This is a genomic window from Paraburkholderia sediminicola, assembly GCF_046027355.1.
GTDB lineage: Bacteria > Pseudomonadota > Gammaproteobacteria > Burkholderiales > Burkholderiaceae > Paraburkholderia > Paraburkholderia sediminicola_B.
This window is the reverse complement of the sequence record NZ_JAQQEK010000013.1, coordinates 49841-105702: the sequence shown is the minus strand read 5'-3', so window position 1 is coordinate 105702 and position 55862 is coordinate 49841. Positions and strand designations below refer to the sequence as shown.

The window sequence follows — 55862 nt, the reverse complement described above, 5'->3', positions numbered from 1 at the left end:
ACGATGGGCGATTATTACGCGACGCTAGACCGCAGCACGCTGCCATCGTACCCTGTTACGTGGGGCGAAATTCCAGGACGCTCCGGCGAGTTGATTGTCCAGCCCTGACTGGTCAACGTGCAGCCGGCCCTGACGATCTGTCCGCCGCGCGAGAGCATGCCGCGCGCCGGCCGCCCCACCCCCCAAGTCTCGATGCCAGGCCGACGCCGCCGCACGTATCCGGCGCAGGCCATCACAACCGGAGAACCTCGTGCCCATTGCAGTCGACCAACCCATCCCCGACTTCACCGCCCCCGCTACCGGTGGCGAGATCACGCTGTCCAAGCTGCGGGGCAAAAAGGTGGTGCTGTATTTTTATCCAAAGGACAACACGCCGGGCTGCACGACCGAAGGTCTGCAGTTTCGCGATCTGTATCCGAAGTTCAAGAAGGCCGGCGCGGAAATCCTCGGCGTGTCGCGCGATAGCCTGCGCTCGCATGACAACTTCAAGGCAAAGCTCGAATTGCCCTTCCCGCTGATCTCGGATCCTGAAGAAACGCTGTGCGCGCTCTTCAACGTCATCAAAATGAAGAAAATGTATGGCAAAGAAGTACGGGGAATTGAACGCTCCACGTTCCTCATCGACGCTGAAGGCGTGCTGCGCCAGGAGTGGCGCGGCGTGAAAGTGCCGGGCCACGTCGACGATATTCTGGAGGCTGTACAAGCGCTTTGAGGCGCGTTATATTGGGTTGCAATGAGTGCCTGTACACCCCAAATTTTTGCCGCTGCGCCAGACTTGACGGCCGCTTCCCGTTTCCTGGGTTCCGTCGGAGTCGCGAGGTGCAACGCGAGCACTGTAGGCGAGCCGCTTGCCCCGTACGCCGGGGCGGCGGCTTTTTTAATTGCGCGCAGCCGTTCGTTCACTCGGCCGCGCGTTTCCGTTAAGGAGCCGATCGAAGACCAGGCGAACCGGCATCTCTAGACCGAATGCGCGCCTCCGGGCGCAATCTGCGTGCGCACTCACTGGCACCGGCAGAATGCGACAGGCGGCGCACGATATGTGACCCGATTAATTCGAGGGAAACCATGCCTTTGCCTACCCCCCCCAGCAAGCTCGGCAATCTCCTGCCGCCTGACGAATACAAGGCCAAAGCCGCCAGCCCGGCGCGCTCCGCCTCAAAAAAACAGGCGGTCGTTGGGGAATCCGCAGAGTCGGCCGACTACGGCCGCGCGAACGTCGCCACGCCGATGGCGCACGCCGCCAATGCCGCGACCACCTTGCGGCCGGTGCCGGCATCGTCGGCGGCTCCTGCTGCGTCCGCCGGGCAAGCTGCTCCGGCGCGCAGCGCAACGGCGCCCGGACGCAAATCGAAGCAGACCGCCGCCCTCCTGCAACCGGTTCCCGCTAGCCGTCCGCAAGCCGAGCCGGCTGCGCAGCCGGTCGTCGCCCGCACGCCGAGCGCCAAGCAAGCCGAGGCCAGCACACCCGCAGCCGTCGCGCCGAGCACGCGCGGCACCAGCAAGAAACGCGGCACCGGCACCCAGCCGGCCGAAGTCCAGAAGCTCTTCGTGCTCGACACGAACGTGCTGATGCACGATCCGAGCTGCCTGTTCCGTTTCGAGGAGCACGACGTCTATCTGCCGATGATGACGTTGGAAGAACTCGACAACCACAAGAAGGGCATGTCGGAAGTCGCGCGCAATGCCCGTCAGGTGAGCCGCACATTGGACGCGCTGGTGGCGAACGCCGGCAACATGTCCGACGGCATTTCGCTCGCGCGTCTGGGCAGCCGCGAGGCGTCCGGGCGTCTGTACTTCCAGACCAAGCTCACCGCCATCGAGCCGGTGGAAGGTCTGCCGGAAGGCAAGGCTGACAACCAGATCCTCGGCGTGGTGCGCGCGTTGCAGCGCGACCGGATGGATCGCCAGGTCGTGCTGGTGTCGAAAGACATCAACATGCGCATCAAGGCGCATGCGCTCGGCCTGCCCGCAGAAGACTACTTCAACGACCAGGTGCTCGAAGACAGCGATCTGCTGTATTCCGGCATCCGCGCGCTGCCGCAGGATTTCTGGACCAAGCACGCGAAGGGCATGGAGAGCTGGCAGGACACCAAGACCGGTACGACGTATTACCGTGTGACGGGTCCGCTGTGCGCCTCGATGCTAGTCAACGAGTTCGTCTATCTGGAACCGCAGAACGGCGAGCCGACGTTTCACGCGCTAGTGCGCGAGCTGAACGGCAAGACGGCGCTGCTGCAAACCTTGCGCGACTACGGCCACCACAAGAACAACGTGTGGGGCATCACGGCGCGCAACCGCGAGCAGAATTTCGCGCTGAACCTGTTGATGAACCCGGAGATCGACTTCGTCACGCTGCTGGGTCAAGCCGGTACGGGCAAGACGCTGGTCGCGCTCGCCGCCGGTCTCGCCCAGGTGCTGGATGACAAGCGCTACAACGAGATCATCGTGACGCGCGCGACGGTGCCGGTCGGTGAAGACATCGGCTTCCTGCCGGGTACGGAAGAGGAAAAAATGCAGCCGTGGATGGGTGCATTCGACGACAACCTCGAGGTCCTGCAGAAGACCGACGACGCAGCCGGCGAATGGGGCCGCGCCGCGACTCAGGAGTTGATCCGTTCGCGCCTGAAGGTCAAGAGCATGAACTTCATGCGTGGCCGCACGTTCGTGGACAAGTATCTGATCATCGACGAGGCGCAAAACCTGACGCCTAAGCAGATGAAGACGCTGGTCACGCGCGCGGGTCCGGGTACGAAGATCATCTGTCTGGGCAACATCGCGCAGATCGATACGCCTTATCTGACGGAAGGCAGTTCGGGTTTGACGTACGTGGTCGATCGTTTCAAGGGCTGGGCGCACAGCGGGCATGTGACACTGGCGCGCGGCGAGCGTTCGCGCCTTGCCGATTACGCGTCGGAAATTCTTTAATTTTCAATCAGTTAGATTTAATTCGAAGCCGCGTCCGGAGCACTCCGGGCGCGGCTTTTTTCTTGACCGCACGTTCTCGCCGGGCAACACTTAGCGCACGAACTTCAAGTAATTTGTCAAGAATTCTTGCCGGAGGAAGGGGCCAAGGGCTACCATCCCGACATCGTTCGCCGTTAAACGGGCGTTTACCGCTCTCCTCGTCTTCATGCGCCGACTTGCCTTTTCGCTGCTGACCGTTCTGCTGCTCGCCGCCTGCGCCGGCGCGCAGCAGAAGACGTCGTCGCGCTCGGGCGGCTCGGTCGTGGTGGCGAACGGCGCTTATCATGCTCCGCCACCCGGCTTTCCGAATTTCGTCGACCACAGCATCGGCCGCGAGGAAATCTCGATTCAGGCGATGAGCCTCGTCGGCATTCCATACCGCTGGGGCGGCAATACTCCAGATAGCGGCTTCGATTGCAGCGGATTGGTTCGTTATGTCGTCTTGCGTGCGGCGTCCGTGAATCTGCCGCGCACGACGGCTGACATGAGCGGGCGTGGCGAATCGATTGAACCGGACGAGATCGCGCCGGGCGATCTGATTTTCTTCAATACGACGGGGCGCGCGCATTCGCACGTCGGCATTTATGTAGGTAAGCTGCGCTTCGTCAACGCGCCGTCGACCGGCGGGACGGTGCGGCTCGACTATTTGACCAATCCGTATTGGGCCAAGCGTTTCGACGGGATTCGCCGCGTGGCCGGGCCGGCCGCGACACCGGCGCCGTTCGATACGCCGAGTTATCAGGCTGCGGCACCGCAGCCTGAGCGCGTCGCGCCGGTGGCGCAGACGGCGGCGGCGGCGTATGCAGGTGCGGCGGCGACCGTGGCGCCGACGTCGGCGAAGACAGCCACACAGCCGCCGGTTTATGCCGCAGGCGCGCTGCAACCCCAATCGCCATCGCAGCAGACAGCCCGTGTCGCGGCGACGCCGCGCCAGCCGTTGACCACCGAGGCGCAATCGACCACGACCGCGGCCACGCCCCAAGCCGATCCGTTTGAACCGCCACCGCCCGGCATGAGCGCAGCGCAGATACAGGCACGTGCCGCGGGCGCCGTATCGCCGACGCCGGTTCAGGCGGCTCAAGCCAGCGCGTATGACGCCGGCGCGCCCGCTCAACAACAGCCGACGGCTTCACGTACCGTTCCGCAAACGGCGACCGCCCGCGCGCCCGATCCAATCGATGCCGCCGCCGACGCGTTCGAGCCGCCGCCACCCGCGTCCGTCGCCGCGCGCCAGGCTCGGCAGGCGCAGCAAGCCGACGACAATGGCAGCGTGCAGATCATGCGAGCTTCGACGGGCTCGCGCGGCATGCCTGCCCCCACGCAGACCAACGACGACCCGATCGCCCGCTTCGCCAACGGCAACTTCTGACGCACGACGCGGGCTCAGGCGCGAACAGGCGCGGATCAAGCCGCCTCTGCGTCGAAACTTCGCGACGTAGGCCGGCCGCAAGCGTACGCGGACCGGACAACAAGGCCCAGCCGTTCACCATCCTCCGCCTCACCACCAACCCGCACGTCACACCGCCCGCGCCGATCTGCTATCGTCATCGATATTCTTCTGACAGCGGGTGATGACGATGGATCTCGGGCTCAAAGACAAGGTGGTGTTGATCACAGGCGGCAGCAAGGGGATCGGGTTCGCCTGCGCTCGCGCGTTCGCGCTCGAGGGCGCGAAAGTCGCGATCGTCTCGCGCGATCCCGCCAACCTCGCGCGCGCTTACGAGCAGTTGAAACAGGAAGGCCTGCACGTGCACCGGACCCGCGCCGATCTGCACGAACCGCACAGCGCCGCCGATATCGTCGAGGAAGTCAGCACCGCGGTCGGCCCGATCGACATACTGATCAACAGCGCCGGCGCCGCGCGCCGTTACGACCCGGAAACGCTCGATGCCGACGCGTTCCGTGCCACCATGGAAGCGAAATACTTCCCCTACATCTATCCCCAGCAGGAAGTGCTGCGCCGCATGGCCGAGCGCGCCAAGGCCGGCAACGGCGGCGAGCCCGGCACGATCGTCAACATCATCGGCATGGGCGGCAAGATCGCGAGCGATATCCATATTGCCGGCGGCGCCGCGAACGCGGCGCTGATGCTCGCCACCGTCGGTCTCGCTCACTATTACGCGCGTTACGGCATCCGCATCAACGCGATCAATCCCGGCGCGACGCTGACCGAGCGTGTCGAGGAAGCGGTCAGCCTGGAAGCGACCCAGCAAGGTATCGAGAGCGCGGAAGCGCTCGCGCGCGGGCAGGCCAAAGTGCCGCTCGGACGCTTTGCCAAACCAGAGGAAATCGCCGACGTCGCGCTGTTTCTGGCGAGCCGCCGCGCGAGCTATGTGACGGGCGCGATCGTCCCGATGGATGGAGCCAGCGCGCCGCTGATCTAGACGGCGCGCTTCGAACCCAGACAGATTGATTGCGCGGCAGCCGGCGCCGCCGCGCGCTTACAGGAAGCGGTGGCCGAGCCACCATGCAGCCCCGGAGAGCGCGGCGGAAGCCGGGATTGTCAGAATCCACGCCCATACGATGTTGCCGGCCACGCCCCAACGCACCGCGCTCAGCTTCTGCGTCGCGCCGACACCGACGATCGCGCCGGTAATCGTATGCGTGGTGGACACCGGAATGCCGAGCCACGAGGCGGTAAACAGCGTGATCGCGCCGCCCGACTCCGCGCAGAAGCCGCCGACCGGCTTGAGCTTGGTGATCTTCTGGCCCATCGTGCGGACAATGCGCCAGCCGCCGAACAGCGTGCCCACGCCCATCGAAAGATAACAGCCGCCGATCACCCACAGCGGCGGCGCATCCGCGATCGACGACGCATAGCCGGTCGCGATCAGCAGCATCCAGATAATGCCGATGGTTTTCTGCGCGTCGTTGCCGCCGTGGCCGAGGCTGTACAAGCCCGCCGACACCAGTTGCAGCCGGCGGAAACGCCGGTCGACCTTGCTCGGCGGCGTGCGGAAGTAGATCCACGACACCGCCAGCATGAAGAACGAGCCGAGCACGAAGCCGAGCAGCGGCGAAATGAAGATGAAGGCCACCGTCTTCATCAGGCCGTCGAAATTGAGCGAGCCCCAGCCCGACTTGGCGAGCGCCGCGCCCACCAGGCCGCCGATCAGCGCATGCGAGGAGCTCGACGGAATGCCGTAATGCCAGGTGATGATGTTCCAGCCGATCGCGCCGACCAGCGCGCCGAAAATCACGTAATGGTCGACGATATTCGGGTCGATCGTGCCCTTGCCGACGGTCGCCGCCACTTTCAGGTGGAACACAAAATACGCGATGACGTTAAACGCCGCCGCGAAGGCCACCGCCTGCTGCGGCTTCAGCACGCCGGTCGAGACGACGGTGGCGATCGAATTCGCCGCGTCGTGGAAGCCGTTCATGAAGTCGAAAATCAGCGCGACGGCGACCAGGCCGGCGACGACCCAGATTGCGAGTTGTATCGATTGCATTATGCGTTTTCCAGCACGATGCCTTCGATGATGTTCGCTACATCCTCACACTTGTCCGTGATCGTTTCGAGCAATTCATAGATTGCCTTCAGCTTGATCAAGGTCTTGACGTTGTCTTCTTCGCGGAACAGTTTCGACATGGCCGAGCGCAGCACGCGGTCGGCTTCCGATTCCAGACGGTCGATGTCCTCGCAGGCTTTCAGGATCTGGCTCGCCTGCTTCATGTCGGATAGCAGGCTCACGGCGAACTGCACGCGCTCGGAAGTCGCCGTGCAGATATGCGCCAACTGGCTCGCCTCGGAGGTCACGGCTTGCACGTCGTACAGCGAAATGGCGGTGGCGACGTCCTCCATCAGGTCGAGGATGTCGTCCATCGTGGTGATCAGCTTGTGAATCTCGTCACGGTCGAGCGGCGTGATGAACGTCTTGTGCAGCAGGTCGATGGTTTCGTGCGTGAGCTTGTCAGCGGCCTTCTCGGCTTTCTGCACGTTTTGCTTATGGGTCTCGGCGTCCTGCAGGTTGTCGATCAGCAGCTCGAGTTCGCGGCTTGCCGAGACGATGCACGTTGCGTGCGCATTGAAAATTTCAAAGAACTTGCCCTCGGTGGGCATGAATCGACCGAACATTGGGATCCCGAAAATTGGTCACATTATGGCTGACATAAAACCGCCACATTGTACCGTTGCGAGACCCAAGCCGCACTTTTGAAAGCGCCGTTACAACGACGCTCCAGTTATCGCTTCACTTCTCCGCTCAATCGCTGTAGAAATTCTGCGCGCCGGCAAAGTTGTCGAACTTCGTGAATTGACCATGGAACGTGAGGCGAACAGGACCGATCGGACCATTCCGCTGTTTACCGATGATGATTTCGGCTGTACCTTTGTCCGGACTGTCCGGGTTGTACACTTCGTCGCGGTAAATGAACAGGATCACGTCGGCATCCTGTTCGATAGCGCCGGATTCGCGCAAGTCCGACATGATCGGCCGCTTGTTCGGGCGCTGTTCGAGACCGCGATTGAGCTGCGACAAGGCGATCACCGGCACGTCGAGTTCCTTGGCGAGACTCTTCAGCGAACGCGAGATTTCCGAGATTTCGGTCGCGCGGTTTTCACCTGACGACGAACCGCTCATCAGCTGCAAGTAGTCGATGATGATCAGCCCCAGCTTGCCGCACTGGCGCGACAATCGGCGCGCGCGCGAGCGCAATTCCATCGGATTCAGACCACCGGTTTCGTCGATGAAAATCTGCGCCTCGCTCATTTTCTGTACGGCGTGCGTGAGCTTCGGCCAATCCTCGTCGGTCAGACGCCCGGTCCGCATACGGTGCTGATCCAGCCGGCCGACCGAGCCGAGCATACGCATGGTGAGCTGCGAACCCGGCATTTCCATCGAGAACACCGCGACCGGCAAACCGTACTCGACCGCCACGTATTCGCCGATGTTCATCGAAAACGCCGTCTTACCCATCGACGGACGACCCGCGACGATGATCAGCTCGCCGCCGTGCATGCCCGACGTCATGCGGTCCAGATCGACGAAGCCGGTCGGCGTGCCGGTCACGTCGCTCGGATTGGCGGTGTGATAAAGCGTGTCGATCCGCTCGACGACTTGCGTGAGCAACGGCCCGATTTCGAGGAAGCCTTGCGTGCCGCGCGCACCGTCTTCGGCGATCGAAAACACTTTCGACTCGGCCTCGTCCAGCAACTGGCGGACTTCCTTGCCCTGCGGGTTGAAGGCGTCGGCCGAGATTTCATCTGCGACCGAGACCAGCCGGCGCAGCACCGCGCGATCGCGCACGATTTCCGCATAGCGGCGGATGTTGGCCGCGCTCGGCGTGTTCTGCGCCAGCGCGTTCAGATAGGCGAGACCGCCGACCTCTTCCGCCTTGCCCGAGGTGCCGAGCGCCTCGTACACGGTAATCACGTCGGCCGGACGCGTGGCCGCGATCAGCTTGCCGATGTGCTCGAAGATGATGCGGTGGTCGTAGCGGTAGAAATCGCTCTGCGACAGGAAGTCGGCGATGCGGTCCCACGCGGCATTATCGAGCAGCAGGCCGCCCAGCACCGATTGCTCGGCCTCGATCGAATGCGGCGGGACTTTCAGCGACTCGAGTTGGGGATCTTTGGACGGTGCGTTCATGGAGAGGGATTATCGGGTAATCGAGCGGCCGCGGCGAGCGGGAAAAACAAAAAAAACAGGCACAAAAAAGGCAGGGGCCGGTTACCCGGCCCCTGCCTTTCGCCAGTAACCTCCTGGCAGATGCTATGTGATGCTTAGACGTGTTCGCCGATCACAGCCACCGTCACATCGACCACAACGTCGGTGTGCAGCGAGATTTGAACTGCGTGCTCGCCAACCATCTTCAGCGGGCCTTCCGGCAGACGCACTTGCGCCTTTTCCACTGCGAAGCCTTGCTTGACCAGGGCTTCAGCGATGTCCGCGTTCGTCACCGAACCGAACAGACGGCCGTCGACGCCAGCTTTCTGATTGATCTGAACGGTCGAGCCACCCAGCTTTTCGCCTTGAGCTTGAGCAGCAGCCAGCTTTTCAGCGGCGACTTTTTCGAGTTCTGCGCGGCGCACTTCGAATTCAGCCAGGGCTTCCTTCGTTGCACGGCGAGCTTGCTTGTTCGGGATCAGGAAGTTACGTGCGTAACCGTCCTTGACCTTCACGATATCGCCCAGGTTGCCCAGATTGACGACTTTTTCCAGAAGAATAATTTGCATTCGGAGACTCCTTATCGCGTCGTCGGGTTAGGCCTTGTGCTGGTCGGTGTACGGCACCAGCGCGAGGAAACGTGCGCGCTTGATTGCCGTGTCCAGCTGGCGTTGATAGTGCGACTTCGTACCCGTGAGACGCGCCGGCGTGATCTTGCCGTTTTCGCCGATGAAGTCCTTCAGCGTTTCGAGGTCCTTGTAGTCGATGTGATCGACGTTTGCGGCCGTGAAACGGCAGAACTTCTTGCGCTTGAAGAGCGGATTTTGTTGCTGACGACGCTTGTCGAATTTCTTACCAGTCGGGCGGGGCATGTTCAGTCCTTTCCAATGTCCTGCAATGCTGTGATGTGAAATACCAGAGTTCTTGCGTTGCGGTGCTTTTTCGCCAGAAAGCCTGTGAAGAGCGTTTCCACGCCCATCTGACAGCTTTCCAGCTTACCGCTCGCCTCGCCTGCGGCTACTGCCTGCATGGTCAGTTCGACTTGCCGGGCAATGCCGGCTTCGACGACTTCCGTGCGGTGGTGCAACGTGCAGCCTGCAATCGGAACGCCGGCGGGGGTGTACCGCACCGGTTCGCGTTCGACGACGCTGGCCGTGAGTTGCAGCCGATTCATGTAACCTTGGTCGAGAGCGACGCTTGATCTGGTAGCTTAAATAGTGTGTCTTAAGCCTGCGCTTCGGACGGTTGCGTAGCAGCCGACTTCTTGGCTTCTTCGCGCTGCACTTCCTTCATCATCGGCGACGGGCCGGTTTCGGCCTTCTTCATCTTGACGATCAGGTGACGCAGAACGGCGTCGTTGAACTTGAATGCGTGTTCCAGCTCGTCGAGCGTGGTTTGGTCGCATTCGATGTTCATGCAGACGTAGTGAGCCTTCGCGAGTTTCTCGATCATGTAGGCCAGTTGGCGACGGCCCCAGTCTTCGATGCGGTGGATCTGGCCACCGTGCGAGGTGATCGTGCTCTTGTAACGCTCGATCATGGCGGGCACTTGCTCGCTCTGATCGGGATGCACGATAAAGACGATTTCATAATGACGCATACACACTCCTTGTGGATTAAAGCCACCCGGGCGTCGGAACCGGTGTGGCAAGTGAGAAGCCAAAGAGTGTAACCCGATTAGGGCCGGGTTGCAAGATATCCCGTTATTGCGGCGCGTGAATCGGGTGTGTTTTCAAGGGTTTAGGCGGTGGCGCCGCGAAGCCGGATGCGGCATTCCATGCTGCGCAGCCTGAAACGGGCGGTCAGCCTTTGCGCGTTACGCGAGCCAGCCAACCCGCGCCGCCTACGGCCTGGAGGCCCGCCAAGGCCGCCAGGCCGCCGTTTGCAGTCTACGAGCCCGCTTCCGTCCGCTCGCTGCCGCTTTGCAGGCGCGCCTTCAACGCCACTTCCAGCCCCTTCAACGCATCCGGCGCGGCATCCGAGATCGCCCACCAAGTCATGCCTTCCGCGTTCCAGTGCGCAATCGAGTAGCCTTCGCGGCCGAGCGTCGCCGGCACCGCGCCGTCCGTGTTGCGGCCAGTACCGCCGGCGCCCGCCTGCGGAAAGACGTACACGTCGATCACGTGCTTCTGGTAGCGGTACACCAGCACGGCCACCCGCTGATGCGCGAGATAGTCCAGACGCCCGCCTTCGAGCGCGAAACCACTCGCGGCCAGATCCTCGACCGGCGGCGAATAGTCGAGCCGGCCGTTGAACCACGGCTTGACCGTATGCCGGTCCGTCGAAATCACGTCGATGTCGCGCCCCGACACCTGCGCGCGCACGTGGCTTTCCACCAGTTCGTCGGCGAACGGTCCGAAGTCCGCCGGCCGGCGCAGGTTCAACGCCACGCCCGCCGCGACCGCGCACAACGCGACGACCAGCGCTGTCAGCCAGCCGCGCGCGAACACGCCGCCTGAGCCAACCGAGCCGCCAGAACCACCCGCGCCCGTCGACCAGCCGAACCCACCTTGCGGCGCGCGCCAACCGTCCAGCCAACGATCGAGCCAGCCGCGCCGCGCACGCTCGCGCGGCGGCGTCTTGACGTTGGCGACCGGTGCCTCGGCTGCCGCAACCGGTTCCTCGACCGGAGGCAACCCGGCGACGATCCGCTCGCGCAGCGACTGCGGCGCACGGTGGTAAGGCGCCGCGCGCAGCGCGCCGCTCAACGCCCGCAGGTTCTCGCTTTCGCGCCGGCAGGCGTCGCAGCTCTCGATGTGCTGCTGGACGCGCCGGGCATCCGGCGCGGGCAATTCGTGATCGGCGTTCGCGTCGAGGAGCGGCCGCGCTTCGTTACAGTCCATCTGGCGTCTCCTGAGCGTTGCCGGCGGCCGTGCCGCCTGGCGTGTTGAGTGGCCGGCCGTTGGCGGACGCCCGCAATGGGGTCACGCTCGCCGTGGCCGATCTGCCTGGGCCGGGCGCCGCGCACGTCGACGACCTGTGCGGCGCTGTTGCGCCCCCCTGTTTCTCCATTAGCAACGCGGCAAGCTTGCGACGCCCCCGCGCTAGCCGGGACATCACCGTGCCGATCGGCACGTCCGCCACCGCCGCGATCTCCCGATAACCCATCTCCTCCAGTTCCCTCAGCATCAGCACTTCCCGATATTCGACCGGCAGCTGCGCGAGCGCCTCGTGCACCAGCTTCGTATCCTCGTCGCGGATCAGGAGCGCTTGCGGGTCGGCGCCACCCACGCTCCAGCCGTCGAACGAGGCATCGTCCATGGTGTCGTCGAACTCCACCGTTTCGTGCGACGACGCACGCCGTCGCCATTCCGTGTACCAGGTGCGGCGCACGATCGCCAGCAGCCACGGCCGCGCCGAATCGCCGCGAAAGGTGTCGAAGAAGCGAAACGCGCGCATGAAGGCTTCCTGCACGACATCGTCGGCGTCGCTGGCGTTACCGCACAACCAGCGCGCAAGGTTGTACGCGGCATCGAGATGCGGCAGCGCCACCTGCTGAAAGCGCCGGCTCCTCGCTGCTTCGGACTCGCCGTGCGCGCGGACAGGTTCTGAATCGGTCTGGACCACCTCGGCCCTCCAGGGCATTGCGGGCTATGCGATGGAGCTCGTCGTGACACTCTCTACAGCGCATAACCGGGCATTCGCCGAGTTTATTCCCGACGCCGCGCGGAATCCGTAAAAAAATCCGGCCGGGCCGCCGGGGTGCGGCTGCGGCTAGTAAGCCGGGCGGTTCCAGTAATCCTCGCTGGCGTACACCTCTTTCAGATAATCGATGAAGTACCGCACCTTGGCCGGCACATATCGCTGCTGCGGATAGACCGCGAGAATGTCGTAGTCGGGCAGCGCGAACTCGTCGAGCACGGTTTCCAGCTCGCCGCGCGCCAGCTGCTGCTGGATTTCCCACGTGGAGCGCCAGCCGAGCCCGAGCCCTTCCGACACCCAGCGGTGCAGCAGTTCGCCATCGTTGCAGTCGAGCGTGCCGCCGACGCGCACCGTCGCCAGCTTGCCGTTGCGGCGAAAGTACCAGCCGCGGTTCTGTCCGCCTTGCAGATTGAACGCGAGACAGTTGTGCTGCGGCAGGTCTTCTAGCGTCTTCGGCTTGCCGTGCTGGCGGAAATACGCCGGCGTGCCGCACACCACGCGCCGGTTCGACGCCAGCTTGACCGCCACGAAATTCGGATCGACCGCCCCGCCGATGCGGATCGACAGGTCATAACCCTCACGCACCAGATCCACCACCCGGTCGGTCAGATTGAACGACACCTGCAGTTCCGGCTTGTCGGCGAGGAACGTCGGCGCGAGCGGCGCGACGTGCTTGCGCCCGAACGCAGCCGGCGCCGACACGATCAGATGGCCGTTCACCGCGCGCCGCCCGGCGCTTAACTCGTTTTCGGCCTGATCCCATTCGGTGAGCAGACCCCGGCAGCGCTCCAGAAACGCGGCGCCGTCTTCGCTGACCACCAGCCGGCGCGTCGAGCGGTACATGAGTTTGACGCCGAGGCGCTTTTCCAGCGCGTCGATGCGGCGGCCGAGAATCACCGGCGACACGCCCTCCTCCAGCGCGGCCGCCGCCAAGCTGCCGGCGTCCGCAACGCGCACGAACGTTTCGATCTGTTTGAAGCGGTCCATTTTTGTCTCCTATGTCGATCGGAGTTAGCGCTTCAGCGCTTACTCCGATCCCACGCACCGCGCTCGGGCGTCAGGCTGCGGGCCATTCCATACTTTTTGTTTCGAAATAAGCGACCCAGACTGATCTTATCAAACCTTTACGTCAGGCCTAAAGTGCACTCAACACGTTTAATTCGCCCATTCCCAGACATTCAGGAGACATTCATGGCCAAGATGAGAGCCGTCGACGCAGCCGTGCTGGTGCTCGAAAAAGAAGGCATCGACACCGCATTCGGCGTTCCGGGCGCAGCGATCAACCCGTTCTACTCGGCCATGCGCAAGGCAGGCAACATCAGCCACGTGCTGGCGCGCCACGTCGAAGGCGCGTCGCATATGGCGGAAGGCTATACGCGCGCTCAACCGGGCAACATCGGCGTGTGTATCGGCACGTCGGGCCCCGCCGGCACCGACATGATCACCGGTTTGTACTCGGCTCAGGCCGACTCCATTCCTATTCTCGCCATCACGGGCCAGGCGCCGCGCGCGCGTCTGTACAAGGAAGACTTCCAGGCCGTCGATATCGAGTCGATCGCCAAGCCCGTCACCAAGTGGGCCGTCACGGTGCGTGAACCGGCACTGGTGCCGCGCGTGTTCCAGCAGGCTTTTCACCTGATGCGCTCGGGTCGTCCGGGTCCGGTGCTGGTCGACCTGCCGATCGACGTGCAACTCGCCGAAATCGAATTCGATATCGACACGTACGAACCGCTGCCGGTCTACAAGCCGAAAGCGACGCGCAAGCAGATCGAAGCCGCGCTGAACCTGCTCAACGACGCGGACAAGCCGCTGATCGTCTCGGGTGGCGGCGTGCTGAACGCAGCCGCTGAAGACCTGCTCGTCACGTTCGCTGAAACCGTCGGCGTGCCGGTGATCCCGACGCTGATGTCGTGGGGCGCGATTCCCGACGACCATCCGTTGATGGCCGGCATGGTCGGTCTGCAAACCTCGCACCGCTATGGCAACGCGACGATGCTCGCCTCCGACTTCGTGCTCGGCATCGGCAACCGCTGGGCCAACCGTCACACGGGCAGCGTCGAGGTCTATACGAAGGGCCGCAAGTTCGTGCACGTCGACATCGAGCCGACGCAGATCGGCCGCGTGTTCGGCCCGGATCTCGGCATCGTGTCGGACGCGAAGGCCGCGCTCGAACTGTTCGTCGAAGTGGCGCGGGAATGGAAGGCCGCGGGCAAGCTGAAGGACCGCAGCGCATGGGTCGCCGATTGCCAGCAGCGCAAGAAGACGATGCTGCGCAAGACGCACTTCGACAACGTGCCGATGAAGCCGCAGCGCGTCTACGAAGAAATGAACCAGGTGTTCGGCCGCGACACGTGCTACGTGAGCACGATCGGTCTCTCGCAGATCGCCGGCGCGCAGTTCCTGCATGTCTACAAGGCGCGCAACTGGATCAACTGCGGCCAGGCCGGCCCGCTCGGCTGGACGATTCCGGCAGCGCTCGGCGTGCGTGCGGCCGACCCGCAACGTCCGATCGTGGCGCTCTCGGGCGACTACGACTTCCAGTTCATGATCGAAGAACTGGCAGTGGGCGCGCAATTCAAGCTGCCCTACGTGCACGTGGTGGTGAACAACTCGTACCTCGGCCTGATCCGCCAGGCCCAGCGCGCGTTCGACATGGACTTCTGCGTGCAGCTCGGCTTCGAGAACATCAACTCGCCGGAAACGAACGGCTACGGCGTGGATCACGTCGCGGTTGCGGAAGGCCTGGGTTGCAAGGCGATCCGCGTGTTCAAGCCGGAAGAACTGAAGCCCGCGCTGCTGAAGGCGCAGTCGATGCTCTCCGAGTTCAACGTGCCGGTGATCGTCGAAGTGATTCTCGAGCGCGTGACCAATATTTCGATGGGCACCGAGATCGACGCGATCAATGAGTTCGAAGAACTGGCCGCGAAGCGCGAAGACGCACCGACCGCGATCAGCATGCTCGACTGAGCAACGCGACTGACACGCCGTACAGATGAGCATCACGTGAGCGCGGCTCAGCAACACCGAACCGCCTCACGAAGTTATCCCATTGACCGACCAGAGAGACAGACGCACCATGCCGAAATTCGCAGCGAATCTCACCATGCTGTTCAACGAAGTCCCGTTCCTCGACCGTTTCGCGGCTGCGGCGGACGCGGGCTTTCACGCCGTCGAATTCCTGTTTCCGTATCCGTTTCAGATCGCTGAATTGAGCGAGCGTCTGCAGCAGAACCGTCTGAAGCTGGTGCTGCACAACCTGCCCGCAGGCAACTGGGAAGCGGGCGAACGCGGCATCGCGTGCCTGCCGGATCGCGTGAGCGAGTTCCAGGAAGGCGTCGGCCGCGCGATCGAATACGCGAAAGCACTGAAGGTGCCGCAACTGAACTGCCTCGTCGGCATTCCGACGGCCGGCGTCGATGCGGACAAGGCGCGCTCGACGATCGTCGACAACCTGCGCTTCGCTGCGGGCGAACTGAAGAAGGCCGGCATCAAGCTGCTGGTCGAGCCGTGCAACTCCTACGATATTCCGGGCTTCGCACTGAACCGCTCGGGCGAAGGCCTCGATGTGATTCGCGCAGTCGGCTCGGACAATCTGTTCCTGCAATACGACATCTATCACATGCAACGGATGGAAGGCGAACTCGCGGCGACCATCAAAAAGAACCTGCCACAGATCGCGCACATCCAGCTCGCCGACAACCCCGGCCGCAACGAACCGGGCACCGGCGAAATCAACTACCCGTTCCTGTTCGATCTGCTCGACTCGCTCGGCTACGACGGCTACGTCGGCTGCGAATACAAACCGCGCACGACGACCACCGCCGGGCTCGGCTGGGTGCAGAGCGTGGCCGGGCAAACCCGCGGCGCGGCGCACGCCGCCGCCTGAGCGTCGCAGCGCCTGATTGCCAGGCGGGATCAGGCGCTCGACGCCCCGAAGGAAATCCCTCAAGGGATCCCAAACAACACTGGAGATTTAGACACATGGCAAAGATCGGTTTCATCGGCCTCGGCATCATGGGCGCGCACATGGCGCGCAACCTCATCAAGGGCGGTCACTCGCTGTTCGTGAATGGCGCGTACCCGGTGCCGGAAGATCTGAGCAAGACGACGAGCGTCGTCGCGAATTCGACCGCTGTCGCGCAGGGCGCCGACATCGTCATCATCATGGTGCCGGACACGCCTGACGTCGCCAACGTGCTGTTCGCCGACGACGGCGTCGCCGCCGGCCTTTCGCAAGGCAAGCTCGTGATCGACATGAGCTCGATCTCGCCGCTCGACACGCAAGCATTCGCGAAGAAGATCAACGCGCTGGGCGTCGACTACCTGGACGCGCCGGTCTCCGGCGGCGAAGTCGGCGCGCGTGAAGCGTCGCTGACGATCATGGTGGGCGGCCCGGAAAAGGCGTTCGCCACGGCCAAGCCGCTGTTCGAACTGATGGGCAAGAACATCTCGCTGATCGGCGACAACGGCGCGGGTCAGACCTGCAAGGTCGCGAACCAGATCATCGTCGCGCTGAACATCGAAGCGGTGGCCGAAGCATTGCTGTTCGCGTCGCGCTCGGGCGCCGATCCGGAACGTGTGCGCAAGGCGTTGATGGGCGGCTTCGCCTCGTCGCGGATTCTCGAAGTGCACGGCGAGCGCATGACCAAGCGCAAGTTCGATCCGGGCTTCCGCATCGAACTGCACCAGAAGGATCTGAACCTCGCACTCGACGGCGCACGCAAGCTCGGTATCGCCCTGCCGCATACGGCGAGCGCGCAGCAACTGTTCAGCGTATGCGCGGCGAATGGCGGCAAGGCATGGGATCACTCGGCGATGGTGCGCGCGCTTGAAATCATGGCGAATTACGAAGTCGCGCAAGCGCCGGGTAGCGAAGCCAAGGCAGCATAAGGAAGCAATACGGACTGCCGTGATCGTTGCATGATCAACGTCATGGCAGTCGCAGGTGGGGCGCCCGGCTCGTCGTGCGATATGCACGGCGGAACGGGCAAATCGTGCCGCTCTGGGCTGAGAGCGGCAAGTGGGGTCCGCAGCGGCACCCGGCGGCGCCGGGGAAGCCTTGGTCGGTCAGACGTCGTCGTCGGGTGTCCGGCTGTCGGATTTCATGTTTAACGATGCTTATGCTTTTTCGGCCAAACTCTCGCAGCGGGTGCGTCATGCCACCGCCTGCCCGCACCTCTCTTTGCAAGTCTCCTCGCACGTGTGCTCGCAAGTCCGCTTGCATTTGCTTGCAACTCCGTCCCCTTTGCACGACCTTTTTTGACACATCGGTCCGCGCTTTTCTCCTACACTCGTTGAGTCTGGTTGCGGGCGTATCAGCATACAAGTGCGGCTTGCCGATCAAGGCAACGCATGTCCTTTGCATCATTCGCCCGATTCCCAACCAGTGTTCAACCCGTAAGCGGAATGTGCTTGCGCCAGTAACCCCTCTGCAAAGGATTCAGAATGAGTATCTTTGGTGACATCGTAAACAAGCTCTTCGGCAAAGCGAAGCCCGACCAGCCTGCGCCTGCGGTCGAGCCGACACCGGATCCCGCAGCGGCGCAAGCTGCTGCGCCGGCGGCTACACCGGCGCCCGCGCCGCTGGCCGACGTCGACGTCGCTGTCGTGATGGACCAGTTCGTGAGCGAGAGCGGACAAACGTTGAACTGGCGCACGTCGATCGTCGACACGCTGAAAGCGCTCGGCGTCGACAGCAGCCTCGATCATCGCAAGCAGCTCGCGAAGGAGCTGAAGTACACCGGCGACACGAACGATTCGGCAAGCATGAACATCTGGCTGCACAAACAGGTGATGCAAGCGCTGGCAGCGAACGGCGGGAAGTTGCCGCCGGATCTGGCCAACTAACTGCTTGCCGACGTCGCCTGGTTCCGGCGATAGCGATAGACATCAAGCTGAAACGACAACGCGGCGCTCGGGTCGATGACCTGGGCGCCGCGTTGTCATTTGAGCGTCATGTGCGGGACACGGTTGTGACTTTGAACCGGGCCGTCCGCGCTAAATCAATCAGTACGTATCGAAAGTCTTCTGCAACGCTACCGGCCCCGTGCCGCCCGCGGCCAATGCCAGCATCAGCAGCACGCGCGCCTTGTACGGATTCAGCGAACCTGCGCTGACGAAACCCAGCGCGTCGTCGGCGGCCGCGCCGTTGCGCATCACATGCCCCGAACCCACGCGCGACGCACGCACCACCGCGACGCCTTGCGAGGCGGCATCGGCCAGCGCCTGCTGCACCGAAGCGTGAATCGAGCCGTTGCCCGTGCCCGCCACGACGATACCGCGTACCCCAGCGGCAACCAGCGCATCAACCGCAATCCGCGAAACGCCCGCGTAACTCACCACGATCTCCACATGCGGCCACTTCGCGCCGATCACGAATTCGGTCGCGAGCGTATGCGGACGCACCACGCCGCGCTGAAATTCGACGCGGCCGTCCTGCACCCAGCCGAGCGCGCCGATTTCGGGCGAATGAAAAGCATCGACTGCGTAAGTGCTCGTCTTGACCACGTCACGCGCGCTATGGATCTTGTTGTTGAAGGCCACCAGCACGCCCTGCCCGCGCGAGGCTGTGTGCGCCGCGACCGTCACGGCGTTCAGCAGATTCAGCGGACCGTCGGCGGAGAGCGCCGAGGCCGGGCGCATGGCCGCAGTCAACACGACCGGCTTGTCCGACTTGACGGTCAGATGCAGCAGGTAGGCGGTTTCTTCGAGCGTGTCGGTGCCGTGCGTGACCACCACACCGTCGATGTCGTCCTCGGCGAGCAGCGTGTTGATGCGTTGCGCGAGCGTGGTCCACAGCGGCATCGCCATGTCCTTGCTGTCGACGCTGGCAATCTGCTCGGGCGCGATGCGCGCCACCGTGGACAAGGCCGGCACGACGGCCAGCAATTGCTCGACGCCGACCACACCGGCCTGGTAGCCCGATGTGTTGGTTGCGTCCGCGGCCGCGCCGGCGATCGTGCCGCCGGTCGCCAGCACGGCGATGCGCGGCAGCTGCGGCGTGGCGCCTTCGTCTGAAGGCATGGCGGAGGAGGAAGTCACAGTATTCATGGCCGCGATTGTAAGCGATGCGCCGCACGCCGCCATGCGTGAAAAAACGGATGTCCGTTCGTTTCGGAGCAGAATGAGGCCCGCGCTCCGTGCGCCACGAGTTTGCGTGGCGGTTGCATCAAGGCCAGCCGCAGCCCGCATGAAGTTCGCACTGGCGCCGCAATGAACTCGCGCGGCGCCGTTCGTGCGCTGCGCCGGATCGCGCGATCCGGCGCGTCCGTCAAACCGCTTCGCGCAATTGCGCGGCGATATCCGCTTCGTTCAACTGCGGCGCGAACATCTCGATCAACCGATAAGCGTACGCGCGCAGGAACGCGCCCTTGCGCAAACCGACCCGCGTCGTGCTCGCCTCGAACAGATGCTGCGTGTCGAGCGCGACCAGTTCCGTGTCGCGCTTCGGATCGTAGGCCATCGCCGCGACCACGCCGATGCCCATGCCGAGTTCGACGTAAGTCTTGATCACGTCCGCGTCGATCGCGGTCAGCACGACGTCGGGCAACGCGCCCGCTTTCGCGAAGGCCTGGTCGATATGCGAGCGGCCCGTGAAATCCTGGTCGTACGTGACGATCGGGAATTCGGCGATCTCGTCGAGCGTCAGATTCGGCCGGCCCACCAGCGGATGATCCTTCGGCACGACCACGACGTGATGCCACGAATAGCACGGGAACGTAACGATATCCGGGAAACGGTCGAGCGCTTCGGTCGAGATGCCGATGTCCGCTTCGCCGTTGATGATCATCTGCGCGATCTGTTGCGGACTGCCCTGACGCAGCGCCAGATGCACTTTCGGGAACACCTCGGTGAATTGACGGATCACCTTCGGCAACGCGTAGCGCGCCTGCGTGTGGGTGGTCGCCACGACGAGGTGGCCGCTATCCTGGTCAGCGTACTGGCGCGCGACGCGGCGCAGATTCTCGGCGTCGAGCAGCATCCGCTCGATCAGTTGATGCACCGCCTTGCCCGGCTCGGTGAGGCCCGTGAGACGCTTGCCGCGTCGAATGAAAATGTCGACGCCGAGTTCGTCCTCCAGATCCTTGATCTGTTTCGATACGCCCGACTGCGACGTGTACAGCACGTTCGCCACCTCGGTCAGATTCATGTTCTGACGCACGGCTTCGCGCACAAAGCGCAATTGCTGAAAATTCATCTTGATGTCTCCGGTTCTGCCAGAGTTAAGTTATTTGAGTTCGATTGAAACGCCGAGTCGTGTTGCTGTTGCTGCGCGCCTGACTGCACTGCGCTCACTGCGCAGGAAACACACGCAAGGCGCGCGGTACCGCGGTCACGCCGTCGCCGATAGACAGTTGCAGATCGCGCCACGCTTCGCGATCGAGTTCGGCTTCGAGCAGGTTGCCCTCGCGGCCCGCGAGTTCGACCCGCACCGAGCCGCCCAGCGTCACCACGCGCCGCACGTCGACGACGATGCCTTCGCGATGGCCGGACGCCTGCGGATACAGTTGCAGATCGTGCGGACGCACATAGGCGAACGCCGGGCCGCTGAAATCGGCCTTGATCGACACCGGCAGCGCCGCGCCGTCGACCACGAAACCGCTCGCATCGACGTTGCCATGCAGACGGTTGGCCGCGCCGAGAAACTCGTAGACGAACGAGGTTTGCGGATGATCGTACACGTCCTGCGGACTGCCCACCTGCTCCACGTGCCCGCGATTGAGCACGACGATACGGTCGGCTACTTCGAGCGCTTCTTCCTGGTCGTGCGTGACGAAGATCGTCGAGATATGCAGATCGTCGTGCAGACGCCGCAGCCAGCTACGCAGTTCCTTGCGCACTTTCGCATCCAGCGCGCCGAACGGTTCGTCGAGCAGCAGCACCTTCGGCTCGACGGCCAACGCGCGCGCGAGCGCGATACGTTGCCGCTGGCCGCCCGACAATTCCGACGGATAGCGTTGCGCGAGCCAGTCGAGTTGCACGAGCTTGAGCAGCTCATGCACCTTCTCGCGGATCACCGCTTCCGAGGGACGCTCCTTGCGCGGCTTCACGCGCAAACCGAACGCCACGTTCTCGAACACCGTCATATGACGGAACAGCGCGTAATGCTGGAATACGAAGCCCACTTCCCGCTCGCGTGCGCCGACGGTCGCCACGTCCTGGCCTTGCAGCACGACCTGGCCGCCGTCGGCGTATTCGAGTCCCGCGATCACGCGCAGCAAGGTCGTCTTGCCACAACCCGACGGCCCGAGCAGCGCAACCAGTTCACCCGGCGGAAAGTCGAGCGAGACGTTATCGAGCGCGACGAAATCGCCGAAGCGCTTCTGCAGGTTACGAACGGTGATACCCATTACAGCTCTCCTTGCTTGAGCGGGTGTTGCTGCGATGCATGCGTTGCGTGCGTTGCTTGCGTTGCTTGCGTTGCTTGCGTTGCAATGGCTGGCGGCGTGACGGGACCGGCGTACGCAGGCACATCGCGCGCGGCCGACAGTTCCGCCGACATATGGCGCTCGGCGAGCAGCTTCAGGCCGAGCGTCACGAGTGCGAGCAGGGCCAGCACCGACGCCACGGCGAATGCCGCCGAGAAGTTGTATTCGTTGTAGAGGATTTCGACGTGCAGCGGCATCGTGTCGGTCTGGCCGCGAATATGGCCCGACACCACCGACACCGCGCCGAACTCGCCCATCGCCCGCGCGTTGCACAGAATCACGCCGTACAGCAGGCCCCATTTGACGTTGGGCAGCGTGACGCGGCGGAAGATCTGCCAGCCCGACGCGCCGAGCACATGCGCGGCTTCTTCCTCGTCGTTGCCTTGTGCCTGCATCAGCGGAATCAGTTCACGCGCGACGAACGGGAACGTCACGAAGATCGTCGCCATCACGATGCCCGGCACCGCGAAAATGATCTGGATGTTGTGGTCTTGCAGCCACGGGCCGAACCAGCCCTGCGCGCCGAACATCAATACATAGATCAAGCCCGAGATCACCGGCGAAACTGAAAACGGCAGATCGATCAGCGTGGTCAGCAGCGCCTTGCCACGGAATTCGAACTTGGCGATACACCATGAAGCCGCGAGACCGAACACGAGGTTCAGCGGCACGGCGATCGCGGCGGTGATCACGGTGAGCTTGATCGCCGAGAGCGCGTCCGGATCGGCGAGCGATTCCAGGTAGAAACCGAGCCCCTTGTTCAACGCCTGATAAAACACGGCGGCGAGCGGCACGACGAGAAACAGCGCGAGAAACAGCAGCGCGACGCCGGTCAGAATCCAGCGCACGACGGGCGGTTCGGTGACTGGATCGGGCCGACGCGCAACGTTCAGCGGCGCGCGCGGCGCCACGGCGACAGCGGCGGCGGCGTTGTTCGCGCCGCTCGCGCTGTTCACGCCATTCACGGTTCGGCGGCTCATTGCGCACCTCCGCCGACACCGATCGCCGCGACACTCGCGGCGGCAGGCGCCGGGCCTGCTCCGCCACGGCTCGTGCGGCGCTGCAAATACCACTGCAAGGTATTGATGAAGAGCAGCATCAGGAACGACACGACCAGCATCACCACCGCCAGCGCCGTCGCGCCCGCATAGTCGTATTGCTCGAGCTTGGTGATGATGAGCAGCGACGTGATCTCCGACTTCATCGGCACATTACCGGCGATGAAGATCACCGAGCCGTACTCGCCGAGCGCGCGCGCGAAAGCCAGCGCGAAGCCCGTCAGCAAAGCCGGAAAGACCGCCGGCAACACCACCCGGCGAAACGTCAGCCAGCGCGAGGCACCGAGGCACGCCGCCGCTTCTTCCTGTTCGCGCTCGAACTCCTCGAGCACCGGCTGCACCGTGCGCACGACGAACGGCAAGCCGATGAACGTCAGCGCGACCAGTACCCCCGCCGGCGTAAACGCGATCTTCAGGCCGAGCGGTTCGAGGAACTGCCCGATCCAGCCGTTGCCCGCGTACACGGCCGCGAGCGAAATGCCGGCGACCGAGGTGGGCAGCGCGAACGGCAGATCGACCACGGCATCGACGATGCGCTTGAACGGAAACGTGTAGCGCACCAGCACCCACGCCACCAGAAAGCCGAACACCGCGTTGATCAGCGCGCCGCCGAGCGCGGAAAAGAACGTCAGGCGATACGACGCGAGCACGCGCGGCGACGTGACCGCGCGCACGAACTGATTCCAGTCGAGCGTCGCGGTCTTGAGGAAGGTCGCCGCAAGCGGAATCAGCACCACGAGGCTCAGATAAGCCACCGTGATGCCGAGAGTCAGGCCAAAACCGGGCAACGCGCTCGGTTTTCGGAAGGTCAACGTCGTCATGCTCGTTACTCGTTCAGGTTGATGCTCGTGTTGCCGGCCGCCGGGCCCTGGCTGGCCAAAAGCGCGCCCCATGGGGCGCGCTCGGGAGTGACGCGTCGCCGCGTCGTTTTCTTGCCAACGCCGGTGAAGGCAGAGGCTTGATCGTTACTGCGGCTGATAGATCGAATCGAACACGCCGCCGTCGGCAAAGTGCGTCTTCTGCGCGTTGGCCCAGCCGCCGAACGAATCGTCCACCGTGTACAGCTTCAGCTTCGGAAACTTGGCGGTCAGCTCGGCCGGCACCTTGTTCGAACGCGGGCGGTAGAAGTTCTTCGCCGCGATCTCCTGCCCTTGCTCGCTATACAGGAAGTTCAGATATGCCTCGGCGACCTTGCGCGTGCCGTGCTTGTCGACGACCTTGTCCACCACCGCCACCGGCGGCTCCGCCAGAATGCTCACCGACGGCACCACGATCTCGAACTTCTCCGGACCAAATTCCTTCAGCGACAGGAACGCTTCGTTTTCCCATGCGATCAGCACGTCGCCGATACCGCGTTGCACGAAGCTGGTAGTCGCGCCGCGCGCGCCTGAATCCAGCACACCCGCGTTCTTGTACAGCTTGCCGACGAATTCCTTGGCCTTCTGATCATTGCCGCCCGGTTGATGCTCGGCATACGCCCACGCCGCGAGGTAATTCCAGCGCGCGCCGCCCGACGTCTTCGGATTCGGCGTGACGATCGACACGCCCGGCTTGGTCAGATCGTCCCAATCCTTGATGTGCTTCGGGTTGCCCTTGCGCACCAGAAACACGATCGTCGACGTGTACGGCGACGCGTTATCCGGCAAGCGCTTCTGCCAGCCCTTGTCCAGCAAACCCTTGCCGGCCAGTGCGTCGATGTCGTATGCGAGCGCCAGCGTCACCACATCAGCCTGCAGGCCGTCGAGCACCGAGCGCGCCTGGGCGCCCGAGCCGCCGTGCGACTGCTTGAAGGTGATCGTCTCGCCCGTCTTCGCCTTCCATTCCTTGCCGAACGCCTGATTGACGTCCTGATACAGCTCGCGCGTCGGGTCGTAAGACACGTTCAGCAGCGTCGTGTCGGCGGCCTGTGCCTGCGCCATCACGCCGAGCGCGCCGGCCGCGCCCAGTGCGAGCGCCGCGATCAGTTTCTTCGTCCTGCCTGCCAGCCCCGTACCTTGGTGATTCATGTCAACTTTCTCCGCGTTGTGTCCGCTGAAACAGCGTGTGGTGTCTTTTTGCGTCGCGGTCACGTGCACATGAACGCCAACTGGAGGCCAGTCTATCGAAGGGCTTTCATCATTAAAAATAATGTTTCTTCATTCTTTAATACGCAAAAGTGGTAATGACAGCTGGATAAGGCGTTGCGGCACGAAAACGGGTGTTGAAGCGGCGCTTCCCGACGCTGGAACGCCACCCTTCACCCCGAACTTAAAGTAAAGCTTGAATTGCGCCGAATACTGTATAAAAATACAGTCACCTGTTCATACATACAGTGGCGCCATGACCAAACTCACCGCACGACAGCAGCAGGTTTTCGATCTGATCCGCCGGGCCATCGAACGCACCGGCTTTCCGCCCACCCGCGCGGAGATCGCCGCCGAACTGGGTTTCAGCTCGGCCAACTCGGCAGAAGAACATCTGCGCGCGCTCGCTCGCAAGGGCGTGATCGAACTCGCGGCCGGCGCATCGCGCGGCATTCGCCTGCTGGCCGGCCCGGAAGACTCGCCGCACCAGTTCACGCTGCCGCACGCCAGCATCATGCAGCTGTCGCTGCCGCTGATCGGGCGGGTTGCCGCGGGCAGCCCAATCCTCGCGCAAGAACATATTTCCCAGCACTACGCGTGCGACCCGGCGCTGTTCTCGAGCAAGCCCGACTACCTGCTGAAGGTGCGCGGGCTGTCCATGCGCGACGCGGGCATCTTCGACGGCGACCTGCTCGCGGTGCAAAAAAGAAGCGAAGCCAAAGACGGCCAGATCATCATTGCCCGGCTCGGCGACGACGTCACGGTCAAGCGGCTGAAGCGCCGGCCGAACGGTCTCGAGCTGATCGCCGAGAACCCCGATTACGAAAACATCTTCGTTGAAACCGGCAGTGCGGAGTTCGCGCTGGAGGGAATCGCCGTGGGGCTGATCCGCCCCGGCGAGTTCTAACCCTCCCGCCCGTTCGACAAATAAAAAGCCGCCCCAACGCCGCATCAACGTTGCATCGTCTGGAGAGTCTCATGGAACGTCTTGCCCGCCTGCTGCCCTTTCGCCAGTTCGGTCGTCTGCGCCATCTTCGCAAGCTGGTGCCCTGCTCATTGATCGAGGCGGCCACGGTCGGCACGCCGTCGCTGTTCGACTCGCCTGACGCTGCGTCGAGCTTGCCGTCGTCGTTGCCGGCATTTGCCCGCGTGTCGTTGAATTCGGGCTTGAATACGGCCGAACCGGCACGCCGCGCACCGGTGCGGGTTTATCACGGGCCGTCGCGTCTCATCATGGTGGGTACGATGGACGCGGTTTGCCGCATGATCGATCGCTGCATCGCCGATGAAGCCAACGTGCATGGGGCGGTGTTCGAGTCTTGATGGGTCTTGAACGGGACGGCAAGAGATTGCATTGCGTGGGATCGTTTTCGCGTGGGCGCGGTCCACGTTAGATCACACCTGATGGAGAGTCCCACCCGATGGCAGTTCCGAAACGTACCAAACGCGGCAGCAAGCGCGGCATCCATGGCGGCGCCACCCGGCCGCTGATCGTCACGCTGATCGTGATCGTGGTGATCGCCGCGTTGGGATTTGCTTACGCGTCACCGTACATCGCGCTGAACAATCTCAAACGCGCGGCCGACGCGCGCGATGCGCAAACGGTCAATCAGTACGTCGATTTTCCCGCGTTGCGTGAGAGCCTGAAGGAGCAAGTCGCCGGCTTGCTGACACGGCGGCTTGGCGCGCACAGTAACGGCAATCCATTGGCTGCCATTGGCGCGATGATCGGCGTCGCGTTGATCGGTCCGCTCGTGGATGCCTATGCCACACCGGACGGCGTGGCGGCCTTACTGAACGGCATGCCGCCGCGCGGCGATCCGAGTGAGCGGCCGCCCGTGCCGCCGGCTGCGAGCACTCCTCCCGATGCCGCGGCGACCGCACCGGCACCGGCCGCGCCCGCCCCCGGCAACGCGGCCAATGGCAACGCCAATGCAAACGCCAACGCGACGCCCCCGCAACCGCCGCAAACCACTGCGGCCTATCGCGGTCTCAACGAGTTCGTCGTCACATACGAGCATGGCGCCGGCGACGCGCGTTACTCCGCGATCTTTCAGCGCGAAGGTGTATTCACTTGGAAACTGGCCGCGGTCAACCTGAACGAGTGATCGCGGCACGTCGGCTTTGTTTGGCGCGGGTCATGTGGTCGCGCCAATTTTTCAGCGAGTCGTGCGACGACTTCGCCGTGACGTCGAGGCCATGAAGTAGGCAGGCCGGAGTAACCGGCCAGTCAACCGCGCTCGCCCAGTGACCAACACACGCCTCAAGCCGCCGCTTGCTGCTGCTCCTGCGCGGAAGAGCAAGCCACCAGAATGCTGCACGAGACACGGTCGAGCAGCGGTGTATTGCCCGCGCCCATCCACCATCGTGACAAACCCGTGCGGCAGCGGTGGCCGACCACGACCAGGTCGACATGCAATTCATTGGCGAGGTTGGCGATCTCGTCGATTGGATGGCCGAATGCGAAATGCCCTTGTGCGGTGACACCTCGCTCGGTGAGCCAGTCCACGCCTTCCTGCAGGATGTCGCGGGCGGTCTTTTCGAAACTGCCACAGGCCACGTCGGTCAGCAGGCCCGCGCTTTGCGCAATACTCGAACGCATGTCGACGACCGACAGCAAGTGCGTTTCCGCTTTCAGATCCAACGCCAGGTCGGCGCCGCAACGTAGTGCTTTGCGGCCTTCGCGCGAGCCGTCGTAGCACAGCAGGATTTTCTGATAGCTCGCCATGATTTTTCTCCCTTCGCGCGGGACGCGCGATCTGAATTAATCATGGTGCGCCGCAATTCAGGTTGCAAGGGATGGAAAACGCTAACTGTGCGCTGACCGCCCCCTAACCACGCCCTAAACAGGTGCGCGAGCCGCCCGAGGGTCCTCCGCGCGCCGATGCCGCAGTGCAAGAAACCCGCTTCGGGCTGTGGGTCGCGAACCAACAGCGCCCCGCCGATGCCCTAGAATAGGCGGCCTTCCCAGCCATTCGCGTCATTCACGTCTTTTCCCGGAGATTCGTTCGATCCATGCCTGAAGCCGCCATCGAATTTCATCAGGTCAAAAAAAGCTACGGCGAAAAGACGGTCGTCGATGGACTGTCGTTTCATGTCAACGCCGGCGAATGCTTCGGCCTGCTCGGCCCGAACGGCGCGGGCAAGACGACCACGTTGCGCATGCTGCTCGGCATCGCGGCGCCGGATGCGGGCACGATCCGTCTGTGCGGCGAGCCGATCCCCGGCCGCGCGCGCGTGGCGCGGGCGCGCGTCGGCGTGGTGCCGCAGTTCGACAATCTCGATCCCGACTTCACGGTGCGTGAGAACCTGCTGGTGTTCGGCCGCTACTTCGGTCTGAGCGCCGCGCAATGCCGTGCGATGGTGCCGTCGCTGCTCGAATTCGCGCGACTGGAGAGCAAGGCGGACGCGCGCGTGAGCGAGTTGTCCGGCGGCATGAAGCGGCGCCTCACATTGGCGCGCGCGCTCGTCAACGATCCCGATGTACTGATCATGGACGAGCCGACCACCGGCCTCGATCCTCAGGCGCGGCATCTGATCTGGGAGCGGCTGCGTTCATTGCTCGCGCGCGGCAAGACCATTCTGCTGACCACGCACTTCATGGAAGAAGCCGAACGGCTCTGCCACCGGCTGTGCGTGATCGAGGAAGGGCGCAAGATCGCGGAAGGCGCGCCGAGCGCGTTGATCGCTTCCGAGATCGGTTGCGATGTGATCGAGATCTACGGACCGGACCCGGTCGCGTTGCGCGATGAACTGGCGCCGCTCGTCGAGCGCACCGAGATCAGCGGCGAGACGCTGTTCTGCTACGTCAACGACGCGCAGCCGGTGCATGCGCGGCTCAAGCAACGCGCGGATCTGCGCTATCTGCATCGACCGGCGAATCTGGAGGATGTGTTCCTGCGGCTCACGGGCCGCGAGATGCAGGATTAAAGCGCGTCGGTCGAGAGCGGCATCGCACGCAACGCGCTACAGCTATAACGACGCCCTGAAAGAAACCATGCAGGGGCACGCACGAGACACGCAATGGACGCACGCACTTACGAAACACCAGGCGATACGCCATCGAAGCAGGAAGCCTTCGCCGCCTTTCCCGCGAACGCCAGCAACTGGATAGCAGTGTGGCGCCGCAACTATCTGGTGTGGAAGAAACTCGCGATCGCCTCGATGTTCGGCAACCTGGCCGATCCGATGATCTACCTTTTCGGCCTCGGCTTCGGGCTGGGGCTGATGGTCGGGCATGTCGACGGCGTGTCGTATATCGCGTTTCTCGCGGCGGGCACGGTGGCCTCTAGCGTGATGATGTCGGCGAGTTTCGAGTCGATGTATTCGGGCTTCTCGCGCATGCACGTGCAGCGCACCTGGGAGGCGATCATGCATACGCCGCTAACGCTCGGCGACATCGTGCTCGGTGAGGTGATCTGGGCAGCCAGCAAATCGGTGCTCTCGGGCGCGGCGATCATGCTGGTGGCCGGCGCACTGGGCTATGCGAATTTTCCGTCGATGCTGCTGGCGTTGCCGGTCATCGTGCTGACCGGGCTCGCGTTTGCGAGCATCGCGATGGTCGTGACGGCGCTCGCGCCTTCGTATGACTTCTTCATGTTCTATCAGACACTGGTCTTGACACCGATGCTGTTGCTGTCGGGCGTGTTCTTTCCGGTGTCGCAACTGCCTGCCGTGGCGCGGGGCGCCACGCAGTTGCTGCCGTTGGCGCATGCCGTCGACTTGATGCGACCGGCCATGCTGGGTCGGCCTGTCGATAATGCGCTGTGGCATGTAGCCGTGCTGGCGGCGTATGCGGTCGGCGGGTTTATCGTGTCGGCGATTCTGTTTCGCCGCAGGATGATGAAGTAGGTTTTCCGGCTTTCAACAACAACGGACCGCGCGGGCGCTGATACTCACAACCAACCAGGCATCAGCGCCTGCCGCGAGCCGGCTCGTTCAGTCCTCGTCATCCGTCCACGGAATGTCGACGTCGGAGATAAACGCCACCGTGGCGAACGGCCCGCCGTCCTGACGCCCGATCTTGCCGTCGGCACGCTGCCACTCGACGCGGAACACCGTGCCCGGATCGTCGGCGATCAGGCGGACCGTACGCACTTCGTCCGGATCGGCTTCTTCGACGGGACCGTCGAGCGAGATCTGCAGTTCCTGCGGCCACAGCCCATCGGCTGGATCGTAGATCTTGTCGCCGTCGGGAATCAGCGTGAAGGCTTCCACGCCGATCGTCGCCGACGCGTCCACGATCATCTTGCCCAACGCGCGCAGCAATGCCGTGGCCCGCGCCGAATTCGCCTGACGGATTGCGAGATCCCCGCGCGTCAGCGCCTGCTCAAGTTTTGGGTTTGTTTTTTGTTGCGCCATTCGATGTCCTGAGTCCTATCGCTCGTTGTGGATGGCACGCGGATACGAGCGCGCGCCGCTCTCCATTTTTCGGGCTGAATCCTACCACTGCCGTGCACTGCAGCATTGCCAGCCATGCATTCCAGCGCTTTCAGCCCGCCCCGTCCACCACAGTTTAGGTCGTGATTCGCGATCCGGCTGGGACATTTGCCTTTCATTTGGCTGTGCATGGATCGCTATCGCACGCACGCTGCCCGCCTGGCTAGTGGTGCGCCGGCGATCGCAAACGTTGTCTTGCCGCGTTGATGCCGTGTGGATTTTCCATGTCCCGGGACCGTCAGCGCGTGCGCCTGCCGCGCTTTCGAGCGCCTTTCGAGGCAGCCGCATCTGCGGGCTTCGAGCCCGCGATTTCCGCGATCAGATGATCGCGAAACGCCCTCACCGACTGCGGCAGTTCACGCCCCGCCATGGTCTGCACCTGGATGCTGCGCTGGCGCATCTGCGGATGCGTCATCGGCATCACGACGAAGCCATCGCCGGCGTAACGGTCGCGCACGGACAGCAGGCCGGTGAACATGATCGCGCCGGACTTCTGCGCATAGCGGTACATGGCGCCGCTGTTGTTGCAGGTCAACTCGGGCTCGAGCAGGACGCCTTCGAGCGCGCAGGTAATGTCGATCAACTGACGAATCGTCGTGCCGGGCTCGGGCAGCACGAGCGGATAGCGCCGCAGGTCGGCGAGCGACACCTTCGCGCGCGCGGCCAACGGATGATCGGCGCGCAGCAGCGCCAGCACCGGCGCGCGTTCCGTGTGCTCGACCTTGACGCCCTTCTCCGGCGCGAGGCTGAAGGTCAACGCGAGGTCGGCGTCGCCGTCGCGCACCTGACGGGTCGCCTCGCCCGGCGACATGACCGAGAGCGTGAAGTCGATGCCCGGATACTGAACCCTGAAGCTCGCCATCGCGGTGGGCAGGAAATCGGCGGCGAAGCCTTCGGAACTCGCGACCTTGATCATGCTGCCGTGCAAGGTCTCGAGGCCGCCGATCTCCTTCATCACATGCTCCGCCTCGAGCAGGCTGCGTTGCGCATAGGCGAGCAGGCGCTCGCCGGCCTCGGAGAGCGCCATGCCGCGCGGCCGCCGCTCGAATAGCGCCACACCGAGGTCGCTTTCGAGCCGCGCCACCTGCCGGCTGATCGCCGACACGGCGACATGCAGCCGCGCGGACGCGTCGCTGAGCGAGCCGGTGCGAGCGACTTCGACGAAATAGCGCAGCGCGATGCCATGCAGCGAAAGTGCCATGTCCTGTGCCTCATTCAACGGTATGCGCCGCCTGCGCAATGCTCACGAGCGCCGTGACTCAATACGGCGAGCTTTGCCTTTTCGGCAACGCAAGCTTCGAAAGACGATCATTGTGACAAAAAAAACGGCCTCCTAGAATCGGTTCGAAGCTGCAAGCCGCGTCCGATCGTCATCAGACAGAAGACCACGCGCCGCCCGCCCCCACATTCCGCCCGCATTGGAGACACGCATGAGCCGCACCCAGGCCATCGATCACGCCACCCATCATTTCGAATCGGGCGCCTTTCTCGAGACCCTCAACCGACGCGTCGGTTTTCGCACCGAAAGTCAGGAGGACGATCGCGCCGCCACGCTGCTGTCGTATCTGACCGACGAGATCACGCCGGAAGCGGCGAGCCTCGGTTTCAGCACGCGCATCGTAGCGAATCCGGTGGATGGCTTCGGGCCCTTCCTGATCGCGAGCCGCCACGAGGGCGACCATCTGCCGACCGTGCTGATCTACGGCCACGGCGACGTGGTGCGCGGCTACGACAGCCAGTGGCGCGCGCCGCTGACGCCGTGGGCCGTGACCATCGAAGGCGAGCGCTGGTTCGGCCGCGGCACCGCCGATAACAAAGGCCAGCACAGCATCAACCTCGCCGCGCTGGCGAGCGTGCTGGCCGCGCGCGACGGCAAGCTCGGTTTCAACGCGAAGCTGCTGATCGAGATGGGCGAGGAAACCGGCTCGCCCGGACTCGACGCAATCTGCCACGCGCACCGTGAAGAACTGGCCGCCGACGTGCTGATCGCCTCCGACGGTCCGCGCCTCGCCGCGCGCCGTCCCACTGTGTTCCTCGGCTCGCGCGGCTCGGTGAACTTCAAGCTGTCGTTGAATCTGCGCGACGGCGCGCATCATTCGGGCAACTGGGGCGGTCTGCTGCGCAACCCGGCAACAGTGCTGGCGAACGCGTTGTCGAGCCTCGTCGACGCGCGCGGTGTGATCGCCGTCGACGGTTTGCGCCCGCCGCCGATTCCCGAGGCGGTGCGCCGTGCGCTCGCCGATATCACGGTAGGCGGCGGCCCGGGCGATCCGGCCGTCGACGAAAACTGGGGCGAGCCTGGCCTCACCGCGCCCGAGCGCGTGTTCGGCTGGAACAGCTTTGAAATACTCGCGTTCAAGGCCGGCAATCCGGAGAACCCGGTGAATGCGATTCCGTCGTCGGCGTTCGCGCATTGCCAGTTGCGCTTCGTGGTCGGCACCGATTGGGACAACCTCGAACGGCATCTGCGCACGCATCTGGATGCGCACGGCTTCTCGCAGGTGCAAATCGACGTCGAGCGCGGCGCGCCCGCCACGCGTCTGAACCCGGACGATCCGTGGGTCACGTGGGCGATTGCTTCGCTCGAACAGACCACCGGCAAGAAGACCGCCGTGCTGCCGAATCTGGGCGGTACGCTGCCCAACGAAGTGTTCGCCGACACGCTCGGCCTGCCGACCATCTGGGTGCCGCACTCCTACCCGGCCTGTTCGCAGCACGCGCCGAACGAGCATTTGCTCGGACCGGTGGTGCGCGAAGGCCTGCAGATCATGGCGGGCCTTTTCTGGGATCTCGGCGAGAACTCGCCGCGCGCCGTAACCCGCAGCACAGCCCACGCCGCAACCTGAGCGACGCCCGGACGAACCGGGCGCAACACGCCGTTATCCGCATCCGTCACGAGGCACGTCCACGATGAGCACGTCCACTCTGCAAGCCAGCGCCGCGCGGCCGTCCGCCGCGAAGGTCCATCGCATCATTCTCGCGGCGTCGATCGGCAACGCGCTCGAATGGTTCGACCTCGTCGTCTACGGATTCTTCGCGGTCACCATCGCGAAGCTGTTCTTTCCGGCGCGCACCGAAGCGATTTCGCTGATGCTCACGCTCGGCACCTTCGGCATCTCGTACATGATCCGGCCGCTCGGCGGACTCGTGCTCGGTTCGCTCGCGGATCGCGCCGGACGCAAGGCGTCGCTTTTGCTGTCGATCGCGCTGATGATGATCGGCACCCTGACGATCGCCGTGATGCCGCCGTATGCGGCGATCGGCCTGTGGGCGCCGGCGGGCATCATGCTCTCGCGCCTTGTACAAGGTTTTTCGGCGGGTGGAGAGTTCGGTGCGTCCACCGCGTTCCTGGTCGAACATGCGCCCGAGCGCCGCGGCTTCATGGGTAGCTGGCAGTTCGCGAGCCAGGGGCTCGCGACGCTGCTCGCGTCCGGTTTCGGCGCGCTGCTGACGAGCCAGCTCACGAGCGCGCAACTTGAATCATGGGGATGGCGCGTGCCGTTTCTGTTCGGCCTCGCGATCGGTCCGGTCGGTTTCTATATCCGCCGTTACGTGGATGAAGGCGCCGAATTCCATGCCGAACCCAAAGCCCACACACCGCTGCGCGACCTGTTCGGCACGCAAAAGGTCCGCATGCTGCTGGCGGTCGGCTCGCTGATCATTTCGACGGCGGCCAATTACATGATCCTGTACATGCCGACCTACGCAATCAAGCAACTGCACCTGCCCGCTTCGACCGGCTTCGCGGCGACGCTCGCCACCGGCGTGGTGCTCACGGTGCTGACGCCGTTCGCGGGGCATCTGTCCGACAGCCTCGGACGCATCCGTATCATGGCGACGGCCGCCGTGCTGATGCTGGTGACGGTCTATCCGGCCTTTATGTATATGAACGCGCATCCGTCGTTCGCGACGATGCTGCTCGCGCTGATCTGGATCGGCGTATTGAAGGCGACGTATTTCGGCGCGCTGCCCGCGTTGATGTCGGAGATTTTCCCGACGCAGACGCGTGCGACTGGATTAGCGGTGAGCTACAACATTGGCGTGACCGTGTTCGGCGGCTTTGCGCCGTTCGTGATCACGTGGTTGATCGATGCAAGCGGCAATAAGCTCGCGCCTGGTTTCTATCTGATGTTCTGCGCGGTGGCGAGTTTGCTCGCGCTTTATGCTGTGCGTGGGAAGTTGAAAATCCGCTGAGGCGGTGTGTGAACGTGGCATCGTTGACGAAGCAAAGCACACCACCCTGCAAGCGCCCCGGCCGCGAAGCCGGGGCAAGCTTCTAACGCATGATTCGAGCCGCACTCGAACCATGCGCTCAAAGCTCACGCATCAAGGCGCAGGGTTCGGCTGCAACTCGTGCAGTTCATCGATTTCCGCCAGCACTTCCGGCGAGAGTTTCACCTCGACGCTGGCGATGTTTTCCTTCAACTGATCGAGCGACGTCGCGCCGATCAGATTGCTGGTCACGAATGGCCGGCTATTGACGAACGCGAGCGCGAATTGCGCGGGCGACAAACCGTGACGCTTCGCCAGCTCGACGTAGCGCGAAATCGCCTGCTCCGCTTGCGGCTTGCTGTAGCGCTTGAAGCGCTCGAACAGCGAGATGCGGGCGCCGGCCGGACGCGCGCCGCCTTCATACTTGCCCGTCAGCCAGCCGAAGGCCAGCGGCGAATAAGCCAGCAAGCCGATGTTGTCGCGATGTGCATACTCGGACAAACCCACTTCATACGTGCGATTGACGAGGCTGTACGGATTTTGAATGCTGACGATGCGCGGCAAGCCGAGCTTTTCGGCCGCGCGCACAAATTGCGCGACGCCCCACGGCGTTTCATTCGACACGCCAACGTGGCGCACTTTCCCCGCCTTGACGAATTCAGCGAGCACCGACAGCGTTTCTTCGATCGGTACCGTGTAGGCGTCGTCCACCCACGGATACGCCGGACGGCCGAACGTCATCGTGCTGCGATCCGGCCAGTGCAGCTGATACAGATCGACGTAGTCCGTTTGCAGGCGCTTCAGGCTGTCGTCGAGCGCTTCGGTCAGATTCTTGCGGTCGAACTGATTGCCTTTGCCACGAATATGGGTCGGGTTATGCGGTTGACGCGCCGGGCCGGCGATCTTGGTGGCAAGCACGATTTTCTCGCGCGCGCTGCGATGCTGCGCGAGCCATGTGCCGATGAAGCGCTCCGTCGAACCCTGCGTCTCGGCACGCGGCGGCACCGGATACATTTCAGCGGTGTCGATCAGATTGACGCCTTGATCCAGTGCGTAATCGATCTGCGCGTGCGCTTCCTGCTCCGTGTTCTGCTCGCCCCACGTCATGGTGCCGAGACCGATCAGGCTAACCTGCACGTCGGAGTCGCCGAGTCTGCGGTATTCCATTGAACTTGTCCTGTTGATTGGTTGAACGAAAAGCGCTGACGTTACCATGCCCGCGCGATACCTGCAGGGCAGGCTAAAATGCGGTTCCAGCGGGCGCCGCCCGTTTGCCCCGCGCGAAAGGTTTCGCCGCGGCCTCTCTGCGATTTCCCTGCGTCGACCCCTCTGCAATGAATCCCGAACACCTCGAACTGCTGGTCACGCGCGTGATGCCTTACGGGAAATATAAAGGCCGCGTGATTGCCGACCTGCCCGGTCATTATCTAAACTGGTTTGCTAGCCAAGGCTTTCCGCCGGGCGAAATCGGCCGGCTGTTGGCCTTGATGCACGAGATCGATCACAACGGTTTGAAGTCGCTGCTCGAGCCTTTGCGCAAGCGCTGATCGCCTCGCGGTGAAAGCCGCGTGAAGCGCCGTGAAGCACGGTTGAAAGTTGCCCTGCAGGCATCGTGCAAGCAATGTAGGTCTGTACAAATTTATACAGTCTTTTGCTTGTACCTTGCCCGCTGAATGGACTTTAATCCACGTAGGTGTTCGCGCGAACTCCCATGGTTCGCGCCATCGTCCGCCTGTCATCTTGCCTGTCTGTCCATGTCTGAATTCAGCTTGTCCGCGCTGCTCGAATTTATCGGCCACGACCTCTCGCCCGTGCGGGCGGTCATCGCGTTCTTCGTGATCGGCTACCTCGTCGTCGGACTGCCTGTGCATTTCCGCCAGGGTGCCGCATCGCGCGACATCTGGGGCACCGCCGCCGGCGTGACGATGGCCGCGATCTATGCGGCGTTCATCATCGGCGTGTACCCGGCTTTGCATCATTCGGCTGGGTTGTTGCGGTAACGCGAGGGAATTTGAAGCGCGCCGTGCACGTGCGTGTGCCTACGCTGACGCGCATCGTTCAAACGGGCGACACCTTTGGCAGATGCCAGCCGTAAGTCACGGCGAGCACGCGCAAGATGAAGCACGCCGAGCCGCCTACCAGCGCCGCCGCACCCGGCGGCAAACCGGCGCGACGCGCCACCACCACGACGAACGCCCCCGCGAACGCAGCCGTCGCATAGATGTCGGCATGCAGGACGAGCGGCACGCGCGCCAGCAGCACGTCGCGGATCACGCCGCCGCCCACACCCGTGACCGTGCCCATCAACATCGCGATAAACGGACGAATGCCGAACAGCAGCGCTTTTTCCACGCCCGCTACGGCAAAGAGCGCGAGGCCCGCCGCATCGAGCACGGTGACGAGCGCGACGGGAAACTGCTGCGCCGTCGAATGGAAAATGAAAGTGAGCAAACCGGTGACGAAGGTCAGCGCCGGATAGCGCCAGTCGCGGATCGCGTTCGGCGGCGAATCGCCGATCAGCAGATCGCGAATCACGCCGCCGCCGAGCGCCGCGACAAATGAAATCACCATCACGCCCAACAGGTCGAGACCGCCGCGTATCGCACTGAGCGCACCCTCGAGCGCAAAGACCACCGTGCCCGCCAGGTCGGCCGCCAGCACCAGCGTTTCGACGTTCAGCCTGATTTTTCGTATCGACAATGTCGGCATCGACGTTTCGCCCCTTCTGTCCCCAAGAAATCGAAACGGTATAGCGAAACGTCGTGGGCCGGGTGAAAAAACTGCGCGTATGGCAGCCTGCTAACCGCTCAGACGCCCGGTCGCGACCAGATGCGCGAGCAGGCGATCCACTGACGCGTCGACCGGCATCCGGTCGCTCTCGATCACCACATCGGACGCAAGCGGCGCTTCGAAAGGCCCGGAAATGCCGGTGAAATGCGGAATCTCGCCGCGCCGCGCGCGAGCGTAAAGCCCTTTGGCATCGCGGGCTTCGCAGACCTTCAGTGGAGCATTCACGAACACTTCGACGAAACCGTCGCCGATAATTTCACGCGCCGAGCGCCGATGCCGATGCTCCGGCGAAATCACCGCGGCAATCACAACGAAGCCCTGCTGCATGAAGAGCGCCGCGACGTGCGCGACCCGCCGCAGGTTTTCGGTGCGGTCCTCGGGCGTGAAGCCGAGGTCGGCGTTCAGTCCGCGCCGCAGCACGTCGCCATCGAGCACGATCGCGGCATGCCCCGCTTCGTCCAGCCGCTGATGCAAGGCGTTGGCGAGCGTCGATTTGCCGGCGCCGGAAAGCCCCGTCATCCAGATCACGGCGCCGCGCGATGCGCTCACGAGCGATGCTCCGTGCCGCTTGCCTCAACCTCGCCAGCCTCGTGGCGACGCGCCGGAGCCAGCTCCGGGCCCAAGCCGTCGAGCAGCGGTTGCAGCAACGCTTGCCGAGGCTGCCAGCGTTGCAGCGACGTCTTGTACAGCGGACGGCGCACCTGCGCGGAACTGGCCGTATTCACCTGGCGAGTGGTCTGATAAAACGACAGACAGCGTTCGTCCCAGTCGAGCCCGCAATGCGCGAGCACGCGACGCACATTGCCTTCGAAATCGCCGACCAGTTCTTCATACTTGACCTCGATCATCACACCTTCGGGGAGCACTTGTTGCCAATGAGCCATCAAGGCGTGGTACGCGCGGTAGTAACGGCCCAGTTCGCCGAGATCATAGCTGAACGGCACGTCGTGAAAGATCCGCGAAAAAATCGACAGGCAGGTTGGCAACGGCGCGCGGCTGCTGTGAATGAAGCGGGCGTTCGGCAACGCCAGATGGATCAGGCCGAGGTTGATGAAGTTGAACGGATATTTGTCGGTGAAGTGCGTGTAGTTCGCAGCCGGATTGCGTTCGTCGTTTTGCGCGAAACTTTGGAGTTCCGGCAACGCATTGCGCATGCGACGCAGATAGTCCGCGCCGAGCGTGCGCAACGGCGCGGCGCCGACGTCCTGCAAAGCTTCGATATCGATTCGCAACGGATCGCCGGGATCTCGGCGGATGCAGTTCACCAGCGCCTCGCCGAATTCCGTGCGCTCACCCGCACCGAACACTTGAGGATGGCTCGCGAGAATCTGCTCGATCAAGGTCGAACCCGAGCGCGGCATGCCGACGATAAAGATCGGCGCCTGCGAGGAGTCGCCGAGACCGCGCTTTGCCGCCAGAACATCGGACGTCATCAGTTCAGGCAAATGCGCGAACAGGCCGAGCGTTTCCGCTTCGTTGTAACGCACGCCGGCGCGGTGCAGCGCGTTACCCTTCAGGAAGTGATCGAACGACGCGTCGTTGCGGCCCACGTCGGACAGCGCTTGCCCATACGCGAAGTGCAGCTCCGCCTGATTGGCCGGCGTGAGCGAAGCGGCGTCGTCAATGAGACGCTCCATCGCGAGGAACACCGGATCGTCGGCGGCGAGGCGCTTGGACTGCACGAAGTTGCGGTAGTACAGCGGCACTTGTGGCGCGGCTTCGATCGCGCGGCGATACGCTTCGTGCGCTTCGTCGAAACGGCCGAGCGCCTGCAGGCAGTTGCCCATGTTGTTGTGCGAGCCGTCGGCTTGCGGATTCACGCGCGTCGCCTCGCGATAGGCGTCCACCGCCTGTTCGAGCCGATGCATCTGCTCGAGCGTCCAGCCGAGGCCGTGATGCGAATCCGTGTCGCGTGGATCGAGCGCGATCGCTTCGTGATAGCGGACGACGGCTTCGGGAAAGCGATTCAGCGCGGCGAGCGTGGCCGCGAGGCGCTGCTGAACGAGTGCGTCCGAAGGATCGAGCGTGCGGGCGGTTTCGTAACGTTGGAGTGCGGCGTCGAGTTCGCCGCGCGCGGCGCAGGCGTCGCCTTCGGCGCGCCATTCCGATGCGTTAGCCGGCTGTGGAGCTTGCTTCATTGACGGCTGGATTTTTGCAGGCTTCGCATCGAGCGGTCCCGACAGTGAGCGAGTGCGATCTTTTCATCCAGCCCGGCAAGCGGCACGGTCGGGAGTCGAAGGTAATTGTCTGAAGGCAACTTAACAGGCGCGCCCTACAGTTTCGTTTCGAATATTTAACTAACTGTTACAGCACGACCCATGAGTAAGGTCTAGAAAGTTGTCGCCACGCCTTATCGCCATGGCTTTCGATCGCCATGCATGTCTAATTGCCGGGCCATGTCATGCGCAAACCGTAATTTGCGGACACAAATGCTGCTGAACTCCTGGGCGTACGTTTTTTCTCAATCACATACGAAGGAGAAAATCGTGAGCAGGCTCATTGCATCAATGGCGCTGTTGGCGGTGACGGCCAGTCTGACCGGATGCGCGGTCGCACCGGGATACGACTATGGCTACGCGCAACCTTATTACCCTGACTACGGCTATGCGTACGGGCCGCCGTATGCGCCGGTTTATGGCAGCGTCGGCATCTATGGCGGCTGGGGTGGGTCCTGCTGTTACCACGGCGGGTACTGGCATGGCGGCCATGGGTGGCATGGCGGAAATGGATGGCACGGCGGCGGCGGTGGCTGGCATGGCGGTGGATATGGCGGCTCTCACGGCGGAAGCGGCGCTAGCGGCGGGGGCAGTTCGTGGAGCAGCGGCGGTGGCGGCCACGGAGGACACGGACATTGAAACCGCGAACCCAAAACAAAAACGGCGTTGTGATTTCTCACAACGCCGTTCGCAAAACTTTTACTGCTTGAATTCTTTGGGGTGGCTGATGGGGCTCGAACCCACGACAACAGGAATCACAATCCAGCCGTCAAAACCCGCCTAGCCACCTGTGGGCAAGGAAGTTGCTAACCGAGTTCGGAATAAAATTGCATCTGCACCCCACCGTTTTATGCGGTTCTCCGGGCAGCCGTTCCGAAATTTGGAGGGCTCAGCCAGAACGGAAATCTGTATGGATATACAGCTTTCCGGCCAGTTGTTACCCGCGGTTGTCGCTCAGCACGCGCGGGTCGCTTTGCATCTTCCCGCGGAAGAAACTCGCCACCCCGAGCACTCCGCCAATCGCGACCCATGCCTCGGGCGGGATGCTCGGCTGAGCGATGTTCGGCCACCATCCGCGCAGCACCGGGATGATGAAATACGCGCCGATCCATGCGAACCCGAAACAGAACCCGACGAACGGCCGCCACGCGTAGGTCGGCCAGTGGTCTGCCTTCGCCTCGACCTGCATTGTCTGGTTGACGACCGCGGTGTTGGCCTGGTCGGCGGCCAGTTGAGCTTTCTCGATGTCGGCGGCGATCTGCGCAAGCTGCGCCTGCTGGTCAAGCACGGCCTTCTGGAACTGCAGCGAGAGATTCGGATCGGACTGGATCGCCGCGAGCGCGGCGTCGGGCGCCGACTGCCCCGTGACGGCCTGCGCGATCCCGACCAGTTTGCCGGCGACGTCTTCGGCTTTTGAGCCGCCAAGCCAGCCAGCGATCATCGGCGCGAATTGCGCGAGCGCCATTGCGATAGGAATAAGCGGCATTATGCGGCTCCTTTCATAAGGTTTGAGGCAATGCGGTTGGACCAACCCTTACCGAAGGTCGGCCAGGTCTTGAGCGATGTGAAATAGGTCAGGCGCAGGGCGTTCCAGCGAAGCATGAACCGAAGCGGGTCGACCGCCTGCACTGCGGCGATCGTGGCCGGACCCAGCAGTCCGTCGACCTTCGCGCCAGCGGCGCCCTGCATCCAGATCACGGGGTGGCCGCCGTTGTAATTCGCGTCAAAGATCTGAAACGCGACGCGCGGGTCGAGTTCGTCAAGCCGAAGCGGGTCCCAATAGAGCTTCTTTGCGATCGCCTTCGCGGTGTCGCGCGGCAGATCGCGCATCGCGCCGGCGTAGCCGCTCGCCCGTGCGACGCGCGCTGTCACGCCCCACATCGTTTCGCCGCCGGGATCGGCAGCGTTATTCGAATACCCGCCCTCGTTGCCGATCAGCACATCGAAGGCGTCATCGAAGCTGGTCATTTGCTGAACCCCCTTGTTTGGAGAAATGCGTACGCCAGCGCGGCGAGCCCCAGCGAAGCGACACCGCCGAGCGTCCATTTACCAAGTGTTGCGAACTGCTTGTCGAGCCACTCAGTCAAGCCCTCCTTGAGTGCGTTCTTTACTTCGTCTTGCGTCAGGCCTTCTACTGGCATCGCGAGTCCCCGGTCACGGGCAAAAGCCCAATAAAAAAGCCGCCCGAGGGCGGCCTGAAAAAATTACGTTGTCGGCGTGCTATTGCGCGAAACAAGCGAGCCCGAGCAGTCCGCCTGTGGCAGTCGCGACTACGTCCCACACCGACACATCACCGCCGGTGAAGTGATCTACCGTTTCCTTGGCGATGCCCGCGATCAGCACCGCGGCGATACCGATCTGCCACGTCAGGAAATGTGCTACGCCGAAGATCAGCACGCCCGCGATGACATGCAGGCACTTGTCCTGCGGGATCGCGCTCATGATTGCGGCTTCAATTGATTTCATGTTTGTCACCTGTATGGACGTGTTCCGGATCACGACGGACTGGCCGCTGCGATCTGCGCCTGAAGCTGCGCGATCGTTGCGTTCGCCGCCGCGAGTTGCGCCGTCAGCGGAGGCACAGCATTTCCGAGCCACGTCGCGACCTCAGGGGATGCCAGATCAATATTCGTCGCATCTTCAAGCGAGACGGTGCCGGCAATCACCTGATCGCCGTCGACGAGAAATGACGCGTACGAGACAGTCAAAGTTTTCAGCTCGCCCGTCATCGGATCGCCGGTCATCATGACCTGATGCAAGACCCGCTTCGTTTCGGTTGCCATATTCATTCTCCCAATGAGTTCAGCCAGTTGCCTGCCGCGATCGTGACAGCCGCAGCGGTTGAGTTGAAAAGGTTATTGCGCACTGATCCGCCCGCCGCGAGCGGCTTGGCGTCGATGAACACACCACCAACGTCTCCCGGCGGGGAAACAGAGGACTTCGCGCCGAGCTGGGCGCCTGCAATGGCCACGTCGAAGAAGATCCGCGTGTTCGCCGGGACCGTCATGGCGAGTTGTGTCGAGGCGGCGGTAAGCTGCGTGCGGGGATCAACACTGGCACCCGCGCCGACGATGATGTCGCTCGGGTAGGTCGGGACCGAAACGATTTTCTTCGGACGTCGCGCGAGCGTGCCGCCACTATTGAGCAACTGCAGCGTGCCGGGGATAGTGCTGGTCGACCGGTAGTCGGTGACAGTGTTAAAGCCCCACTCCGTATTGTTGATCCCATCCACAACATAGGGAGCAGCGATCGTCAGCGTGTCCGAGACGTTCGTAACGTTGCCGACCGCATACGTCTTATTTCCATCGACTTTCCATGACCTGACGTTATCGCCTGCTTGCAACCAGATGGCACGTCCCGCTCCACCATACATCTCGTTATCGGTGATCGAGCCAGAACACGATCCGCTATTCGCAACGAAATTGGCCGTGACGATATGCGAGCCCTTATACGTCATCTGCGCAAGCGTGACGGAACCCCCAGCCTGCAATTGGGGATCGCGACTTGTGTTGTGGTGAATGCGGGCATTGCCGCCACAGAAAATGCTCGTATTGTTGCAACGCTGTATATCGTTATCGTGGATGTTGATCGCATCGTTACCTTCCGACACCCAGATGCCCGCAAGCTGCGGAAACGGGGTGTTCGAGTTCAGAGCGCAGTCCCACACCCAGTTGTGGTGGATAACAACTGACGTGTTGGAATTGTTCACGCCGAGCGCGCTGTAGAACGGATTTGCGGTTGCGCCGTCAGCGCCGAGCGGGTCGACAGTGTTACGGGCCAACTGAATACCGATGGAGTTGGTGTACAGCACCCAGTTGTGATGCACCGAGCCGCCCATCATGCCGCCGCAGAAGATGCCGCGCTGCGCGCCGGTAATAAGCCGGTTGTAGTAGATATGCACGTCCCGCGAACGCTTGATGCCGTCGAGGAGGCCAACATACGAGGGATCATCCGCGGTGAACCATGTTACGGCGATCATGTCGTCGCCCGCGTTCTGCACCTGGTTGTCGTGGATTTTGATGTCATAGCCACAACCCTGCATCGTGATCCCATCGGCGAGGGTGCCGCTCACACTGCAGTCGTGGATATGCACGTGGTTCGAACGACGCACCCAGATGCCCGCCGACCAGCTACCCTCGATTACGACATTGTCGATTTCCAGTCGATCGACACCGTCGCAATAAATTGCGAAGTTGTTATCGACCCGCGCGCCAGGTGCATTCACGAATTGAATCTTGACGTTGCAGATCCGGACATTTGCCGACGCACCAAACACGGTCGACAGCAACTGGAAGCCGTATGCCTGACTGGCGCCTGTGGGAGCTGGCGCGTCGATAAGCAGCGTCGCCCACTGAAAATCGATCGTTGCGTTTTTGAGGTTAGTCAGCTTGGTCACGTTGCTGGGCTTGAAACGATACGTGGCACCGACGCGGCAGTAGACGTGGCGATTTGACGCGCACGCACCGATGATTGCGTTTGTATCGTCTGCTACGCCATCGCCCACAGCCCCCTCGTCCCGAAGGTTGTAGAAGTCCTGCAGCTTATCTTCCACGGGGCGAGCAACTGAGCCGGCTCCGGATTGAAGGAAGCCGATCAGCCCGGACCCGGAAGACGCAGCCAGCTCCTCGCGCGTCGCCCCCTGGTGGACCGTCAGCCGCCCTGCCGCCAGATCAGTCGGAACATCATTCGACACATAGGCCGCTGCGTTGAGCGCAACATATGCGATGCCGTTGTAGGTGACGACATCTTTCATCGCCAGCACCATGCCGGCGACCCACGCACCGCGCACATTAAATGCCTTGAGCGAGCTTATCGCCTTAGCCATGCTGTCGACATCGCCGTTCGCGGTCGCCACCACAGTATTCGCGTCGCCCTGCGCAACCGCATGCAGAATGTCGGTTTCCACACCCATAAGCGCTTGCGCATCCCCGACTGCCTTTGCAATCGTCGGCACAACGCCACCGGCGGTAACGACTGTTTGGGTGGGACCGCCGTGCACGATACTATGCAGCGTGCCTGCATCGCCATGAAGTTGCGCGACGTCTGCCAGCAACTGGCTACTGGATGTGCCCATTCAGAACCTCTATAAATTGAAAAGCCGCCCAATGAGGCGGCTCGAGAATCGTTGGCGCTTTCTAGTGGCTGCCGCCCGGATCGGGCGGTGCAGCGGCTGGCGTGATTGGGGTCGATGCCGAGGTGTTGCCCCACAGGTCGGTGACGCTTAGGTAGTACGTTTCACCCTCGGTCACCGTGACAGATCCGGGGGATGCGCCCTGATACACGGCCGCCCCACCAGAAGAACCTTGGCGAATGAAATACTGGGCAATGTCTTGAGCTGAAACAGCATTGATATAGAGCAGACCGGTCCCGTCGCCGCCGGAGTAGTAAGTTCCAGTTGGCGCCGGCGGTGCGGACTTCGTCACGGTAAGCGATGCCACGGTCGACTCACCAACGACGTTGTTCTCCACTACGTTGAATGTGACAGACGGCGAGACAGCATTATTGGCTTGCGCGGTAGCAGCGTCCCAATCAAGTACATAGTTCGTCGTGTCGTATTCCATGCGCAAGGCGCCGCCAGTGAAAACCTTCACGTGACGAAAATCGCCCTTCGCGTTCGAGATGTTGATATGCATCGTGCCACCCGTGAATGGCGGATTTTGTAGCGTCAGCGTAGGTGCTGCAGGTGGATAGGTGACATCGGAGATAGTGCCGTTCCAATAGGCCCATGATCCAGCCAAAGCGCCGATGCCTCGAGCGCGAAGCTGCCACGCACCAGCGCCTAGATTCGCGTTAATGGATGGCGACAAGCTTCCACCAAGGGGCGTCCACGTTGCGCCACTGTCCTGAGAACCTTGGAACTCGTACGATGAAGCACCGACAGCCGGCGTGCACGACACCACCGATAGACCATTCGTCGGCGCGCCGATCACCGCAACCGACGCTACAACTGGCGCATCATTAATGCCGGGAAGCAACGAGGCCGGCGGTGGCGGCGGCGCCGAACCGGTCGTTTCGGCCTCCTGCACCGACGATGCGTAGTTCACCATCACCAGCTCGACCTGACCGTCTCCCTTCGGGTTGACGCTGATCACCTGGCAGTCAAGCCCGCGGCGCTCGGCGGGTCCGAATTGATATTGCGTAGGTTCCTCGCTGTTTCCGTCCGAAATATAGAGCGCGGGCGCACCCGCGACGACGGCCGTAAAGTCGTCGTCACCTTGGGACACAACGTACGGGCCATCGGCAGATCCGTCGCGCTTGCGGAAGGCCATGTAATAAGTTTGCCCGGTAGCTGACCAGTCGAGCGGCTCAGATGTCGTTACGAGACCGCCTGCATAGCCCATTACCGCACCGGACAACCCCCACGCCGGCACGTCATGGGAGACAGCCACCAGATCGCCGTAACGCGGGATGTAGCCCTCCATTTCGGTCGTCAGTGTGATATTGCGGCGGCGATCACGATTCGCTGCCGCGAGCCGCATACCAAAGCGCCAGGCCTGATCTCGACTCGTGCATCCGAACAATTGAATTGTTGATGGCTTCGTTTGCGTGCTGCCCGTCAGCACGCACGAAACCTCCGCCTGCTGGAATGTAACGTTATCCGTGTACTGGACGATCACATAGTCAGGCGTGTCGTAACTCTGAAACGCGTATTGGATCTGCAACGAGTTCTCCGCGATATTGCTCGGCGAGAACATCGCCGTTCGAATGCTTTTCGCTTCATCGCGCACCAGGTCGATGACGCCAGCGTAGTAGACCGGCATCGAGTTTCCGACGTTGGCAATTTGCGTCAACGCATCCCAAAGCGTCGCTGCGGTATCGAATACACCGTCAAACGTGTCACCTCGCGAGTCCCACGTCCTCGCGAGTGTCAGTAGCGAATCGAGGTTGACCCGGCTATCCGCGAGCCCCCGCCCGTAGTCAGTGTTGCGGATCACATCAGCAAAGGCCCATGCTGGATTCCGCGTCGCAGTCGGTGCCGACCACGACGAGCCATTCCAGATCGGCAGCTTACGCGTCGCAATGACGTTTATCTTCTTCGCGGTCGAACTGTTCAGGTTGTTAGTTGCCTTGATGATCATCGCAAGCAACGTCACGTTTCCGTAATAGTGCTGGCTCGGCAGATAGGCTCGCATTCCCGACCATTGGATCGTGTTCGCGGTGCGCGAATCAAGGTTCTTGTCGCCTACACGTTGAGCGCGCACCTGATACCGCCCGGCTGGCACCAGATAACGATTCGAGATCAACTGCGGCTGAATTGTTGCCATGGCGATCGTCGTGTTCGTCAGGTCGAACCAGTCGCCAATCGCTGTTCCTTCATCATCAATGAGTTGGGCTTGCACCTGATACTGGACAGACGCGCTGGCGGGGTTGCCATTGTCATCCGCATGGAACAGGCCGCTGGGCAAAGAGATGTCAATCCCGAGGTAGTTCGCGGCGGTCGCCGCCGGGTTCGCGACATACGGCCCCATCCATGTTGTCCATGTATCTGGAGCATCGGCCGGTTTTTCGTTCGCGCCGAGCAACTCAAGCCCTGTCACATCAATGCTCGTCACCACGTTATCGGGAAATAGCGCCATTGCGCCGCCCGGCGGGATAATCTCGTACTGCGCTTCGCCATAAGATGAGATGTCAGTGTCGCCGATCATCACCTTTTCGACGTCGATTTCACCCTGGCTGATGCAGAACAACTGATACAGGTACTGCTCGTTGCCGTGGTTCTCGATGTATGGCTGGCTCGCGAAGTCCGGATACACGCGATAGCGGCCGTACAGAACAGGAATCGGGTTTTGAAGCCGCGCATTGTTGCCCTGTGCGCCAATCGTATAGGTCGGACTAGCCTGCGAACTGGACAGCGAGCTCGGTGCGCGAGACGGCGGCACGAGCGCATTCACGAGGAACGTACCGGCCATCATGACGCCCGCTGAGATCATCGCACCGCCGACTGTTCCTGCGCCGACTCCCCAGGCTGCTGGCGCCGCGTATGGCGCGACAATCGAGACAACCACCACCACGATCATCAGCAGGATTTGCAACGGGTTTGAGCCGCCACCCCCTTTCGGTAGGCTCGCGATCGTCACAACGTCGCCATCACGGATCGAACGCCCCCAATCGCGCTCGAGAACTGGCTTGCCATTGATCGCGGGCATGAAAGTGTGCAGCCGCTTCAGTGACCGACCGCGCCCCGATACAATGCCCTGGCGACGAAGCAACGTGTCAAGACGAACGCGGCGTCGAATTGGAACTATCTCGCGCGAAAGCTGCGGCCGGAAGGGGTCTCGGCAATATACGAGGGTCGCGTTAAACATGAAATCGATAGAATTTGAGCTTTGAAAACCCAAGCATGCGAAGCGCCTGTTTCGGCGACCAGATAACGCCGACGCGCTCCATGGAGTGCAGGACGCCGCCACCCTCCAGATCGAGCCACACGCCGACGTGCGGGTCATCGCCGCCGCGCATCAGCACACCTGCGCCATGAAAACTCTGGCCAACGATTTCCCATTCGCGCAAGTTCATACGCTCCTCGTACATGCCCCTCACGACTGCGCCAAACTCCGCCACGTCCGGGATTGCCTTGCCGAAGTGCTGGGCCTGCACATGGCGAAGTAGACCCCAACAATCAAACGCATCGGGACCGCGTGCGCCCGATAACCACTGAAGGCCGATGTATCGGTTGATGTCGGATGGCGTCATCGCAAGAGCCCTGGGAACCTTGAGGTTGTGTAGTAGCCGCCGACAGTGGCAGGGAAGCCCCAGTTGTGCACGTCGTTCAGCGTCGCCGTGCCCGTCACCTGAAAAACATCGACAGTCACGCTGGTCAGCAGCATGTTGATCGGCGGGTCCATCTGCGGCCCGCTGAGATCCGAATACAGATAAGGACGATATGTGACCTCGATTGGAGCCAGTTGTCCGATTGCCTGCTCAAGATGAGCCGTGATTTCACGGCTCACGTTGTCAAGCGTAATCTGTAACTGCGGTATCTGGCCTTCCTGAAAACCCGGCAACACGAAATTGAACGCCGCACCGATGAATGTCACGGCTTGACCGGCATTGAGCGGCGCATCGGACTCAAGCGTCGCGACAATATCGTCATACCCTCGCACGATGCGAATCGCCGTAGCGTTGCCGTTGTCGTCGGCAAATGCCGGGTGCCGGATCTCAAGCGTGTCGAGCACCACGTCATCGGTCGGATTGGCCGCGTACGCCTCCTTAAGCGCCTGCTGGTACAGCGTCACCATGCGAGCGGCCCCGGCAGATCAACGTGGATAAGTGAATGCAGGTCGGCCGATACCGAGTGCATAACGTCTTCGCCGAAGTCCCGCAGCGCGATGTACTGGTCCGGAGTCGCCACCGGCATGTTCACCGTTTCAAGCGTCGCCGATACCTTCCATACACCCGGTTCGATGTTATCAACCTTGAATCCGCCAATCATCCGCGCTTTGACGCTCTGCATGTCCATCCCGTTGATGATCTGCGCCGAATACCACGCGCAACCATCAATTAGGTCGTAATGCACGAATGCCTCGAACAGCGCGAGTTGCTCCTGATCGAGCGTCCACGTCACAGAAACCTGCGTCGGGATACTGATGAAGCGGCGCCGCTGCCGGGCGAGCCCCGAATCCATGTTAGTGCGGATGAATGGAGCTTGAGGCTGATACGAGTACCCTGACGCCATGGGTGCCGGCAAGCGATCCGGCCATGCAACAAGAGCCATTATCTAAACCTCGGAGTAAGCCCATATCGTTGTGACAGCGCCTTGCTCACGGTGCCCTGCCCGCTTGCGACCTCGCCGGCCATTTCACTCTTCGCCTGGTCAATGATGAGTCGAATGAACTTCTGTCCACTCGAATCCTGTGACACCTGCGGCTGTTGCACCTGCGAATCGCTGTTGTTGACGATTTGCACCGACACACCTCCGCCACCGCTGCCTAGTGCGTGATTCGGTACGATGGAACCGGACGAGTCCGGCGTGAAAAGTTCGGGACCCTTTTCGCCGACGAGGTACGTATTGCCACCCGCTACCGGGCCGCCACTCGCACGCGCGCCGGCGATCGTCGGCATCATGCTGGCGGGCCCCGTGAGGCCAGCCGAATAGCCTGAGCCCATGACATCGGACGCTGCACTGGTCGCCGTCGAAGTAGTCGCCAGCGTGCCGAAGCTGTTTGCGATGCCGCCGCCGATCATGCCGGCCACCATATTGAACAAACCGGAGATCGCCGCACGCGCCTGCATGCGGACGATGTCTGCGATGATGCTGTCAGCGAGGCTCTTGAAATTGAGCTTGCCGGTCGTCACGAAGCTGGCGAGAGCATCCTCCATGCCCTTTGCCGCGTTGGTAACAGCCGTCTCCGTCTGCGCCGCCATGTTCTGGGCCGCATCGTTGTAATTGGCGATCGCTGCCGTCGCACCGTTCGTCCAGTCGGCCTGCTTCGCCTTCAGCGTCGTGTAATAGGCGTCGTAATCGGCAAGCGACTGGTCGAGCCCCGCCTTGATGTCGGCTGAAGCCTTGACGTAGTCAGCGCCGCCAAGCAGATTCTTCGGAGTGGCCTTGTCGAGCTGCTCCTGCAGGCGCTGATACTCGGCGAAGATCGACTTCACTGCCTGCACATTTTTCAGCGCATCCGAACCCAAGCCGAACGCGTCGACCTGGCGACCGTACTGGTCGTTCTGCCCCGACTGGTAGCTCTTGATGGACGCATCAATCTGTGCCGAGCGCTCCTGCAGCTTCGCAACTTCGTCGCGATGCTGGACCTCTTTCTCGAGCTCGACGTTCTTCTGCAACTGCGCGCGGATTGCATCCTGATCTTTGGTCAGGCTCTCCTGCTGCGGCGTGAGCGTCTTGCTTTTCCAGTCGCTAATCTGCTGATTGAACTTCGCGAGTTCGCCTTCAGCCGTCGTCAGCTTGCCGGCAGTCGACAATTGCGCCTCCAGGGCCGCCTCCTGGTCGCGAAGCTGCTGCAGCATTCGTTCTCCAGAATCGTCGCGATATGCTTTCGACTTCGGAGCCTTTGGATCCTTATACTTCGCGTCTATATTCGCTTCGTCGGCGAGCTGCTGCTCGGGGCTCAGATTGAGTGGGCCAGCGATCGTGTCGAGATATTTCTGAATCTCTTTGGCACGCTTCTCCGCTGGCGTTGCGAACTGCGTATTGAACGTGTCGTAGGCGTGCTTTGCGTCGATGACCTGTTGATTCTGGCGCTCCGTCCTGGCCTTTTCAGCAGCAGCCTTGATTGCCGCGTCACGCGTGGCGATCGCTTTCTGAAGCTCCGCTTCATCTTCCGATGACCACTGTCCAATCGGGAGCCGAGCCGTCTTGTTGTCCTGCAGGCGAGCCACGACCTGGCCGGGCGTGGCCGCCGCGCCGAACGAGCCAACGGCCTCGATGGCGCCGTTTATCATCGCCTTGATGTCGCGCCAGCCGGCAAGAATGATCCCCTCGTTGGCAGCGATTTCCTTCGTGCGATCGTCCATCGCCTGGGAAAACGCTTCCACTGCCACCTTCGCAGCGCCAGTTGCATCACCTTGCCTCTCAAGCGCGGCGATCTGGTCGTAAGTCGCCGCGGTCAGGTAGTGATACTGGTCGTTCAACTTCACCGATGCTTTCACTGGCTCGTCGGCGAGCTTCGTGAAGTCGTCCACCATTTGCTTGACCGACACGCTCGTATAGGTCGCAGCGTCCGCAGCGGACCGGCCAAGATTCGCGATCTCTTCACCGGTTAGCCGGCCGGTCATAGCCAGCTCGGTGACGGCCTCTGCTGCGGTGTTGAACGTTGCTCCGCCCGCAGTCGCCGCCGTGGCCATGCTGCGGAGTTGATCAGTGGTCACCCCCGCGTAGCCGCCGGTGAGCAGCAGCGCCTCATTCATCTTCTCGTTCTGACTCGCCACCATATACATGGCTGCGCCAACACCCGCGATGGAGAGCGAAAGCGGGTTGAGCAGAAGGTCGAGCGCACCGGCGAGCGACAGAAAGCGAGTGAACGAGCTCGCCAGGCGAGTAAAGTTGCCGCTGGCTGCCTCACGACCAAGCACGCCAAGCTCATTTGTCACGCCGGACGTTGCACCGGCGGCGCCATGCGCAGCAGTAGCCTCCACTGCATACATTGCCGCCATCTCTTCGCCGAGCGCGATCTGCTGCTTGCGCAACTCGATTTCTTTGGCGATCGCGGCAACCTGCGCCGTTTCGGCTTCGGTAAAGCCCGCCATCTGTGCGTCATAGACGGCCATTTCTGCCGCGGACGCGGTGAGCGCCGTAAGCTGACGACCCAGCGCCTCGGTAACCTTGGCCGCGCCCTCACTGATCACAGTCGAGGCGGCCTCGAATTGAACCGCGACGCTAGTTTGCGCCGTTGCTGCTGCCTCGGCTGACACCGCGATACCGGCATTCGCTCTTTCCGCAGCCGTCGCGGCGGCGGCCAGCGCGTCAACGCTCGCGGCATAGCGGTCGGCCGCCTCCGTGCTACCGGTCACGGCGGCCGTCACCTCGAGCGACGCTGCGACCATGGCCGAAATGCGGGCCGCTGCAGCCTCGCTGCTCTCGCCCACCGCGGCAGTCGAGCCGGCAACCTGCCCGTTTGCCGCGTCGATCGCATTCATCTTTTCGATGTATGGCGAGATCGCGTCAGACACGCCGAGCAGCGACGCCTTATAGGCCAGCAGTTGCCGCGAATTCATCCCGTACGTGTCGGCCATCTTCGCCGCTTGCTGCACGAGCGCATTGATGGCGCGCTCGCTCGCCTTACTGCCGTTTGCATTTGCCTCGGCGATTGCGGCCTGCGCGATTTCCGTGCGTTGTGCCGCCGCCTCCTGCGATGACACGAATGCATCCATGCTGCGCTTCGCGCGCTGAACGCCGGCTTCAACGCCGGTGGCATCTAGCGAAACCCGGATGAGTGTTTCTTTGTCAGCCACCTGTCAACTCCGTTACTTTCTGCTGAAACACCGCATCTACGGCATCGGCGGCGGCGGTTTTTTTCGCTTCGTACGACGGCCGAAGGAACGGGTTGGCCGCCATCTTGGACGTACCCGTTTCAACGAAGCGTCCGTAGAACGCCTGTTTGCTCCACGTCACGATGTAAGAAGCAATCCGCCCCTCGACGGACTGCTCTTTGTCATAGGCAATCAGGATGTTGTCGCGAAGGAAGCCGGGGTAGATCTCGGTGCCCTTCCGCTCGTACGCCCGGATGCCTACAGGCACGCGCACCTTCATCTCGTCGAAATAGACTCGAGCGCCAGCAACTGCTGCCTGCCGCAAAACCGACTCGCTCGTGACGTTATCGAGCGCCCGAAGCGCGTCAGTCAACGCCTCCGGGTTCTCAATGACGAAGCTCTTTGCCATGCCTAGGCCTTGTTGGGAAACATCATCGACAGAACAAGGTTCGACTGCGCATCCGGATCATCCAGAAGCACCGCCGTCTCTTCCTTCGCCGTCGCCAGGCTCAACTCATTCCACGTCATGAAGTCCAACGGCCCCCACGGCTCAGGTTTAACCTTGGCGTTCCGGTTGGTATTCGCCAGCATCGACGTGATCGTGCCCGCGCGAAGGTCGTCGTAATGGCTGCCGCGATGGTCGATCTGATAGGAAGCCATGTATTCGACGAACTCCGCACTGGTGATCCGCTGCTGCAACTCCCTTACTGGGATACCGAAGTCGATGCTAAGTTGGAGCCAGAATCGCCGCTCGGGGCGGCTGCGGAGTTTTTTACTGCATCCTCCACCGCGGTCGGCTGCATGCCGTTGAGGCGGATCGCGACGGCGGCAATCCGGTCGATCACCGCAGTGCCCTGAGCGCGCAGATTCGCGATGTCGGATTCGTCGAGCACAAGCGCGCCCGATTCGTCGACAACAGTCGCGAGCAGCAGACCAGCTTGCGATTCGCTGATCGGCACCTTGCCGGCCTCCCGTTTCGCGTAAAACGCGTCGCGAGCAAAGCCAGACATTTCCGACACGAGGACTGAGACGCCGTCACCCCACTCGGGAACGTCGACGGATTCGGTCTTGAGGTGGATGGCGCCGAGAATGGCGGCCTTGGTTTCTTTGCTGAGAATGGGCACGTTATGTCCAGTGTATGGGGATGGGTTTAAGGTGGGTTGCGAGTTACGCGAAGACCACGTCGCCTGTGATGCGGATCGAGACGCCGGTCGTCTTCAGGACCTGATCGACGCCGCCATCAAGCGGGCTGTTTTTCACGTACCCACTGAAGGTTGCGGTCTTTCCGATCGGCGTCGCGAGCTTGAAACTCTTGAGCGTGCCGGCGCGCTTCGCTGCATCGCATGCGACCTGGCCCGGGTCCGAGAAATCCTTGTCGACGTCGAACGTGAAGTGCCCGAAATCCTGCAGGCCAAGCATGAACTCCTTCGCGGTGCTCGACAGGTTGGTCTTGTCGATTTCGTTCGCCTGCCCGTCGAAACCCTTGAACGACGTCACGTTGGCGATAGGAGTCCACGCGACCGGCGTAGCCGTGCCGCCATTCACGTACGCGGCACCGCCAGTCGTGTCGACGTCGACGGCATAGGAGTTGGGCGTCACGTTCTTCGCCACTGCGGTAACACCGTTTAGCGTCGTATTGCCGGTCAACGCCGCAAAGGTGACGATGTCGCCGTTGGAGAAACCATGCGCGGCCGACGTCAGGATGGTCGGGAAGCCAAGCGCAAGGCCGGTAATGTTTTTCGCGACGCCAGCGGCGCCCGATACGGAAAGGGTTGACCCCTGAGCGGAAACTGCGGTGCTGGGCATTTTTCAGACCTCACAAATAAAGAAACCCGCTCAGGGCGGGCCGGTGGTTGAAGCAAAAGCCGCGGCGAGGCGGCATAAATTCGGGGTTATGGGTAAAACCAGATGCTGAAATCGGATCGAGATCCGTACAGCTTCGTATCGGGCTCGTAACTGCTGACCGGCGCGCCGATCGTCACGGCTCTAATGATCTGCCCTGTGAGTGCGGCGACAACGTTCTGCATCAGGCTATTCGCGACCGAGCGCGTATCGGTCCACACGTTGACCTGCATGCGAGCGTTCTGCAAATCGACGTTGTTGCTCAGGTAATTCGGCGACTGCCCGCCCACCGCTTGGTATGTGATGTATGGGCGTGCGACGCCTGCGGGCCCCACGTCCGGATAGCATCGATCGGCGACCAGCACGCGCAAGGCGCCGTGCACAATCGCCTCGGCAGAATTAGCCATTGTTGATCCCCTCCTTAGCCTGGAGCATCACGAGGCGATTGCGTTCGTCCTGATTCATTGATGCATTGATGTCGAACACACGCGTGCCGAACAGCACGCGCATCGCGGCGACATCTTTCGGGTTCTGCAATTCCGGGCGGTAGCGCACGCTGATCGTGTGTGTTACCTCGGTCTGAACCGCCTGCGCCGCGAGCAGCTCGTGGCCCGAAACAGGCGCCACTTCGCCCCAGCACTTAAAGACATCAGCCCAAGCGTTGAGCGGCTGGCCGAGCTCGTCGGCCGCCGTCGATTTGGCCTGAAAAGTCAAACGGTGCCGCAGCGTGCCGCCGCGAACGAGATAGCTGTTTTGCCCTGCCATTTAGAACTCGTACGTCTTATAGGCGTCCAGCAGACGATCAACGTACGGCAGCGCCTGAATCGTACCGCGGTTCATGATCGCCACCTCTTCGCGATTTTCATACAGCGTCGAGAGCCTGATCTTCAGCCACGCCTTCAGCCCTTCCGGCACTGCGCCGACGAAACTCTGCCCGGTACCCGCGTCTGTCAGCACGATGGGAACGCCGCCCGCCGTCGCTGATAGTTTGTAGACGCCATCCGACACAATGCTCTGCACGAAATAGTCGGTCATGGCGCTCAGCGGCGCCGGCAGAGCGCCGCCACCATTCGATAGCCGTACAGCATCGCCGACGGCGAGCCGGCTCCAGCCTGGCGCGCTGATCGTGCCAGCAACAGCATCCGCTGTGACGGGCGCAGCATAGCCCGCGTCGAAATTGACCCACACCGCGCCGATTTGCGGCAACGGAATCGGCCAGATCTGGCCGAACACCGGTGTGATGCGCACCGGCTCCGACGAATAGTCGACCGTGTAGTCGGTATCCGGCATCGTCTGCGCGACACCGGTCATGTCCAGGTACTGGATCGACAGCACGCGAATCACTGGTGCGCGCTGCAGATAGATCGCATGCCCCGGCAGCGTGTACTGCCGCCCGTACGGGATTCCGATCAACGACGGGCCGGGGAAACTGTCGAGCACCTGCTTCCAGCGCGCCGACACCATCTGCTTATGCGTCTCGCCTTGCGCGTAGTCGCGCGCGGCTGCGATAAGCGCGCCGATCAGCGTGTCGTCATCGTCGATGTCGACGCGCAGATGCAGCTTCGCCTCGGCGAGCGTTAGCGGTTCGGCGGATGGTGCCGTGATGAGTTGCAGGGGCATAGAAAGGAGGCAGCCGAAGCCGCCCCATCCTCGTCAAGGTTGCGATCAGCCGACGA

The 55862-nt window shown here is 62.5% G+C and carries 61 protein-coding genes and 1 tRNA gene (2 of these 62 running past the window's edge); 19 read left to right on the top strand and 43 right to left on the bottom strand.

The window, feature by feature from the left end:
• The 5 genes from PQR42_RS22730 to PQR42_RS22710 all read left to right on the top strand — a co-directional run.
• On the top strand, nt 1-108 hold the final stretch of the coding sequence (locus PQR42_RS22730; RefSeq protein ID WP_408206223.1) for a polysaccharide deacetylase family protein. 786 nt of this gene lie to the left of the window's left edge; 108 of the gene's 894 nt are visible here — the last part of the coding sequence; the start codon falls outside the window, past its left edge; the stop codon is at nt 106-108.
• A gap of 142 nt (nt 109-250) precedes the next feature.
• Entirely contained in the window at nt 251-712 is a 462-nt protein-coding gene (locus tag PQR42_RS22725; protein WP_073426815.1) for a peroxiredoxin, read from the top strand.
• A gap of 353 nt (nt 713-1065) precedes the next feature.
• Complete coding sequence (locus tag PQR42_RS22720) at nt 1066-2925, top strand: PhoH family protein (protein ID WP_408206220.1); 1860 nt, start codon at nt 1066-1068, stop codon at nt 2923-2925.
• A 205-nt stretch (nt 2926-3130) separates the two neighbouring features.
• Nucleotides 3131-4333 (top strand): NlpC/P60 family protein, encoded by a 1203-nt coding sequence (locus PQR42_RS22715; protein WP_408387496.1) that lies wholly within the window; start codon nt 3131-3133, stop codon nt 4331-4333.
• Between the two features lie 208 nt (nt 4334-4541).
• Nucleotides 4542-5348 (top strand): SDR family oxidoreductase, encoded by an 807-nt coding sequence (locus tag PQR42_RS22710; protein ID WP_408206216.1) that lies wholly within the window; start codon nt 4542-4544, stop codon nt 5346-5348.
• A 57-nt stretch (nt 5349-5405) separates the two neighbouring features.
• Here PQR42_RS22710 and PQR42_RS22705 read toward each other — a convergent pair whose 3' ends face one another.
• The 10 genes from PQR42_RS22705 to PQR42_RS22660 form a co-directional block, all read right to left on the bottom strand.
• Nucleotides 5406-6416, bottom strand: coding sequence for an inorganic phosphate transporter (locus tag PQR42_RS22705; protein ID WP_408206214.1), 1011 nt, complete (start codon nt 6414-6416; stop codon nt 5406-5408).
• On the bottom strand, nt 6416-7042 hold the full coding sequence (locus tag PQR42_RS22700; RefSeq protein ID WP_012432805.1) for a DUF47 domain-containing protein: 627 nt from the start codon (nt 7040-7042) through the stop codon (nt 6416-6418). Before PQR42_RS22700 ends, PQR42_RS22705 begins: the two co-directional genes overlap by 1 nt.
• Nucleotides 7043-7169: 127 nt before the next feature.
• Nucleotides 7170-8555, bottom strand: a complete 1386-nt coding sequence (locus tag PQR42_RS22695) for a replicative DNA helicase (RefSeq protein WP_074763850.1) — start codon at nt 8553-8555, stop codon at nt 7170-7172.
• Between the two features lie 134 nt (nt 8556-8689).
• Entirely contained in the window at nt 8690-9142 is a 453-nt protein-coding gene (gene rplI, locus PQR42_RS22690; protein ID WP_408206212.1) for a 50S ribosomal protein L9, read from the bottom strand.
• 27 nt (nt 9143-9169) lie between these two features.
• Nucleotides 9170-9445, bottom strand: coding sequence for a 30S ribosomal protein S18 (rpsR, locus tag PQR42_RS22685; protein ID WP_012432802.1), 276 nt, complete (start codon nt 9443-9445; stop codon nt 9170-9172).
• A 2-nt stretch (nt 9446-9447) separates the two neighbouring features.
• Nucleotides 9448-9747 (bottom strand): primosomal replication protein N, encoded by a 300-nt coding sequence (gene priB / locus PQR42_RS22680; RefSeq protein ID WP_007182110.1) that lies wholly within the window; start codon nt 9745-9747, stop codon nt 9448-9450.
• A gap of 50 nt (nt 9748-9797) precedes the next feature.
• Nucleotides 9798-10172, bottom strand: a complete 375-nt coding sequence (rpsF, locus tag PQR42_RS22675; protein ID WP_006048823.1) for a 30S ribosomal protein S6 — start codon at nt 10170-10172, stop codon at nt 9798-9800.
• A gap of 289 nt (nt 10173-10461) precedes the next feature.
• On the bottom strand, nt 10462-11415 hold the full coding sequence (locus tag PQR42_RS22670) for a zf-HC2 domain-containing protein (protein WP_408206209.1): 954 nt from the start codon (nt 11413-11415) through the stop codon (nt 10462-10464).
• The gene (locus PQR42_RS22665; RefSeq protein ID WP_408387497.1) at nt 11405-12139 is read right to left on the bottom strand and encodes an RNA polymerase sigma factor; all 735 of its coding nucleotides are present in this window, start codon (nt 12137-12139) and stop codon (nt 11405-11407) included. Before PQR42_RS22665 ends, PQR42_RS22670 begins: the two co-directional genes overlap by 11 nt.
• A 147-nt stretch (nt 12140-12286) precedes the next feature.
• The gene (locus tag PQR42_RS22660) at nt 12287-13201 is read right to left on the bottom strand and encodes a LysR family transcriptional regulator (RefSeq protein WP_408206205.1); all 915 of its coding nucleotides are present in this window, start codon (nt 13199-13201) and stop codon (nt 12287-12289) included.
• A 204-nt stretch (nt 13202-13405) separates the two neighbouring features.
• Between PQR42_RS22660 and gcl the strand changes: the two genes are divergently transcribed.
• From gcl to PQR42_RS22640, 4 genes are all read left to right on the top strand, one after another.
• On the top strand, nt 13406-15181 hold the full coding sequence (gcl, locus tag PQR42_RS22655; RefSeq protein ID WP_408387498.1) for a glyoxylate carboligase: 1776 nt from the start codon (nt 13406-13408) through the stop codon (nt 15179-15181).
• A gap of 109 nt (nt 15182-15290) precedes the next feature.
• A complete protein-coding gene (hyi, locus tag PQR42_RS22650; RefSeq protein WP_408206201.1) occupies nt 15291-16100 on the top strand; it encodes a hydroxypyruvate isomerase in 810 nt (269 codons plus the stop codon).
• A 95-nt stretch (nt 16101-16195) separates the two neighbouring features.
• On the top strand, nt 16196-17104 hold the full coding sequence (locus PQR42_RS22645; protein ID WP_408387499.1) for a 2-hydroxy-3-oxopropionate reductase: 909 nt from the start codon (nt 16196-16198) through the stop codon (nt 17102-17104).
• 555 nt (nt 17105-17659) lie between these two features.
• Entirely contained in the window at nt 17660-18061 is a 402-nt protein-coding gene (locus PQR42_RS22640; RefSeq protein WP_408206197.1) for a DUF3597 domain-containing protein, read from the top strand.
• Between the two features lie 159 nt (nt 18062-18220).
• On the opposite strand, the gene PQR42_RS22635 is transcribed toward PQR42_RS22640, so the two are convergent.
• From PQR42_RS22635 to PQR42_RS22610, 6 genes are all read right to left on the bottom strand, one after another.
• Nucleotides 18221-19264, bottom strand: coding sequence for an asparaginase (locus PQR42_RS22635; protein WP_408387500.1), 1044 nt, complete (start codon nt 19262-19264; stop codon nt 18221-18223).
• 220 nt (nt 19265-19484) lie between these two features.
• Nucleotides 19485-20411, bottom strand: a complete 927-nt coding sequence (locus PQR42_RS22630) for a CysB family HTH-type transcriptional regulator (protein WP_106283582.1) — start codon at nt 20409-20411, stop codon at nt 19485-19487.
• Nucleotides 20412-20505: 94 nt separating this feature from the next.
• Complete coding sequence (locus tag PQR42_RS22625; protein ID WP_012432793.1) at nt 20506-21564, bottom strand: sulfate/molybdate ABC transporter ATP-binding protein; 1059 nt, start codon at nt 21562-21564, stop codon at nt 20506-20508.
• Nucleotides 21564-22622, bottom strand: a complete 1059-nt coding sequence (cysW, locus tag PQR42_RS22620) for a sulfate ABC transporter permease subunit CysW (protein ID WP_408387501.1) — start codon at nt 22620-22622, stop codon at nt 21564-21566. The genes PQR42_RS22625 and cysW overlap by 1 nt, the downstream gene beginning before the upstream one ends.
• Nucleotides 22619-23521: a sulfate ABC transporter permease subunit CysT gene (cysT, locus tag PQR42_RS22615; RefSeq protein ID WP_408215208.1), complete on the bottom strand. Its 903-nt coding sequence runs from the start codon at nt 23519-23521 to the stop codon at nt 22619-22621. The genes cysW and cysT overlap by 4 nt, the downstream gene beginning before the upstream one ends.
• A gap of 144 nt (nt 23522-23665) precedes the next feature.
• Nucleotides 23666-24706 (bottom strand): sulfate ABC transporter substrate-binding protein, encoded by a 1041-nt coding sequence (locus PQR42_RS22610; RefSeq protein WP_408387502.1) that lies wholly within the window; start codon nt 24704-24706, stop codon nt 23666-23668.
• A gap of 313 nt (nt 24707-25019) precedes the next feature.
• Between PQR42_RS22610 and lexA the strand changes: the two genes are divergently transcribed.
• From lexA to PQR42_RS22595, 3 genes are all read left to right on the top strand, one after another.
• On the top strand, nt 25020-25670 hold the full coding sequence (gene lexA, locus PQR42_RS22605; RefSeq protein WP_012432789.1) for a transcriptional repressor LexA: 651 nt from the start codon (nt 25020-25022) through the stop codon (nt 25668-25670).
• A gap of 71 nt (nt 25671-25741) precedes the next feature.
• On the top strand, nt 25742-26086 hold the full coding sequence (locus PQR42_RS22600; protein ID WP_408215201.1) for a hypothetical protein: 345 nt from the start codon (nt 25742-25744) through the stop codon (nt 26084-26086).
• A gap of 98 nt (nt 26087-26184) precedes the next feature.
• The gene (locus tag PQR42_RS22595) at nt 26185-26871 is read left to right on the top strand and encodes a DUF2939 domain-containing protein (RefSeq protein WP_408387503.1); all 687 of its coding nucleotides are present in this window, start codon (nt 26185-26187) and stop codon (nt 26869-26871) included.
• Nucleotides 26872-27026: 155 nt separating this feature from the next.
• Here the strand turns inward: PQR42_RS22595 and PQR42_RS22590 are convergent, their stop codons facing one another.
• Nucleotides 27027-27491, bottom strand: a complete 465-nt coding sequence (locus PQR42_RS22590; RefSeq protein WP_012432786.1) for a universal stress protein — start codon at nt 27489-27491, stop codon at nt 27027-27029.
• Nucleotides 27492-27778: 287 nt separating this feature from the next.
• On the opposite strand from PQR42_RS22590, the gene nodI reads away from it, so the two are divergent.
• Both nodI and PQR42_RS22580 read left to right on the top strand, forming a co-directional pair.
• Nucleotides 27779-28693, top strand: a complete 915-nt coding sequence (gene nodI, locus PQR42_RS22585; RefSeq protein ID WP_408215195.1) for a nodulation factor ABC transporter ATP-binding protein NodI — start codon at nt 27779-27781, stop codon at nt 28691-28693.
• 93 nt (nt 28694-28786) lie between these two features.
• Entirely contained in the window at nt 28787-29614 is an 828-nt protein-coding gene (locus PQR42_RS22580) for an ABC transporter permease (RefSeq protein ID WP_408387504.1), read from the top strand.
• 87 nt (nt 29615-29701) lie between these two features.
• Here the strand turns inward: PQR42_RS22580 and PQR42_RS22575 are convergent, their stop codons facing one another.
• Nucleotides 29702-30124 carry a hypothetical protein gene (locus tag PQR42_RS22575; protein WP_106283591.1) on the bottom strand — a complete coding sequence of 141 codons (423 nt, stop codon included), beginning with the start codon at nt 30122-30124 and terminating at the stop codon, nt 29702-29704.
• A 316-nt stretch (nt 30125-30440) separates the two neighbouring features.
• The gene (locus tag PQR42_RS22570) at nt 30441-31403 is read right to left on the bottom strand and encodes a LysR family transcriptional regulator (RefSeq protein ID WP_408387505.1); all 963 of its coding nucleotides are present in this window, start codon (nt 31401-31403) and stop codon (nt 30441-30443) included.
• A gap of 229 nt (nt 31404-31632) precedes the next feature.
• Between PQR42_RS22570 and PQR42_RS22565 the strand changes: the two genes are divergently transcribed.
• On the top strand, nt 31633-33048 hold the full coding sequence (locus PQR42_RS22565) for a M20 family metallopeptidase (protein ID WP_408215186.1): 1416 nt from the start codon (nt 31633-31635) through the stop codon (nt 33046-33048).
• 64 nt (nt 33049-33112) lie between these two features.
• A complete protein-coding gene (locus PQR42_RS22560) occupies nt 33113-34396 on the top strand; it encodes an MFS transporter (RefSeq protein ID WP_408215184.1) in 1284 nt (427 codons plus the stop codon).
• 132 nt (nt 34397-34528) lie between these two features.
• Here the strand turns inward: PQR42_RS22560 and PQR42_RS22555 are convergent, their stop codons facing one another.
• Nucleotides 34529-35581 carry an NADP(H)-dependent aldo-keto reductase gene (locus PQR42_RS22555; RefSeq protein ID WP_408215181.1) on the bottom strand — a complete coding sequence of 351 codons (1053 nt, stop codon included), beginning with the start codon at nt 35579-35581 and terminating at the stop codon, nt 34529-34531.
• Between the two features lie 167 nt (nt 35582-35748).
• Between PQR42_RS22555 and PQR42_RS22550 the strand changes: the two genes are divergently transcribed.
• Together PQR42_RS22550 and PQR42_RS22545 are read left to right on the top strand one after the other, a co-directional pair.
• Complete coding sequence (locus PQR42_RS22550; RefSeq protein ID WP_106283596.1) at nt 35749-35961, top strand: DUF3820 family protein; 213 nt, start codon at nt 35749-35751, stop codon at nt 35959-35961.
• A gap of 207 nt (nt 35962-36168) precedes the next feature.
• Nucleotides 36169-36414, top strand: a complete 246-nt coding sequence (locus PQR42_RS22545) for a hypothetical protein (protein ID WP_408215177.1) — start codon at nt 36169-36171, stop codon at nt 36412-36414.
• Between the two features lie 58 nt (nt 36415-36472).
• Here PQR42_RS22545 and PQR42_RS22540 read toward each other — a convergent pair whose 3' ends face one another.
• From PQR42_RS22540 to PQR42_RS22530, 3 genes are all read right to left on the bottom strand, one after another.
• Nucleotides 36473-37123: a trimeric intracellular cation channel family protein gene (locus PQR42_RS22540; RefSeq protein ID WP_408387506.1), complete on the bottom strand. Its 651-nt coding sequence runs from the start codon at nt 37121-37123 to the stop codon at nt 36473-36475.
• Nucleotides 37124-37213: 90 nt separating this feature from the next.
• Complete coding sequence (gene cysC, locus PQR42_RS22535; RefSeq protein WP_408387526.1) at nt 37214-37723, bottom strand: adenylyl-sulfate kinase; 510 nt, start codon at nt 37721-37723, stop codon at nt 37214-37216.
• Nucleotides 37724-37749: 26 nt separating this feature from the next.
• Entirely contained in the window at nt 37750-39342 is a 1593-nt protein-coding gene (locus PQR42_RS22530; protein WP_408387507.1) for a tetratricopeptide repeat-containing sulfotransferase family protein, read from the bottom strand.
• 348 nt (nt 39343-39690) lie between these two features.
• On the opposite strand from PQR42_RS22530, the gene PQR42_RS22525 reads away from it, so the two are divergent.
• Nucleotides 39691-40059, top strand: a complete 369-nt coding sequence (locus PQR42_RS22525; RefSeq protein WP_408387508.1) for a hypothetical protein — start codon at nt 39691-39693, stop codon at nt 40057-40059.
• 77 nt (nt 40060-40136) lie between these two features.
• Here the strand turns inward: PQR42_RS22525 and PQR42_RS22520 are convergent.
• From PQR42_RS22520 to PQR42_RS22425, 20 genes are all read right to left on the bottom strand, one after another.
• Nucleotides 40137-40208 (bottom strand) — tRNA-His (locus tag PQR42_RS22520).
• A gap of 149 nt (nt 40209-40357) precedes the next feature.
• Nucleotides 40358-40906 (bottom strand): 3TM-type holin, encoded by a 549-nt coding sequence (locus PQR42_RS22515; RefSeq protein WP_408493790.1) that lies wholly within the window; start codon nt 40904-40906, stop codon nt 40358-40360.
• On the bottom strand, nt 40906-41388 hold the full coding sequence (locus PQR42_RS22510; protein ID WP_408493789.1) for a glycoside hydrolase family 108 protein: 483 nt from the start codon (nt 41386-41388) through the stop codon (nt 40906-40908). The genes PQR42_RS22515 and PQR42_RS22510 overlap by 1 nt, the downstream gene beginning before the upstream one ends.
• Nucleotides 41385-41561, bottom strand: a complete 177-nt coding sequence (locus PQR42_RS22505) for a hypothetical protein (RefSeq protein WP_181156895.1) — start codon at nt 41559-41561, stop codon at nt 41385-41387. Before PQR42_RS22505 ends, PQR42_RS22510 begins: the two co-directional genes overlap by 4 nt.
• Nucleotides 41562-41640: 79 nt before the next feature.
• On the bottom strand, nt 41641-41886 hold the full coding sequence (locus tag PQR42_RS22500; RefSeq protein ID WP_408493788.1) for a hypothetical protein: 246 nt from the start codon (nt 41884-41886) through the stop codon (nt 41641-41643).
• Between the two features lie 29 nt (nt 41887-41915).
• Complete coding sequence (locus PQR42_RS22495) at nt 41916-42203, bottom strand: hypothetical protein (RefSeq protein ID WP_408493787.1); 288 nt, start codon at nt 42201-42203, stop codon at nt 41916-41918.
• Between the two features lie 2 nt (nt 42204-42205).
• On the bottom strand, nt 42206-44494 hold the full coding sequence (locus PQR42_RS22490) for a right-handed parallel beta-helix repeat-containing protein (protein WP_408493786.1): 2289 nt from the start codon (nt 44492-44494) through the stop codon (nt 42206-42208).
• Nucleotides 44495-44555: 61 nt separating this feature from the next.
• Nucleotides 44556-47567: a host specificity factor TipJ family phage tail protein gene (locus PQR42_RS22485; protein WP_408493785.1), complete on the bottom strand. Its 3012-nt coding sequence runs from the start codon at nt 47565-47567 to the stop codon at nt 44556-44558.
• 151 nt (nt 47568-47718) lie between these two features.
• Nucleotides 47719-48111 (bottom strand): peptidoglycan endopeptidase, encoded by a 393-nt coding sequence (locus PQR42_RS22480; RefSeq protein WP_408493784.1) that lies wholly within the window; start codon nt 48109-48111, stop codon nt 47719-47721.
• Entirely contained in the window at nt 48108-48656 is a 549-nt protein-coding gene (locus PQR42_RS22475; protein ID WP_408493783.1) for a DUF1833 family protein, read from the bottom strand. Before PQR42_RS22475 ends, PQR42_RS22480 begins: the two co-directional genes overlap by 4 nt.
• Nucleotides 48650-49042 carry a hypothetical protein gene (locus PQR42_RS22470; protein ID WP_408493782.1) on the bottom strand — a complete coding sequence of 131 codons (393 nt, stop codon included), beginning with the start codon at nt 49040-49042 and terminating at the stop codon, nt 48650-48652. The genes PQR42_RS22475 and PQR42_RS22470 overlap by 7 nt, the downstream gene beginning before the upstream one ends.
• Before the next feature lie 89 nt (nt 49043-49131).
• A complete protein-coding gene (locus PQR42_RS22465) occupies nt 49132-52326 on the bottom strand; it encodes a phage tail tape measure protein (protein WP_408493781.1) in 3195 nt (1064 codons plus the stop codon).
• The gene (locus tag PQR42_RS22460) at nt 52319-52753 is read right to left on the bottom strand and encodes an HK97-gp10 family putative phage morphogenesis protein (RefSeq protein ID WP_408493780.1); all 435 of its coding nucleotides are present in this window, start codon (nt 52751-52753) and stop codon (nt 52319-52321) included. The genes PQR42_RS22465 and PQR42_RS22460 overlap by 8 nt, the downstream gene beginning before the upstream one ends.
• 2 nt (nt 52754-52755) lie before the next feature.
• Nucleotides 52756-53043, bottom strand: coding sequence for a phage tail assembly protein T (locus PQR42_RS22455; RefSeq protein WP_459252323.1), 288 nt, complete (start codon nt 53041-53043; stop codon nt 52756-52758).
• Between the two features lie 5 nt (nt 53044-53048).
• Nucleotides 53049-53468, bottom strand: coding sequence for a phage tail assembly chaperone (locus PQR42_RS22450; protein ID WP_408493778.1), 420 nt, complete (start codon nt 53466-53468; stop codon nt 53049-53051).
• Nucleotides 53469-53511: 43 nt separating this feature from the next.
• On the bottom strand, nt 53512-54150 hold the full coding sequence (locus PQR42_RS22445; protein ID WP_408493777.1) for a phage tail tube protein: 639 nt from the start codon (nt 54148-54150) through the stop codon (nt 53512-53514).
• Between the two features lie 86 nt (nt 54151-54236).
• Nucleotides 54237-54593: a DUF3168 domain-containing protein gene (locus PQR42_RS22440; protein WP_408493776.1), complete on the bottom strand. Its 357-nt coding sequence runs from the start codon at nt 54591-54593 to the stop codon at nt 54237-54239.
• Nucleotides 54586-54951, bottom strand: a complete 366-nt coding sequence (locus PQR42_RS22435) for a phage head closure protein (protein WP_408493775.1) — start codon at nt 54949-54951, stop codon at nt 54586-54588. Before PQR42_RS22435 ends, PQR42_RS22440 begins: the two co-directional genes overlap by 8 nt.
• Entirely contained in the window at nt 54952-55806 is an 855-nt protein-coding gene (locus tag PQR42_RS22430) for a head-tail connector protein (protein WP_408493774.1), read from the bottom strand. It abuts the gene before it with no gap.
• Between the two features lie 45 nt (nt 55807-55851).
• Nucleotides 55852-55862, bottom strand: the 3' end of a protein-coding gene (locus tag PQR42_RS22425; protein WP_408493773.1) for a hypothetical protein. The gene runs 175 nt beyond the window's last position; 11 of the gene's 186 nt are visible here — the last part of the coding sequence; the start codon falls outside the window, past its right edge; the stop codon is at nt 55852-55854.

Coding starts and splice junctions, on each gene's coding strand:
- PQR42_RS22720 (WP_408206220.1), top strand. CDS start 1,066: ATGCCTTTGCCTACCCCCCCCAGCAAGCTCGGCAATCTCCTGCCGCCT.
- PQR42_RS22715 (WP_408387496.1), top strand. CDS start 3,131: ATGCGCCGACTTGCCTTTTCGCTGCTGACCGTTCTGCTGCTCGCCGCC.
- PQR42_RS22710 (WP_408206216.1), top strand. CDS start 4,542: ATGGATCTCGGGCTCAAAGACAAGGTGGTGTTGATCACAGGCGGCAGC.
- PQR42_RS22705 (WP_408206214.1), bottom strand. CDS start 6,416: ATGCAATCGATACAACTCGCAATCTGGGTCGTCGCCGGCCTGGTCGCC.
- PQR42_RS22700 (WP_012432805.1), bottom strand. CDS start 7,042: ATGTTCGGTCGATTCATGCCCACCGAGGGCAAGTTCTTTGAAATTTTC.
- PQR42_RS22695 (WP_074763850.1), bottom strand. CDS start 8,555: ATGAACGCACCGTCCAAAGATCCCCAACTCGAGTCGCTGAAAGTCCCG.
- rplI (WP_408206212.1), bottom strand. CDS start 9,142: ATGCAAATTATTCTTCTGGAAAAAGTCGTCAATCTGGGCAACCTGGGC.
- rpsR (WP_012432802.1), bottom strand. CDS start 9,445: ATGCCCCGCCCGACTGGTAAGAAATTCGACAAGCGTCGTCAGCAACAA.
- priB (WP_007182110.1), bottom strand. CDS start 9,747: ATGAATCGGCTGCAACTCACGGCCAGCGTCGTCGAACGCGAACCGGTG.
- rpsF (WP_006048823.1), bottom strand. CDS start 10,172: ATGCGTCATTATGAAATCGTCTTTATCGTGCATCCCGATCAGAGCGAG.
- PQR42_RS22670 (WP_408206209.1), bottom strand. CDS start 11,415: ATGGACTGTAACGAAGCGCGGCCGCTCCTCGACGCGAACGCCGATCAC.
- PQR42_RS22660 (WP_408206205.1), bottom strand. CDS start 13,201: ATGGACCGCTTCAAACAGATCGAAACGTTCGTGCGCGTTGCGGACGCC.
- gcl (WP_408387498.1), top strand. CDS start 13,406: ATGGCCAAGATGAGAGCCGTCGACGCAGCCGTGCTGGTGCTCGAAAAA.
- hyi (WP_408206201.1), top strand. CDS start 15,291: ATGCCGAAATTCGCAGCGAATCTCACCATGCTGTTCAACGAAGTCCCG.
- PQR42_RS22645 (WP_408387499.1), top strand. CDS start 16,196: ATGGCAAAGATCGGTTTCATCGGCCTCGGCATCATGGGCGCGCACATG.
- PQR42_RS22640 (WP_408206197.1), top strand. CDS start 17,660: ATGAGTATCTTTGGTGACATCGTAAACAAGCTCTTCGGCAAAGCGAAG.
- PQR42_RS22635 (WP_408387500.1), bottom strand. CDS start 19,264: ATGAATACTGTGACTTCCTCCTCCGCCATGCCTTCAGACGAAGGCGCC.
- PQR42_RS22630 (WP_106283582.1), bottom strand. CDS start 20,411: ATGAATTTTCAGCAATTGCGCTTTGTGCGCGAAGCCGTGCGTCAGAAC.
- PQR42_RS22625 (WP_012432793.1), bottom strand. CDS start 21,564: ATGGGTATCACCGTTCGTAACCTGCAGAAGCGCTTCGGCGATTTCGTC.
- cysW (WP_408387501.1), bottom strand. CDS start 22,622: ATGAGCCGCCGAACCGTGAATGGCGTGAACAGCGCGAGCGGCGCGAAC.
- cysT (WP_408215208.1), bottom strand. CDS start 23,521: ATGACGACGTTGACCTTCCGAAAACCGAGCGCGTTGCCCGGTTTTGGC.
- PQR42_RS22610 (WP_408387502.1), bottom strand. CDS start 24,706: ATGAATCACCAAGGTACGGGGCTGGCAGGCAGGACGAAGAAACTGATC.
- lexA (WP_012432789.1), top strand. CDS start 25,020: ATGACCAAACTCACCGCACGACAGCAGCAGGTTTTCGATCTGATCCGC.
- PQR42_RS22600 (WP_408215201.1), top strand. CDS start 25,742: ATGGAACGTCTTGCCCGCCTGCTGCCCTTTCGCCAGTTCGGTCGTCTG.
- PQR42_RS22595 (WP_408387503.1), top strand. CDS start 26,185: ATGGCAGTTCCGAAACGTACCAAACGCGGCAGCAAGCGCGGCATCCAT.
- PQR42_RS22590 (WP_012432786.1), bottom strand. CDS start 27,491: ATGGCGAGCTATCAGAAAATCCTGCTGTGCTACGACGGCTCGCGCGAA.
- nodI (WP_408215195.1), top strand. CDS start 27,779: ATGCCTGAAGCCGCCATCGAATTTCATCAGGTCAAAAAAAGCTACGGC.
- PQR42_RS22580 (WP_408387504.1), top strand. CDS start 28,787: ATGGACGCACGCACTTACGAAACACCAGGCGATACGCCATCGAAGCAG.
- PQR42_RS22575 (WP_106283591.1), bottom strand. CDS start 30,124: ATGGCGCAACAAAAAACAAACCCAAAACTTGAGCAGGCGCTGACGCGC.
- PQR42_RS22570 (WP_408387505.1), bottom strand. CDS start 31,403: ATGGCACTTTCGCTGCATGGCATCGCGCTGCGCTATTTCGTCGAAGTC.
- PQR42_RS22565 (WP_408215186.1), top strand. CDS start 31,633: ATGAGCCGCACCCAGGCCATCGATCACGCCACCCATCATTTCGAATCG.
- PQR42_RS22560 (WP_408215184.1), top strand. CDS start 33,113: ATGAGCACGTCCACTCTGCAAGCCAGCGCCGCGCGGCCGTCCGCCGCG.
- PQR42_RS22555 (WP_408215181.1), bottom strand. CDS start 35,581: ATGGAATACCGCAGACTCGGCGACTCCGACGTGCAGGTTAGCCTGATC.
- PQR42_RS22550 (WP_106283596.1), top strand. CDS start 35,749: ATGAATCCCGAACACCTCGAACTGCTGGTCACGCGCGTGATGCCTTAC.
- PQR42_RS22545 (WP_408215177.1), top strand. CDS start 36,169: ATGTCTGAATTCAGCTTGTCCGCGCTGCTCGAATTTATCGGCCACGAC.
- PQR42_RS22540 (WP_408387506.1), bottom strand. CDS start 37,123: ATGCCGACATTGTCGATACGAAAAATCAGGCTGAACGTCGAAACGCTG.
- cysC (WP_408387526.1), bottom strand. CDS start 37,723: ATGACGGGGCTTTCCGGCGCCGGCAAATCGACGCTCGCCAACGCCTTG.
- PQR42_RS22530 (WP_408387507.1), bottom strand. CDS start 39,342: ATGAAGCAAGCTCCACAGCCGGCTAACGCATCGGAATGGCGCGCCGAA.
- PQR42_RS22515 (WP_408493790.1), bottom strand. CDS start 40,906: ATGCCGCTTATTCCTATCGCAATGGCGCTCGCGCAATTCGCGCCGATG.
- PQR42_RS22510 (WP_408493789.1), bottom strand. CDS start 41,388: ATGACCAGCTTCGATGACGCCTTCGATGTGCTGATCGGCAACGAGGGC.
- PQR42_RS22505 (WP_181156895.1), bottom strand. CDS start 41,561: ATGCCAGTAGAAGGCCTGACGCAAGACGAAGTAAAGAACGCACTCAAG.
- PQR42_RS22500 (WP_408493788.1), bottom strand. CDS start 41,886: ATGAAATCAATTGAAGCCGCAATCATGAGCGCGATCCCGCAGGACAAG.
- PQR42_RS22495 (WP_408493787.1), bottom strand. CDS start 42,203: ATGGCAACCGAAACGAAGCGGGTCTTGCATCAGGTCATGATGACCGGC.
- PQR42_RS22490 (WP_408493786.1), bottom strand. CDS start 44,494: ATGGGCACATCCAGTAGCCAGTTGCTGGCAGACGTCGCGCAACTTCAT.
- PQR42_RS22485 (WP_408493785.1), bottom strand. CDS start 47,567: ATGCCCGCGATCAATGGCAAGCCAGTTCTCGAGCGCGATTGGGGGCGT.
- PQR42_RS22480 (WP_408493784.1), bottom strand. CDS start 48,111: ATGACGCCATCCGACATCAACCGATACATCGGCCTTCAGTGGTTATCG.
- PQR42_RS22475 (WP_408493783.1), bottom strand. CDS start 48,656: ATGGTGACGCTGTACCAGCAGGCGCTTAAGGAGGCGTACGCGGCCAAT.
- PQR42_RS22470 (WP_408493782.1), bottom strand. CDS start 49,042: ATGGATTCGGGGCTCGCCCGGCAGCGGCGCCGCTTCATCAGTATCCCG.
- PQR42_RS22460 (WP_408493780.1), bottom strand. CDS start 52,753: ATGGCAAAGAGCTTCGTCATTGAGAACCCGGAGGCGTTGACTGACGCG.
- PQR42_RS22445 (WP_408493777.1), bottom strand. CDS start 54,150: ATGCCCAGCACCGCAGTTTCCGCTCAGGGGTCAACCCTTTCCGTATCG.
- PQR42_RS22440 (WP_408493776.1), bottom strand. CDS start 54,593: ATGGCTAATTCTGCCGAGGCGATTGTGCACGGCGCCTTGCGCGTGCTG.
- PQR42_RS22435 (WP_408493775.1), bottom strand. CDS start 54,951: ATGGCAGGGCAAAACAGCTATCTCGTTCGCGGCGGCACGCTGCGGCAC.
- PQR42_RS22430 (WP_408493774.1), bottom strand. CDS start 55,806: ATGCCCCTGCAACTCATCACGGCACCATCCGCCGAACCGCTAACGCTC.